At 69.5% G+C, this 56,061-nt stretch carries 51 protein-coding genes and 5 pseudogenes (1 of these 56 only partly in view); 29 read left to right on the forward strand and 27 right to left on the reverse strand.

Annotated features, from left to right (window positions below):
• Nucleotides 1-500: 500 nt before the first annotated feature.
• Both ACFWP7_RS24220 and ACFWP7_RS24225 read left to right on the forward strand, forming a co-directional pair.
• Nucleotides 501-1,073, forward strand: coding sequence for a hypothetical protein (locus tag ACFWP7_RS24220; protein WP_384384494.1), 573 nt, complete (start codon nt 501-503; stop codon nt 1,071-1,073).
• 255 nt (nt 1,074-1,328) lie between these two features.
• A pseudogene (locus tag ACFWP7_RS24225) lies at nt 1,329-1,622 on the forward strand (family 78 glycoside hydrolase catalytic domain); the annotation flags it as partial.
• Between the two features lie 82 nt (nt 1,623-1,704).
• On the opposite strand, the gene ACFWP7_RS24230 reads toward ACFWP7_RS24225, so the two are convergent.
• Nucleotides 1,705-2,406 carry an SDR family oxidoreductase gene (locus tag ACFWP7_RS24230; protein WP_384384497.1) on the reverse strand — a complete coding sequence of 234 codons (702 nt, stop codon included), beginning with the start codon at nt 2,404-2,406 and terminating at the stop codon, nt 1,705-1,707.
• A gap of 94 nt (nt 2,407-2,500) precedes the next feature.
• Between ACFWP7_RS24230 and ACFWP7_RS24235 the strand changes: the two genes are divergently transcribed.
• On the forward strand, nt 2,501-3,064 hold the full coding sequence (locus tag ACFWP7_RS24235) for a TetR/AcrR family transcriptional regulator (RefSeq protein ID WP_384384500.1): 564 nt from the start codon (nt 2,501-2,503) through the stop codon (nt 3,062-3,064).
• 170 nt (nt 3,065-3,234) lie between these two features.
• Here the strand turns inward: ACFWP7_RS24235 and ssuE are convergent.
• The 11 genes and pseudogenes from ssuE to ACFWP7_RS24290 all read right to left on the reverse strand — a co-directional run.
• A pseudogene (gene ssuE / locus ACFWP7_RS24240) lies at nt 3,235-3,783 on the reverse strand (NADPH-dependent FMN reductase); the annotation flags it as partial.
• A 129-nt stretch (nt 3,784-3,912) separates the two neighbouring features.
• On the reverse strand, nt 3,913-4,680 hold the full coding sequence (locus tag ACFWP7_RS24245) for an alpha/beta hydrolase (RefSeq protein WP_384384502.1): 768 nt from the start codon (nt 4,678-4,680) through the stop codon (nt 3,913-3,915).
• Nucleotide 4,681: 1 nt separating this feature from the next.
• A complete protein-coding gene (locus ACFWP7_RS24250) occupies nt 4,682-5,716 on the reverse strand; it encodes an LLM class flavin-dependent oxidoreductase (RefSeq protein ID WP_384384505.1) in 1,035 nt (344 codons plus the stop codon).
• Nucleotides 5,717-5,874: 158 nt separating this feature from the next.
• Entirely contained in the window at nt 5,875-7,215 is a 1,341-nt protein-coding gene (locus ACFWP7_RS24255; protein WP_384384509.1) for an LLM class flavin-dependent oxidoreductase, read from the reverse strand.
• A 22-nt stretch (nt 7,216-7,237) separates the two neighbouring features.
• Nucleotides 7,238-8,047 carry an ABC transporter ATP-binding protein gene (locus ACFWP7_RS24260; protein WP_384384756.1) on the reverse strand — a complete coding sequence of 270 codons (810 nt, stop codon included), beginning with the start codon at nt 8,045-8,047 and terminating at the stop codon, nt 7,238-7,240.
• 182 nt (nt 8,048-8,229) lie between these two features.
• Nucleotides 8,230-9,144, reverse strand: a complete 915-nt coding sequence (locus ACFWP7_RS24265; protein WP_384384512.1) for an ABC transporter ATP-binding protein — start codon at nt 9,142-9,144, stop codon at nt 8,230-8,232.
• On the reverse strand, nt 9,141-10,031 hold the full coding sequence (locus ACFWP7_RS24270) for an ABC transporter permease (RefSeq protein WP_384384515.1): 891 nt from the start codon (nt 10,029-10,031) through the stop codon (nt 9,141-9,143). Before ACFWP7_RS24270 ends, ACFWP7_RS24265 begins: the two co-directional genes overlap by 4 nt.
• A gap of 2 nt (nt 10,032-10,033) precedes the next feature.
• Nucleotides 10,034-11,086 carry an ABC transporter permease gene (locus ACFWP7_RS24275; protein ID WP_384384518.1) on the reverse strand — a complete coding sequence of 351 codons (1,053 nt, stop codon included), beginning with the start codon at nt 11,084-11,086 and terminating at the stop codon, nt 10,034-10,036.
• 9 nt (nt 11,087-11,095) lie between these two features.
• On the reverse strand, nt 11,096-12,658 hold the full coding sequence (locus ACFWP7_RS24280; protein ID WP_384384521.1) for an ABC transporter substrate-binding protein: 1,563 nt from the start codon (nt 12,656-12,658) through the stop codon (nt 11,096-11,098).
• Between the two features lie 473 nt (nt 12,659-13,131).
• Nucleotides 13,132-14,034, reverse strand: a complete 903-nt coding sequence (locus ACFWP7_RS24285) for a DsbA family protein (protein ID WP_384384524.1) — start codon at nt 14,032-14,034, stop codon at nt 13,132-13,134.
• On the reverse strand, nt 14,031-14,465 hold the full coding sequence (locus ACFWP7_RS24290) for an RrF2 family transcriptional regulator (RefSeq protein ID WP_384384527.1): 435 nt from the start codon (nt 14,463-14,465) through the stop codon (nt 14,031-14,033). Before ACFWP7_RS24290 ends, ACFWP7_RS24285 begins: the two co-directional genes overlap by 4 nt.
• A gap of 138 nt (nt 14,466-14,603) precedes the next feature.
• Here ACFWP7_RS24290 and ACFWP7_RS24295 point away from each other — a divergent pair, with 138 nt between their 5' ends.
• The gene (locus tag ACFWP7_RS24295) at nt 14,604-15,110 is read left to right on the forward strand and encodes a cupin domain-containing protein (RefSeq protein ID WP_384384531.1); all 507 of its coding nucleotides are present in this window, start codon (nt 14,604-14,606) and stop codon (nt 15,108-15,110) included.
• 221 nt (nt 15,111-15,331) lie between these two features.
• A complete protein-coding gene (locus tag ACFWP7_RS24300) occupies nt 15,332-15,892 on the forward strand; it encodes a DUF4232 domain-containing protein (protein ID WP_384384533.1) in 561 nt (186 codons plus the stop codon).
• A gap of 22 nt (nt 15,893-15,914) precedes the next feature.
• Here the strand turns inward: ACFWP7_RS24300 and ACFWP7_RS24305 are convergent, their stop codons facing one another.
• Nucleotides 15,915-16,403 carry a beta-class carbonic anhydrase gene (locus ACFWP7_RS24305; RefSeq protein WP_384384537.1) on the reverse strand — a complete coding sequence of 163 codons (489 nt, stop codon included), beginning with the start codon at nt 16,401-16,403 and terminating at the stop codon, nt 15,915-15,917.
• A 643-nt stretch (nt 16,404-17,046) separates the two neighbouring features.
• Here ACFWP7_RS24305 and ACFWP7_RS24310 point away from each other — a divergent pair.
• Nucleotides 17,047-18,615 carry an FMN-binding glutamate synthase family protein gene (locus tag ACFWP7_RS24310; protein WP_384384759.1) on the forward strand — a complete coding sequence of 523 codons (1,569 nt, stop codon included), beginning with the start codon at nt 17,047-17,049 and terminating at the stop codon, nt 18,613-18,615.
• Between the two features lies 1 nt (nt 18,616).
• Nucleotides 18,617-20,079, forward strand: a pseudogene (locus ACFWP7_RS24315) (thiamine pyrophosphate-dependent enzyme); the annotation flags it as partial.
• Here ACFWP7_RS24315 and ACFWP7_RS24320 read toward each other — a convergent pair.
• Nucleotides 20,050-20,421, reverse strand: a complete 372-nt coding sequence (locus ACFWP7_RS24320) for a helix-turn-helix transcriptional regulator (RefSeq protein ID WP_384384762.1) — start codon at nt 20,419-20,421, stop codon at nt 20,050-20,052. The pseudogene ACFWP7_RS24315 and the gene ACFWP7_RS24320 sit on opposite strands and share 30 nt — an antisense overlap.
• Before the next feature lie 134 nt (nt 20,422-20,555).
• Between ACFWP7_RS24320 and ACFWP7_RS24325 the strand changes: the two genes are divergently transcribed.
• Nucleotides 20,556-21,335: an anti-sigma factor antagonist gene (locus ACFWP7_RS24325; RefSeq protein ID WP_384384539.1), complete on the forward strand. Its 780-nt coding sequence runs from the start codon at nt 20,556-20,558 to the stop codon at nt 21,333-21,335.
• A 6-nt stretch (nt 21,336-21,341) separates the two neighbouring features.
• Here ACFWP7_RS24325 and ACFWP7_RS24330 read toward each other — a convergent pair whose 3' ends face one another.
• Nucleotides 21,342-21,503 (reverse strand): hypothetical protein, encoded by a 162-nt coding sequence (locus ACFWP7_RS24330; RefSeq protein WP_384384542.1) that lies wholly within the window; start codon nt 21,501-21,503, stop codon nt 21,342-21,344.
• Nucleotides 21,504-21,637: 134 nt separating this feature from the next.
• Between ACFWP7_RS24330 and ACFWP7_RS24335 the strand changes: the two genes are divergently transcribed.
• Together ACFWP7_RS24335 and ACFWP7_RS24340 are read left to right on the forward strand one after the other, a co-directional pair.
• Complete coding sequence (locus ACFWP7_RS24335) at nt 21,638-22,642, forward strand: TIGR03885 family FMN-dependent LLM class oxidoreductase (RefSeq protein WP_384384546.1); 1,005 nt, start codon at nt 21,638-21,640, stop codon at nt 22,640-22,642.
• Nucleotides 22,633-24,342 (forward strand): alpha-amylase family protein, encoded by a 1,710-nt coding sequence (locus tag ACFWP7_RS24340; RefSeq protein ID WP_384384549.1) that lies wholly within the window; start codon nt 22,633-22,635, stop codon nt 24,340-24,342. Before ACFWP7_RS24335 ends, ACFWP7_RS24340 begins: the two co-directional genes overlap by 10 nt.
• A gap of 462 nt (nt 24,343-24,804) precedes the next feature.
• Here the strand turns inward: ACFWP7_RS24340 and ACFWP7_RS24345 are convergent.
• The 3 genes and pseudogenes from ACFWP7_RS24345 to ACFWP7_RS24355 all read right to left on the reverse strand — a co-directional run.
• Nucleotides 24,805-26,289 (reverse strand): annotated as a pseudogene (locus ACFWP7_RS24345) (glycoside hydrolase family 30 beta sandwich domain-containing protein); the annotation flags it as partial.
• Nucleotides 26,290-26,440: 151 nt separating this feature from the next.
• A complete protein-coding gene (locus ACFWP7_RS24350; protein ID WP_384384551.1) occupies nt 26,441-27,406 on the reverse strand; it encodes a YihY/virulence factor BrkB family protein in 966 nt (321 codons plus the stop codon).
• Between the two features lie 146 nt (nt 27,407-27,552).
• Nucleotides 27,553-28,383 (reverse strand): SDR family NAD(P)-dependent oxidoreductase, encoded by an 831-nt coding sequence (locus tag ACFWP7_RS24355; RefSeq protein ID WP_384384554.1) that lies wholly within the window; start codon nt 28,381-28,383, stop codon nt 27,553-27,555.
• Nucleotides 28,384-28,457: 74 nt separating this feature from the next.
• On the opposite strand from ACFWP7_RS24355, the gene ACFWP7_RS24360 reads away from it, so the two are divergent.
• The 5 genes from ACFWP7_RS24360 (at nt 28,458) to ACFWP7_RS24380 (ending at nt 34,920) form a co-directional block, all read left to right on the forward strand.
• The gene (locus ACFWP7_RS24360) at nt 28,458-28,865 is read left to right on the forward strand and encodes a winged helix-turn-helix transcriptional regulator (RefSeq protein WP_384384557.1); all 408 of its coding nucleotides are present in this window, start codon (nt 28,458-28,460) and stop codon (nt 28,863-28,865) included.
• Between the two features lie 160 nt (nt 28,866-29,025).
• Nucleotides 29,026-30,360 (forward strand): glycoside hydrolase family 18 protein, encoded by a 1,335-nt coding sequence (locus tag ACFWP7_RS24365; RefSeq protein ID WP_384384560.1) that lies wholly within the window; start codon nt 29,026-29,028, stop codon nt 30,358-30,360.
• A gap of 242 nt (nt 30,361-30,602) precedes the next feature.
• Entirely contained in the window at nt 30,603-32,582 is a 1,980-nt protein-coding gene (locus ACFWP7_RS24370) for a glycosyl hydrolase family 28-related protein (RefSeq protein WP_384384563.1), read from the forward strand.
• Between the two features lie 801 nt (nt 32,583-33,383).
• The gene (locus tag ACFWP7_RS24375; protein WP_384384566.1) at nt 33,384-34,238 is read left to right on the forward strand and encodes a DUF1996 domain-containing protein; all 855 of its coding nucleotides are present in this window, start codon (nt 33,384-33,386) and stop codon (nt 34,236-34,238) included.
• Nucleotides 34,239-34,308: 70 nt separating this feature from the next.
• On the forward strand, nt 34,309-34,920 hold the full coding sequence (locus ACFWP7_RS24380) for a DUF305 domain-containing protein (protein WP_384384569.1): 612 nt from the start codon (nt 34,309-34,311) through the stop codon (nt 34,918-34,920).
• Nucleotides 34,921-34,925: 5 nt separating this feature from the next.
• Here ACFWP7_RS24380 and ACFWP7_RS24385 read toward each other — a convergent pair whose 3' ends face one another.
• From ACFWP7_RS24385 to ACFWP7_RS24405, 5 genes are all read right to left on the reverse strand, one after another.
• Nucleotides 34,926-35,462: a DUF2269 domain-containing protein gene (locus ACFWP7_RS24385; protein WP_384384572.1), complete on the reverse strand. Its 537-nt coding sequence runs from the start codon at nt 35,460-35,462 to the stop codon at nt 34,926-34,928.
• Between the two features lie 158 nt (nt 35,463-35,620).
• Nucleotides 35,621-35,968 carry a VOC family protein gene (locus tag ACFWP7_RS24390; protein WP_384384575.1) on the reverse strand — a complete coding sequence of 116 codons (348 nt, stop codon included), beginning with the start codon at nt 35,966-35,968 and terminating at the stop codon, nt 35,621-35,623.
• Nucleotides 35,969-36,032: 64 nt separating this feature from the next.
• Entirely contained in the window at nt 36,033-37,148 is a 1,116-nt protein-coding gene (locus tag ACFWP7_RS24395; protein ID WP_384384577.1) for an alkene reductase, read from the reverse strand.
• A gap of 69 nt (nt 37,149-37,217) precedes the next feature.
• Entirely contained in the window at nt 37,218-37,820 is a 603-nt protein-coding gene (locus tag ACFWP7_RS24400; protein ID WP_384384580.1) for an NADPH-dependent F420 reductase, read from the reverse strand.
• 177 nt (nt 37,821-37,997) lie between these two features.
• The gene (locus ACFWP7_RS24405; RefSeq protein WP_384384583.1) at nt 37,998-39,011 is read right to left on the reverse strand and encodes an alcohol dehydrogenase catalytic domain-containing protein; all 1,014 of its coding nucleotides are present in this window, start codon (nt 39,009-39,011) and stop codon (nt 37,998-38,000) included.
• 109 nt (nt 39,012-39,120) lie between these two features.
• Between ACFWP7_RS24405 and ACFWP7_RS24410 the strand changes: the two genes are divergently transcribed.
• Entirely contained in the window at nt 39,121-39,729 is a 609-nt protein-coding gene (locus ACFWP7_RS24410) for a TetR family transcriptional regulator (protein WP_384384586.1), read from the forward strand.
• Between the two features lie 141 nt (nt 39,730-39,870).
• Here ACFWP7_RS24410 and ACFWP7_RS24415 read toward each other — a convergent pair whose 3' ends face one another.
• Complete coding sequence (locus ACFWP7_RS24415; protein WP_384384589.1) at nt 39,871-40,818, reverse strand: DUF5829 family protein; 948 nt, start codon at nt 40,816-40,818, stop codon at nt 39,871-39,873.
• Between the two features lie 234 nt (nt 40,819-41,052).
• Between ACFWP7_RS24415 and ACFWP7_RS24420 the strand changes: the two genes are divergently transcribed.
• The 5 genes from ACFWP7_RS24420 (at nt 41,053) to ACFWP7_RS24440 (ending at nt 43,759) form a co-directional block, all read left to right on the forward strand.
• On the forward strand, nt 41,053-41,229 hold the full coding sequence (locus tag ACFWP7_RS24420; protein WP_384384592.1) for a hypothetical protein: 177 nt from the start codon (nt 41,053-41,055) through the stop codon (nt 41,227-41,229).
• 141 nt (nt 41,230-41,370) lie between these two features.
• Nucleotides 41,371-42,504: a YihY/virulence factor BrkB family protein gene (locus ACFWP7_RS24425; RefSeq protein ID WP_384384595.1), complete on the forward strand. Its 1,134-nt coding sequence runs from the start codon at nt 41,371-41,373 to the stop codon at nt 42,502-42,504.
• Nucleotides 42,505-42,600: 96 nt separating this feature from the next.
• Nucleotides 42,601-43,020, forward strand: coding sequence for a phage holin family protein (locus tag ACFWP7_RS24430; protein WP_384384598.1), 420 nt, complete (start codon nt 42,601-42,603; stop codon nt 43,018-43,020).
• Nucleotides 43,017-43,505: a DUF3618 domain-containing protein gene (locus tag ACFWP7_RS24435; RefSeq protein WP_384384601.1), complete on the forward strand. Its 489-nt coding sequence runs from the start codon at nt 43,017-43,019 to the stop codon at nt 43,503-43,505. The genes ACFWP7_RS24430 and ACFWP7_RS24435 overlap by 4 nt, the downstream gene beginning before the upstream one ends.
• Nucleotides 43,502-43,759 (forward strand): DUF4235 domain-containing protein, encoded by a 258-nt coding sequence (locus ACFWP7_RS24440; protein WP_384384603.1) that lies wholly within the window; start codon nt 43,502-43,504, stop codon nt 43,757-43,759. Before ACFWP7_RS24435 ends, ACFWP7_RS24440 begins: the two co-directional genes overlap by 4 nt.
• A gap of 608 nt (nt 43,760-44,367) precedes the next feature.
• Here the strand turns inward: ACFWP7_RS24440 and ACFWP7_RS24445 are convergent.
• Together ACFWP7_RS24445 and ACFWP7_RS24450 are read right to left on the reverse strand one after the other, a co-directional pair.
• Entirely contained in the window at nt 44,368-44,775 is a 408-nt protein-coding gene (locus ACFWP7_RS24445; protein ID WP_384384606.1) for a DUF3662 domain-containing protein, read from the reverse strand.
• Between the two features lie 356 nt (nt 44,776-45,131).
• Nucleotides 45,132-46,607: a short-chain fatty acid transporter gene (locus ACFWP7_RS24450; RefSeq protein ID WP_384384609.1), complete on the reverse strand. Its 1,476-nt coding sequence runs from the start codon at nt 46,605-46,607 to the stop codon at nt 45,132-45,134.
• A 167-nt stretch (nt 46,608-46,774) separates the two neighbouring features.
• Here ACFWP7_RS24450 and ACFWP7_RS24455 point away from each other — a divergent pair, with 167 nt between their 5' ends.
• The 3 genes from ACFWP7_RS24455 (at nt 46,775) to ACFWP7_RS24465 (ending at nt 49,503) form a co-directional block, all read left to right on the forward strand.
• A complete protein-coding gene (locus tag ACFWP7_RS24455) occupies nt 46,775-48,667 on the forward strand; it encodes a helix-turn-helix domain-containing protein (RefSeq protein ID WP_384384612.1) in 1,893 nt (630 codons plus the stop codon).
• Between the two features lie 128 nt (nt 48,668-48,795).
• Entirely contained in the window at nt 48,796-48,942 is a 147-nt protein-coding gene (locus ACFWP7_RS24460; RefSeq protein ID WP_384384615.1) for a hypothetical protein, read from the forward strand.
• A gap of 177 nt (nt 48,943-49,119) precedes the next feature.
• Nucleotides 49,120-49,503 carry a TraR/DksA family transcriptional regulator gene (locus ACFWP7_RS24465; RefSeq protein WP_384384618.1) on the forward strand — a complete coding sequence of 128 codons (384 nt, stop codon included), beginning with the start codon at nt 49,120-49,122 and terminating at the stop codon, nt 49,501-49,503.
• Nucleotides 49,504-49,779: 276 nt separating this feature from the next.
• On the opposite strand, the gene ACFWP7_RS24470 is transcribed toward ACFWP7_RS24465, so the two are convergent.
• Nucleotides 49,780-50,211, reverse strand: a complete 432-nt coding sequence (locus ACFWP7_RS24470) for a GNAT family N-acetyltransferase (protein WP_384384621.1) — start codon at nt 50,209-50,211, stop codon at nt 49,780-49,782.
• Nucleotides 50,212-50,576: 365 nt separating this feature from the next.
• Here ACFWP7_RS24470 and ACFWP7_RS24475 point away from each other — a divergent pair, with 365 nt between their 5' ends.
• The 5 genes and pseudogenes from ACFWP7_RS24475 to ligA all read left to right on the forward strand — a co-directional run.
• The gene (locus ACFWP7_RS24475) at nt 50,577-52,226 is read left to right on the forward strand and encodes an alkaline phosphatase D family protein (RefSeq protein ID WP_384384623.1); all 1,650 of its coding nucleotides are present in this window, start codon (nt 50,577-50,579) and stop codon (nt 52,224-52,226) included.
• Nucleotides 52,227-52,487: 261 nt separating this feature from the next.
• Nucleotides 52,488-52,874 (forward strand): annotated as a pseudogene (locus ACFWP7_RS24480) (ABC transporter substrate-binding protein); the annotation flags it as partial.
• 1 nt (nt 52,875) lies between these two features.
• Nucleotides 52,876-53,970: a sensor histidine kinase gene (locus ACFWP7_RS24485; protein ID WP_384384765.1), complete on the forward strand. Its 1,095-nt coding sequence runs from the start codon at nt 52,876-52,878 to the stop codon at nt 53,968-53,970.
• Nucleotides 53,967-54,614 carry a response regulator gene (locus ACFWP7_RS24490; protein ID WP_384384625.1) on the forward strand — a complete coding sequence of 216 codons (648 nt, stop codon included), beginning with the start codon at nt 53,967-53,969 and terminating at the stop codon, nt 54,612-54,614. The genes ACFWP7_RS24485 and ACFWP7_RS24490 overlap by 4 nt, the downstream gene beginning before the upstream one ends.
• A 62-nt stretch (nt 54,615-54,676) precedes the next feature.
• A protein-coding gene (ligA, locus tag ACFWP7_RS24495) for an NAD-dependent DNA ligase LigA (RefSeq protein ID WP_384384627.1) crosses the window boundary here: on the forward strand, nt 54,677-56,061 show its 5' portion. 697 nt of this gene lie beyond the right edge of the window; only the first 1,385 of its 2,082 coding nucleotides appear in the window; the start codon lies at nt 54,677-54,679; its stop codon lies beyond the right edge, outside the window.

The following is a 56,061-nucleotide window of genomic DNA, read 5'->3' on the forward strand; positions in this document are numbered from 1 at the left end:
GGCCCAAGGCCGGGGCCCGAGACCCGAGCCCGAGGCCCGACGCCGGAGCCCGAGGCCGGGGCAGGAGCCGGGGCCGGAGCCGGAGCCGGGGCCGGGGCCCGAGCCCGGGGCCGGGGCCCGAGCCCGGAGCCGGAGCCGGAGCCGGGGCCCGAGCCGGAGCCGGAGCCCGAGCCCGAGCCCGGAGCCGGAGCCGGAGCCCGAGCCGGAGCCGGGGCCGGAGCCCGAGCCCGAGCCGGAGCCCAAAGCCGAAGCCCAGCGTCGCGCTCGACGGCGAATCGCTTCCTCGGCCGTCGCGGACTTGGACGGCCACGCGGAGCGAGCCCCCGTTCGAAGGCCGATGGGGAAAGCCCTGACGGAGTCACCCGCGGGTCGATCCGGGGGGGGGGCGACGGCGGCCGACTGTGGTCAAGCCCCCGGGAGGGTCACCGCGACTGGCGGCGGCGAGGCTGCCGTGGCAGGGTCAGCATGCTCGTGAACGTGCCGTTGGTGAGGGAGAGTTCGTGGACACGCAGGTGTGGGACGCACTGGTCGCTTCGATGAAGAACGCGTACACCGCGGGTCTGGGCGAGGGCGACGTGCCCCGCCCGGTCATCATGCCCCTGGTGCGCGGCGAACTGGTCGGCCTGATCTGGGTGCGCCCCATCAAGACCGGCGACGACGCGCTCACCGGCATTGCCCAGCTCTCGAACATCGCCGCGGCGGCCGGCGCCGACGAAGTCGTCCTGGCCTGGGAGGCCGGCGATGTCGCCGCCGCCTGCAAGCTGCCGGTCGTCGGCCCGGCGCCGTGCCTGAACATGGTGCACGCCACGAAGGACGGCCATACCCTCCACCGGTTCCCCTACGCCGAGCAGCCCTCGGCCCACTCCCCCGACGGCTCGGCCCCCGTCGAGCCGCAGTGGCTTCCGGCTCCTGAGCCAGAGCCGGGCGGTGAGCTGGTGCCGCCGGTCCGGGCCGCGGTCGACTTCTCCTTCACCCCGCTGGACCTGGACCACCCCTCCCCCTTCGGCGTGACCGTCATCCTGATGGAGGAGGACGGCTTCACCGTGCGCCTGACCGAGGCGTTCGCCCCCTGAACCCCCGGGCGCAGGCGCAACGCGGAGCCCTGCGCGTCACCGTGCCGACCGTCGAGTACGTTCAGCGCACCTTGGGCCTCGACGCTCAACACCGGCGGCTGAGCCGGCCGTTGGTTTCGGGCGGGACGGGGTGCGCCAGAGCGCCTATCGGGTCCGCGTCGTCTCCCGCGCGTCGGGACAGTGGTCCGCGGAATGGGTCTCCGCTCGCCCGGCCCGCACGGACGCGCCCTCTCCGGAGGGCAGCGCGTGGATCTGGTTCCCGAGGGTGAACCAGGTGTCTTCGTCCCCGATCTGGGCCAGAACATGGTGGGGTCGGGTCGGCCGCGGGCCTCGGGCAACGCGGGAACGACCGTACGTCTGAGACGCGCCGAAGTGCTACACCCGGACGGCAGCCCCGCCACCGTGAATCCGCGCAGCGCCGCAGCGACAGGCACGTACACGCTCAAGGGCGGCGGCGAGGAGACGTACGAGCCACGCTTCACCTTCCACGGTTTTCGCCATCTCGAAGTGACCGGGTTCCCCGGCAGACCTTCGGCGACAGCCGTGTCAACAACCCCGCGGGTCAATACACCTAGCGCGTAGGCCGACTGCCCGCGGTGCGTGGACCGCGGGCAGCCGGCACAGCGCGGCGTCAGGCCGTGAGCTGCGGGTAGAGGTTGGTGAGATCACCGGAGATGGCGGCCTTCACCTGACGGGACGTCTCGTCGGCGAGTACCTCGAACGCGCCCTTCTCGATCCCGTCCAGCGCCTCCTTGGCGATGTCGGCGGGCTTCGACTTGGGCTGGGTCACCGCCGCGGTCATGTCGGTGTCGACGTAGCCCATGTGCAGGCCCGTCACGCCGATGCCGCGGTCAAGGAGCTCGATACGGATGGCGTTGGTCTGCAGCCAGAACGCGGCCTTGGTCGCGGAGTACGCGCCGTGCCAGGCGACCCAGGAGAGCGCCGAGTGCGCGTTGAGGATGTGGCCGCCGCCGTTGCGCTCGATCACCGGGACGAAGGCCCGGGTCAGGTTCAGCGGGCCGAAGAAGTTGGTCTCGAAGACGTTCCGGATGTCCTCGATCGGCGCGTCCAGGTAGGTGTCCGGTGAGCTTCCGCCGGCGTTGTTGATCAGCACGGTGACGTCGGGCGCGGCGGCCACCAGTGCGTCGATCGAGGCCTGGTCGGTGACCTCCAGGGCCAGCGGTACGACGCGGGGGTCGGCGCTCGGCCGAGGGGTACGCGCGGTGGCGTACACCTTCTTGACGCCACGGATGAGCAGATCGTCCACGATCGCCTTGCCGATGCCGCGGTTGCCGCCGGTGACGAGTACGACGGCGCCTTCGAGAGTGGTCATTTTCGACTCCGGAGAGAGGGGGAAACCGTTCTGTTTCCCCAGACCGTAAACCGATCGGTTTCCACGCGCAAGCCGAGCCGGTACCCTCCATGACATGACAACGTCGGCGACACCCCGCGAGCGGCTGCTCGAAGCAGCGGGCGAACTCTTCTACCGCGACGGCATGGGCGTGGGCGTGGACGCTCTGTGCAAGGCCGCCGGGGTGTCGAAGAAGTCGATGTACCAGTCGTTCCGGTCCAAGGACGAGGTGATCGCGGAGAGCCTCGCCGGCCTCGGCCCGGCCTACCAGGCCGCCCTGCTCCCTCCCACGGACGACGACCGCCCACCGCGTGAGCGCATCCTGACCGTCTTCGAGCGGCAGGACCGGATGGCAGCGGAGGGCAACTTCCTCGGCTGCCCCTTCGTGAGTGCGGCGGTGGAGCTCAAGGACCCCGAGCACCCGGGCAGTGTGGTCGCGCGCCATCTCAAGCAGCACCTGACCGAGTTCTTCCGGACCCAGCTCGTCGCCGCCGAGGCAGCGGATCCGGAGACCCTGGCCGTGCAGCTCACGATCGTCTTCGACGGCACGAGTGCCCGGGCCGTCGTACAGGCCCAGGCACTCGCCGGCATCGGCACGGTAACGGCGGCGGCGCTGCTGGACGCCGCGGGGGTCAAGTAGAACGAACCCACCCAGCACCGATCTCCCGGTGCCGGCAGGCATCGGCGAAGCGGGGGCGAAGCCCTCGTGATCGGCGCGCTCGCCGCCTGCTACCCCGCGGTGCGGGCGGCCTGCCTGCCTCCCCTTGAGGCACTGACTGCGGGGTGAGGAACGCCGGCCCGGCCCGATACGGACGCCGGGACGGCCGGCCGGCCGCCGAGTGCCGCGGAGAACTGGTCCGTCACCTGGGCGAGCGCCTCGGCGGCGGCCGGCGCGACGGTCAGCGTGCCGCCGTCGCCCACGGTGATGTCCTTGTCGAGCGTGAACCAGCCCGGAACGATGTGCGCGGCCCCCATCGAGCTCAACACCGGACGCAGCGCGTAGTCGATGGCCAGGACGTGGGCCGTGCTGCCACCGGTGGCCAGCGGCAGCACCGTCTTGCCGGTCAGCGCGTACTGCGGGAGCAGGTCGAGCAGCGACTTCAGGAGCCCCGAGTAGGCGGCCTTGTAGACGGGGGTACCGATCACCACCCCGTCCGCCTGCGCGAACAGTGCCGTGGCCTCGATGATCGCGGGATGCCCGAAATCGGCGCCGAGCAGCGCCTCGGCGGGCAGGGTGCGCACGTCCAACGGGGTCACCTCGTGGCCCTGGCGCCGGAGCCGGTCGTCCAGGTGGCGCACGAGCCGTGCGGTGCGAGAGGTGGCGGAGGGGCTTCCGGAGACGGACAGGATGGCGGCCATGAGAGGACCTTCCGGGTTCGGGGTTCAGAGGGACCGGGACCGGCTGGGCGGGACGTTTCTCCGTCGGTGTACTTCGGCGTACGTCGGCGAGGTGCTGCCGCTGCCTGGATGCCGGACGGACAGCGGCTCTCACCAGGCGCTGGATTCCACCGCGATCACCGGCACCAGTTCGTTGCGCAGGGTCTCCAGAAAGGTGACGGTCTCGGCCGCCACCGAGCGGTGCTGAAGGTCGTTCAGGACGTCGTGGTGGGCGCCGCGGACAGCCGACAGGCGGGCACGCTTCAGCGACTTGGCCGTGCGGGTGAGTGCGTCGTGGTCCGCCAGCGGGTCGGCGTCGCCGACGAGGATCAGCGCGGGGATGTCGACTTCGCTGTCGTACGCCGCCGTGAGCAGTGCGGTCGGCACGGCATCGTTGAGGGAGCCGCGCCGGACCTGGGAGTCGTCGGTGAGCGTGCCTCGATGGGCGGGGCAGGAAGTACGTACGTCGAGTTCGTCGTCCCAGGTGCCGACGGCGGTGGCAGTGTGGCCCGGAAGGCCCGCGAGGACGACAGCTTCCGGCCACCATGCCGCAGAGGACTCCGTACGGCTCAGGAGTGCGGATACGGCGGCGGCGCCCGTGTCGGATCCCACCAGCACTACGGGGCGTACGACTCCGTCCTCGGCCGCGGCGCCCTCAACGGCCTCGGCGAGCAGTGCGCCGAGCCGCCTCAGTGAGCTGGTCAGGTCGTCAGCGTCGATGTCCGGTGCGTCGATGACGCGGACGCGGTAGGCGTCGGCGGCGAGCCGCCTGCCGAACCGGCCGTAGATCGCCCGGGTCTCCCCTCTGCCGGGCACCATCACGACGGTGCCGCGCGTACGGAGGCCCTCGGGGCCGTAGTGGTCGGTGTACTCGGTCATCTCATACTCCTGCGGGGTCGGGCTCGGGATCGCGCGCGGGCTTCCAGCCCAGGGCGGGTGCCACCTCGGTCGCGATGAGTTCAAGGGCTCGGACCGCGGCGTCGTGGTCGGGGACGGCGGGGTTGAACTGGGTGATCAGGTCGGTCGCGACGGGCAGGACCTTTTCCTGCCGGAGCTCGGCGACGATCTCGTCGGGCGCGCCGTAGAACGAGTGGAAGCGACGCAGCGCCTCGTTCGCGTCGAGGCCCTTGGGGAAGGCCCCGCTGTCCGCCATGCGCAGCGCCGCCCGATGGACGTCGTCGCCGATCTGCTGGAGCGCCGTGCGCCGGTCCTTCGCCGGGAACACGAAGCGGGACAACCCGATCCGGGGGCGCCGCGGTTGGTCCCAGGCGGCGAGGAACGCGTCCGCCCAGGGCCGCTGCACCTCGTCGGTCGGGGCGTCGAATCCGTACGCCGCACGGTTGAGCAGAAGGTTCGAGCCACCCGCCGCGGTGTAGGTCGACCCCTCCTCACTGAAGACGCCCTGCCAGATCCGGTCGGTGAAGTCGTCGGCCGGCGGCTGGATACGAAAGCCGGGTGCACCGACTTCCTCATTGGCCAGGGCCTGCCGCAGCACGCCGAGGTTCTCACTGGTCAGCTCGCGCTTGCGCGCCACGTCCTTGCCGAACGCGGCGTACTCCAGGCTGCTGGAGCCGCTGCCCACCCCGATCTCGACGCGGCCCCCGCTGAGCGTGTCGACGGCGGAGACGTCCTCGGCGAGGCGGACCGGGTCCTCCAGCGGAGGGATCGTGATGGCGGTGCCGAGCCGGATCCGGCTGGTCCTCGCTGCCGCGTGGGCGAGGAAGGTCCACGGCGAGGACAGCCCGCCACCGCCCAGGGAGACGTGGTGCTGCGCGACCCAGCCGACGTCGAAGCCGAGTTCGTCGGCGACGACGAACAGTTCCTGGGCGTTGCGGTAGGTCCGGGCCAGGTCGTTGCCGCGGCCCTGGACGTGGGTGAGGAAGCCGAGCCTGAAGCGCGGCGTCTCGGTCGTCATGGTGGGGTCGCCTTTCAGAGGTCGGGCCGCGGCGGCCGCCGGAACGTCTCGTGTCACCTGTGATCGACGGTCCGTCGGATTGCGGACTGCGGTGACAAGCTTCAGATCGCGGACTGCGGTGACAAGCTCATGAGGCACCGTCGCTCATGGCTCGGCCCTCAGTCGTTCACGAGCTGGGGCTCGCGCGTGTGGCGGTTGGCGGGAATCGGCAGGCCGAGGTTGCCGCGCAGGGTGTCGGACGCGTACTCGGTGCGGAACAGTCCGCGCTTCTGCAGGAGCGGCACGACTCCGTCGACGAAGAGGTTGAGGTCCTCGGTGGTGCGGAAGGCGAGGTTGATGCCGTCGAGGGTGCCCGCGTCGAACCACTGCTCGATGCTGTCGGCGACGGTCTCCGGTGCTCCGACGAACGGTGAACGGCGAAACGCCGAGAGGGAGTCGGCGACCTGACGCAGGGACAGGTTCTCGGTGCGGGCCCGCTCGATGATCTTCGCGGCGCCGGTCCGTCCGCCCTTCTCGGCGAGGTGGGCGACGTCCGGGAAGGGCGCATCCAGGTCGTGCCGGCTGAAGTCGTAGGCGCCGAAGGAGCGGCCCAGGAGGGCGAGGTTGCGGGCGAAGTCGTTGTCCTCCTCGAAGATCTCCCGCTCGCGGCGCTGGGCGGCCTCGTCGGTGGCGGCGACCACCGGGCTGCCGTGGATGAAGATCTTGATGTGCTCGGGGTCGCGGCCGTACGCGGCGGTGCGCCGCTTGATGTCGGCGTAGTACTCCTGCGCCTGCTCCAGTGAGCCCCCCGGCGCGTAGATGCCCTCGGCGACCCGCGCGGCGAGGTCGCGGCCCTCCTCGGAGACGCCTGCCTGGAAGATCACCGGCTGGCCCTGGGGCGAGCGGGAGAGGTTGAGCGGTCCGGCGACCTTGAAGTGCTCGCCCACGTGGTCGAGCGCGTGCAGCTTCTCCGGGTCGAGGAAGATGCCGCGCTCCACGTCGGCCGGGAAGGCGTCGTCCTCGTAGGAGTCCCACAGACCGCGGGCGACCTGGACGAACTCCAGGGCCCGGCCGTAGCGGGTGGTGTAGTCGAGGTGTTCGTCGAGCCCGAAGTTCCTGGACGTGCCGGTGTCGAAGCTGGTGACGACGTTCCAGCCGGCCCGGCCACCGCTGATGTGGTCGAGCGAGGCGAACCGGCGGGCGAGGTTGAAGGGCGAGTTGTACGTCGAACTCGCCGTGCCGACCAGGCCGATGTGTTTCGTGTGGGTGGCGACCGCCGACAGCAGGGTGAGGGGCTCAAGCCGGTTGAGGTAGTGCGCCGGGTAGGTGGAGTTGATGAACTGGCTGTCGACGACGAACAGGGCGTCGAAGAGGGCGTGTTCGGCCGCCTGGGCCAGCTGGATGTAGTAGTTGATGTCGACGCTGGCGTTCTTCGCGACGCGCGGGTCCTTCCAGAGGCCGTGCTGGCCGGGGCCGCCGACTCCGTACGGGTGCAGCGCGAGGTGGATCGTGCGGGACATGGGGGTTCCTCTCGGTGGGTGCTCAGGCGTTCAGCAGGGCGCGCAGGGCTTCGCGCTCGGCACGGCCGACGGGGCTCGTACGCAGGGTGGGCGCCGAGCTGACGAGCAGCCGGGTGTACACGTGCCGCGGGCGGGTGATGACGTCACGGGCGGCGCCGACCTCGACGAGTTCGCCCTGGTAGAGCACGGCGATACGGTCGGCGGTGCCGGCGATGGAGCCGAGGTCGTGGGAGATGAAGACGAGGGCGACGCCGTCGGCACGGAGTTCCTTGAGGATCTCCAGGACCTGGACGCGGTTGGCGGAGTCCAGGGCGCTGACCGGCTCGTCGAGGATGACCAGCTTCGGTTCGGTGACCAGCGCCCGGGCCACGGCGACTCGCTGGCGCTGGCCGCCGGAGAGTTCCCCGGGCAGCCGGTCCAGGAGGTCGGCGGTGAGGCGGACGCGGTCGAGGAACGACCGGGCCCGGGCAGCCGCCTCCTGGCGCGGAACGCCCTGGACGAGCAGCGGTTCGGTCAGCGAGTCCTCGATGGTGAGGTCGGGGTCGAGGCTGCGCAGCGGGTCCTGGAAGACGTACTGGATCACACCGCGGCGGCGCAGGCCGCGCCACTGGCGGTGGCCGTACCCGCTCACGTCCTCGCCGCCGACGCGGATCGAGCCGGCCGATGTCGGCACCAGGCCGAGAACGGCGCGGGCGAGGGTGGACTTGCCCGAGCCCGTCTCGCCGATGACTCCGACGGTCTCGCCGGGTTCGACGCTCAACGAGACGTCGTGCAGGGCGCGTCGGCGCCGGCGGCCGAGGCCGTAGTGCACTTCGAGGCCGGTGATGTCCAGGACTGGGCCTGAGGTCTCCGCATGGCCGCCCGGGGTCTCCGCGTAGCCGGCCGCGGTCGCCGCATGGCCGGCCGCGGTCGCCGCGTGGCCGGCCGGAGTCGCCGCGTGGCCGGCCGGAGTCTCACCCTGTCCGCCCCGAGTCTCCTCGTCCCCGCCCACTGTCACCTCCGTCTGGTCGGTGGTCACGACGCCTCCTCCGCTGCGAGGAACTTTTCCAGGCCGTACTGGTCGTGTTCGGCGATGAGGAGCCGGGTGTACTCGTCCTTCGGATCGTGCAGCACATCCCGCGTCGGGCCCTGCTCCACCACCTGCCCCTCGCGCATCACGAGGACCTCGTCGCACAACTGGGCGACGACGGCGAGGTCGTGGGACACGACCACGAGGGCCAGTCCGGTCCGCTCGCGCAGTTCGGCGAGCAGGTCGAGGATCTCCGCCTGGACGGTGACGTCGAGTGCCGTGGTGGCCTCGTCGGCGATGAGGATGCGCGGTTCGGCGGCGATCGCCGCCGCGATCAGGACACGCTGGAGCATGCCTCCCGAGAGCTCGTAGGTGTACTGGCCGTAGACCAGCTCCGGGTCACGCAGTTGCACCGCCTGAAGGAGTTCGACAGCACGGTGACGTGCCGCGCGCCGCTTCAGTCCCTGCTTGGCCCGGATGACCTCGGCAATCTGGGCGCCGACCCGGATGGAGGGGTTGAGGTAGGAGGCGGGGTCCTGGAAGACGGCGCTGATCGTGGATCCCCGCAGCTCGGTCCACTGGCGGGGTGTCAGGGTCGCGATGTCGGTGCCGGTGATCTCGACGGAGCCGCCGGAGATCTCGAAGTGGGCGGGCAGGATGCCGAGCGCGGCGCGGCAGGTGAGGGTCTTGCCGCTGCCGGACTCACCGACGATGCCGACCGTCCTGCCGGGCGTGAGTTCGAAGCTCACCCCGTGGACGATCTCCCGGTCGGTCACCGGGTCGCTGATGCGGACATCGCGCAGGCTGAGCACCGGCGCCGCCGTGGGGTCGGCCGTTTCAGAGGGCTCGGCGCGCCGGGTCCGCTCTGGAGCGGTGCTCTGGATCCCCTCCGGAGCGGTGCTCTGGGACAGCGTCGTCATCGGGTACCTCCGGCGGAGACGGGATCGGCCTTGTCGAGGCGGTTGGCGCGCGCCTTGCGGGTGTTGAGCAACGCCCGGCCCGCCTCGCCGGAGACGTCGCGAATCGCGTCGGCGAGCACGTTGCTGGCCCAGACGGTGACCATGATCAGCAGGGCCGGTGCCAGTGGCGCCCACGGCTGGTAGCTGAGGTAGCCCAGGTCGGAGGCGAGCAGCCCGCCCCAGGTGGGCGCCGGGGGCTGGACCCCGATACCGAGGAACGTCAGGCTGGAGACGATGACGAAGCCGACACCGATGGTCTGGGCGAGCGCGACCGCGATCGGCGGGAGCACCTTGGCCCACACGTGGCGGCGTACGACCCAGCCGATGGACGCACCGGAGATGAGCGCCGCCTCCACGTACGGAGAGCGGGCGACCGCCAGTGTGGCGGCGCGGGCCACCCGGTAGAAGAGCGGGGAGACCAGGGCGCCTGTGACGAGCATGGCCTGGGTGATGCCGTTGCCGAGCAGGGCGATCACGGCGACCGCGAACAGCAGGAACGGCAGGGCGACCAGGGTGTCGGCCAGTCTCAGGGTGAGCCACTCGAAGACCCGGCCGAGGTAGACCGACAGAATGCCGGGGATCGCCCCGACGACCAGTGCCATCAGCGCGACTTCGAGTGAGCCGAGCACGCTGACGCGGGAGCCGTCCAGGAGGCGGCTGAACACGTCACGGCCGAGGTAGTCCGTGCCCAGCCAGTGGGCGCCCGAGGCGGCGGAGAGGGTGTGGTCGCTGGTGGCCAGGGGATTCTGCGGGGCGAGCCAGGGGCCGAGGACCGCGAGCAGTGCGATGACGGCGAGGATGGTGACGGCGATCCGTCCGGATGTGAGCGCGAGGACGCGGCGCACCATGTTCACACCCCTCGTTGGGATGCCGGCGTCACGCGTGCCAGCACCAGGTTGACGATCAGGTTGAAGGCGACGACCAGCACGATCGACACCACGAGCACGCCCTGTACGGCGGGCACGTCCCCGGCTTGGGCGGAGTCGTTGGCGAACCGGCCGAAGCCCTGCAGGCCGAAGATCCATTCCGTCACGACGGATGCGCCGACCAGCGAGGGGAACTTCAGGCCGAGTGTGGCGAGCGCCGGCCCGAGGCCGTTGCGCAGCACATGGCCGAAGAAGATCCGGCGCGGACTCAGTCCCCGTACCACCGCGCCTGTCACGTAGTTCTCGCGGTAGGCAGCGACGAGACTGCTGCGCAACTGGCGGGCGACGTCGGCGATGACGTCGAAGCTCAGGGCTATCGCGGGCAGGGTGATGTGTGCGAGCCACGGTCCGACTCCCTGCTCCGCCGGAACGTACCCGGCGGCCGGGAAGACCTGGAATCCGACCGCGAACACGGCGACCAGCACGATGCCGACGACGAAGGCCGGCATCACCGAGATCACGGTGACGAATCCCGTGATGGCGCGGTCGAGGACGGTGGTGCGCTTCAGCGCGGCCACCGTGCCGAGGACGAAGCCGACGAGTACGCCGATGATCAGCGCGAACGTCGCGACGGAGAGGCTCACGCCCAGGCCGAGGCCGATGAGCGTGGAGATGTCGGCGCCGTTGGTCCAGCTGGTGCCGAGCTGTCCGTGCAGGATGCCGGTGAACCAGTCCCAGTACTGGGTCAGGAAGGGCTTGTCGAGGCCCCACTGTGCCTCGACTCGTGCGACTGCTTCGGGAGTCGCCTCCTCGCCCAGCTGGATCCGCGCCGGGCTGAGCCCGCTCAGCGACCGCAGCGCGAACGTCACGAACGTCGCGACCAGGAAGACCGGCACGAAGATCGCGATCGACCGGGCGAGGGCGACCAGGACGCGGCCCAGCGTGTGCCGCGCCCTGGTCATGGCGACCCCGCGACGGCGGACAGGCGTGGCCTGTACCGCGGTGGTTGTCGTCATGGGTTGCCCCCTCTCTGTCATGGGTGGATGTCAGTTGGCGCCGGAGATGGTCACGCCGGTCCAGTCGAGGTGGGCCGGGTTCTTCGGCAGGCCGGAGATCGACTTGCTCTTGGCGATCAGGTTGGGCTGGGAGTACGTGAAGACCAGCGCCTTGCTCTCCAGGCCGGCCCGGGTCGCCGCCCGCAGGACGTCCGCGTAGTCCGGTGCGTCCAGCGGGGTCTGCCGGACCTTGGCGATGGCCGCCTCGAAACCGTCCGGCTCGTACGGGGAGCTGAGGTTGAGCGGCCCGTTGGGGCCGAAGTGGGCGGTGAGTGTCTGCGCCGCGGAGTCCCGGCCCGTGGTCCCGTAGAGGGAGAACGTCAGGTCTTTGGCGAAGAACGGGGTGGCCCAGTTCTTGTCGATCTTGATGTTGACCGTGATGCCGACCTTGGCCAACTGCGACTGGACGATCTCGGCCTGCGGGTCCTCCGCGGGGATGACCAGGTCGAGCTTGATGTCGCCCGACTTGTAGCCCGCCTCGGCGAGGAGTTCCTTCGACTTCGCCGGGTCGTACGGGTAGGTGTTCTCCGACTTCGGGTCGTAGGCCACGTAGCCCTTCGGGAACGGCTGGTCGGTGGTCTCTCCGTAGCCGAAGGTCAGCTTGTCGACGAACTCCTGGCGGTCGATCGCGTGGCGGACGGCGTCGACGACCTTGTCGTTGGTGAACGGCGCCTTGTTGATGTTCAGGCTGATGTTCGAGGCGTTGAAGCCCGGCTGGACGAAGACGTCCAGGCCGGCCTTCTTGGCGGCGTCCGCCTGGCTGGGGTCGATGTCCGCGAAGTCGTAGACGCCGGTCTGCAGGCCGGAGACGACGGTGGAGGCGTCGGGGGCCGAGGTGAGTTCCACGTTGTCGATGTGGATGTTCTTCGCGTCCCAGTAGTCCGGGTTCTTCTTCAGCACGACTTTGGTACCCGGCACGAGCTGGGTGACGGTGAACGGACCGGCGCCGACCGGGGCTTGGTCGAGCTTTTCCGGGGACTTGGCCGCCTTGGGGCTGGCGATCTGCAGGACGCGCTCACCGAGCAGCTGCGGTATCTGGTAGTCGACCTGGCTGAGGTGGATGACGGTGTCCAGTCCGTTGGCCTCCACCGACTTGATCGAGGTCAGGTCACCGAAGAGCGCGGAGTTCTTCTGCTTCTTGGCCCGCTCGATGGCCGCCTTGACGGCGGTGGCGTCGACCGGTTCCCCGTCGCTGAACTTCAGGTCGGGGCGCAGGTGGAAGGTGATCTCGTCGCCCTTGTCGTTGTACTCCCAGCTCTTGGCAAGGTCCGGGACGGCATTGCCCTTCTCGTCCGTGCGCGTCAACGACGCGTAGACCAGGGCCAGTTCACGGAACTGGGCGCCGCTGCCCGAGACCACCGGGTCCCAGTGGGCCGGGAAGTAGGAGGACGTCCACTTGAGGGTGGCGTTGCCGTTCGCGGAGGAGGCCTCACCGCCGCACGCGCTGAGGGCGGGGACGAGCACGGTGACGAGGGCGGTTCCGATGGCCGCGAGACGCAGGCGGGCGGATCGGCGGTCCAGTCTTGGGCGGCGGAGCGTGAGTCGTCCGGACATCTCATTCTTTCTTTGACGGCCCGAACCCGTGCCAGGACGGCAGGATCGGGGCGCGAGGTCCGGCCCTGCCCGTACCGGCCGTCGACTCGGTCCTGGGTGGGCATGACGACGGGGGCTTCGATGCACACGTCGGGCATGCCACGCTCAAGGCATGGGGCGTCGGCAGGTTCGCGGAGCGGACCAGGAGTGGAGGGAAGAAGGGGAAACGACGGGGCGCGGAGGTGGCGCGGGACGACGGGCGCGGCTCAGCGGTGCGGCGGGGGCCGGTGCTGCCGGGAGCCGTCGGGCGCCTGTGGGCCGGGGCGGCCGACGGTCAGCGACAGAGGGCGCTGGAGGTGCGCCGCAGATCCACGTAGCGGCACTCCACGCCGGGGTGCGTCGTGAGCATGCTGCACATCCTGGGGGCAGCCGTCAGCGGCTGTCAATGGACACCAATTGGTGTCTCATTCGGCGGGACGGCACCTGACCGCAGATCAGAGCCCCGCGTCGGCCTGAGAGACGGCCGCCGGGTGCGCCGCCGCCTCCTGGGGATGCAGCCACACCGGGCCGTTGCCGGTATCCATCCGCACGGCGTGCGGAGGCGGCCAGGCCCCCTCCGTCAGCAGTCGCAACTCCGGGCCGGTCAGGCTCCGGTGGCGCTCCAGTGCCTCTGCCGGACGGAGCGGCCCGGGGACCTTCAGCAGTCCTGGACAGAGCTCGTCGACGGCCACCGCGTACGCCTCGAAGGACCGCCAGCCGGGCACCGCCCGGTACCCCGCGGGGGCGCGGACCAGCAGGGTCGGCAGGGCGTACCGGTGCCCGCCGTCGGCGGTCTTCTTCGCCACGCCGGGATGCGGCAACCCGCCCTGCACGGAGAGCACTTCGGGTACGGGGTGACGCGCCTCCGCATGGTCGGCGCGGACCCCTTCCAGCACGCCGGCGGACGCGGCATCGGCCGCCAGCCGCTGCGGGTCCAGGCCCGGCACACCGCGCGCCGCGGCCAGTGCCAGCGCGAGGGTGTCCGCCGGTTCGCCGAGCACGAAGACGGTTTCCCGCAGCCGCCGCAGCACCCGCTCGGCCACGTCGGCGCCCTGGAGTTCCGCGGCCTTGGCGACGAGTGAGGCGGGCCAGGAACTGGCCGCCACCCGGCTCAGCCGCTCCGCGCGCGGAGCTCCGGTGTGCCCGCTGATCTCCTCCACGTACCGCGCGTACCAGGCGGTTTCGGCCGAGGGGTCGGGCGCGGGGTCGTCGTCGTGGTCGAAGAGGATGGCGTACGCCCGCCGCCAGCGGACCCGGTCACCCAGAGCCGACCGCAGCTTTCTGAAGACGGGCTCCGATCCCCAGGCCCAGGGACACAGTGGGTCGGTGTACTCCACGACTTCCGGGACAGCCGTCACGCGGCGCCGACCCTCTGCCGCCTTTCGAGCGCGTCGGCGGGCAGCAGCGAGGCGAGGGTCAGTCCGCCGAGGACCGCCGCCGCACCCGCCTCGACCCGCCGCCACACCCCGGGCATTCCGCTCGCGGGACCGGGGTAGTCGAGCCCGGCCAGCGGCTCGCCCCGCAGGGTGATGACCTCGCCGTCGATGGCGCGTACGACATCCAGGAGGGTGATGTCCTCGGGGGGCCTGCCGAGCCAGTAGCCGCCCTCACAACCGCGCTGGCTGCGTACCAGGCCTGCTTTCCTCAACTCGCCCACCACGGACTTCAGGAACCGGAACGGGATCTCCTGTGAAGATGCGATGGCCTCACAGGTAAGCGGACGCTCGGGCTCACAGGCAAGTTCCAGGAGGGCCCGTGTGGCGTAGTCCGCCTTCGCGGAGATATGCATGCCCACATCATGCCCGACAGTCGGCCGCCGGTGCGGGTCTCCACCGGTTCACCGCAAGCATTGCGGCAACATTGCCGCAGATGAAGGCTAATGGACACCCCTTGACATCCTTTCCGGCGCCGCTCTAGCGTCCCCGCCATGAGCGAGCCGTTGACGACCCCCGGCGAGGGCTTCCACCCTCACCTCCACACCTCCCAGGGCGACCTGACGGCACCCCTGCGGGCCCGTCTGCACCACATCCGTGCGGATTCCCTGGACGGCGACACGGCGCAGACGGGGGGCATGCGAAGGTTCGCCGCCGTCAGCGGGAAGACCGTCGGGTCCGAGAAGCTGTGGATGGGCCAGACCCACGTGGCCCCGGCGACCTCCTCCTCCGACCACCACCACGGCGAGTCCGAGACCGCCATCTACGTGGTCAGTGGGCACCCCGAGTTCGTCTTCGTCGACGACTCGGGAGAGGAGCCGGAGGAAGTACGGCTGCGGACCACTCCCGGCGACTACATCTTCGTACCGCCCTTCGTGCCGCACCGTGAGGAGAACCCCGACCCCGCGGAGGAGGCCGTCGTCGTCATCGCCCGCAGCACGCAGGAGGCGATCGTGGTGAACCTTCCACGGCTGTACGCCCTTTCGGTCGACGAGAGCTGACCCGTCACCCCTCGCCAGAGCCTGCTCGACGACGACTTCCCGCTCGCCGCCGCCGTCGAACAGCGGGCCACGCGGCGACCGTGCAGGGAAGTATCAATCGAGGGTCAACAGAGCGCCTGGCAAAGCAAAAGATCGCGAATCCTGTGAACCGGAGGCTCTTCGCCGCACTCCTCTTCCATAACGGCGCCCGAAACGGAGAGGCGCCCATAAGGGGAGCAATCATGCGAAACAACCAGCGAACCCGGCTCCGCGTCACCAGTGGCGCCATCGCTGCGGCATCCGCCCTGGCTCTTGTGGGTTTCACCGCCGGCTCCTCTCAAGCCGCCGCGGCGTCGCAGTCGCGAACCACGGCGGCGCGGCCCGCGTGGGCGGACACCAGTTCCCTGAGCGTGCGGATCCACGCCCTGGACCCCGGGGCCGGCCAGCGCTACGCGTCGGTGGTACTCACCAACAGGACCCACAAGACCGTCCGAACCCAGGGGTACGTCGGCCTGCAGCTCCTCAACTCCCATGGCAAGAACGTCACCACACGTGTGGTCCGCGACGCCGGACACACTCCCTTGATCACCCTCAAGCCGGGGCAGAGCGTCCACACCACGCTGCACTGGACCATCGTCGGCTCCACGGGCGAGCCCACCAAGGCCGAGAAGAACCCGACCGGCCTGGAGGTGACCCCGCCCGACTCCCGTCACCATCTGACGACGGCCTGGAAACTCGGCGACGTCCTGCAGAAGGGCCGCATCGACATCACCCCGCTGGCCAAGGGCAGCGGCCCGAAGTAGGTCGGCGACCCGGGGCGCCGCGTCAGACGACCTCGTTCAGCTTGCCCGTGGCGACGTCGAACACGAAGCCCCGTAGACGGTCCTTGTGCACGATGAACGGATCCGCCTTGATGCGGGCGATCGACTGCCGTACGTCGGCGTCCAGGTCGGGGAACGCCTCGGCAGCCCATGACGGCCGGATCCCCGTCTCCGCCTGGACCGCGTCCTTGAAGCCGTCGTCGGTGAAGGTGAGCATGCCGCAGTCGGTGTGGTGGATGAGGATGATCTCCTCGGTGCCGAGCAGCCGCTGGCTGATGGCGAGCGACCGGATCTCGTCCTGGGTGACCACACCACCCGCGTTGCGGATGACGTGCGACTCGCCCTCGGCGAGCCCCAGGACCGCGTACACGTTGAGCCGGGCGTCCATGCAGGCCACCACGGCGAGTTTCTTCGCGGGCGGAAGGGGGAGCGGGCCGGTGAAGGTCTCGGCGTAGCGGGCGTTGTTGGCCAGCAGTTCATCGGTCACGGACATGGCGAGCCTCTGTTCCTGGGATGCGGCGGATGCACCGCTCACGGAACTGCGCAGGGAGCGGCGTGGGGAGGTCGACACAGGGAGCCGGATGCGCGGTGCGGACACGCGACATGGCCCGGGGGTTGCCGAACGGCTCCTCGGGAACCGCCCGACGCCCCCTAGCGACAGAAACCGTCGAAGAGGTAGACGCGACGCGAAGGCCAGAAACCCTCGGTGAGGCGGAGCATGCGGTCAGTGAACACCGAGGCCGGTCCGCGTGGCAAGAGCACAGCAGTTCGGGCAGAGTCCCGCGGCAGTGGACCATTTTCCGGAGGCTGCTGCAGCTCGGTGTCGATCCGTTCCACGCCGGTGAACTGCGCGCCCGGGCGCTGTTGGCACGCAAGCACATCTCCGCAGGCTCGTCGGCGGGCATGCGCCGGAGCTGTCGTTGGGAGGCACCGGCGTCGCGAGCCTGGCCGACCCACCCCCGGCCCGGGTCTGTCGGCGGTTACACCCCCTCCCTCCCGCACCTGACACACCCGGTCCCGAGAGGCTGCCGCCGACTCTGCCGGCCGGGAGACGACCACGTCGCGCCTGGTGGCGTGCGGCTGGTGCGCATGAGACAGGTCTTACGGGTTACCCGTGGGTCGTGTTGAGAACCGGAATGATCGCGGTGGTCGTGGGCGCCGCCTTCGCAGTGGCCGGTGTGGCCGTGGTGGTGTCGCCCTGGTGGTGGATGGCGGCGGTGCCGTTGGCCGCGCTCGGGGTGACCGGCGTGTGGGACCTGACCCAGCGTCGGCACTCGGTGCTGCGCAACTACCCGGTGATCGGGCACGCCCGCTTCCTGCTGGAGCGCATCCGTCCGGAACTGCAGCAGTACTTCGTCGAGCGGAGCTTCGACGGGCGGCCCTTCGACCGGGACATCCGCAGCATCGTCTACGAGCGGGCGAAGGGCACCGCCGCGGAGGAGCCGTTCGGCACCGAACGCGACGTGTACCAGGCGGGTTACGAGTACCTGGTTCCCTCGATGGTGCCCCGCCCGGTGCCCGAGCATCCGCCGCGGGTACGGATCGGGGGCCCGGACTGTACCCGGCCCTACGACATGGCACTGCTGAACGTCTCCGCCATGAGCTTCGGCTCGCTGTCGGCCAATGCTGTCCTGGCACTCAATCAGGGAGCCGCGGCCGGCGGTTTCGCGCACGACACCGGTGAGGGCGGACTGTCGGAGTACCACCTGCGCCCGGGCGGTGACCTGGTCTGGGAGATCGGTACCGGCTACTTCGGCTGCCGGACCCAGGACGGGGACTTCGATGCCGGAGAGTTCGCCGAGAAGGCGTCGGGCGAGAGCGTCAGGTGTGTGTCGCTCAAGCTGTCCCAGGGCGCCAAACCCGGTATCGGGGGCGTACTGCCCGGAGCCAAGGTGAACGCGGAGATCGCCCGGGTGCGGGACGTCCCCGAGGGACGGACGGTCGTCTCACCGCCGTACCATCGGGCGTTCTCCACACCTCGTGAGCTCGTCCGTTTCATCGCGCGGATGCGGGAGTTGTCCGGCGGGAAGCCGGCCGGTTTCAAGCTGTGCCCCGGTTCCCGGCGCCAGTTCCTCGCCGTGTGCAAGGCGATGATCGAGGAGGGCACCGCACCCGACTTCATCATCGTCGACGGCGCGGAGGGCGGCACAGGTGCCGCGCCTCTCGAATTCGCCGACCACGTCGGCACTCCGCTCACCGATGGTCTGATGACCGTGCACAACGCCCTGGTCGGCGCGGGCCTGCGGGATCGGATCCGGATCGGCGCAAGCGGCAAGATCGCCACCGGGGCTGACCTCGTCAAACGCCTGATCCAGGGTGCCGACTACGGCAACGCGGCCCGCGCCATGATGTTCGCGGTCGGCTGCATCCAGGCTCAGCGCTGCCACACCAACACCTGCCCCGTAGGCGTTACCACCCAGGACCCGCGTCGCGCCCGCGCGCTCGACGTCGGCGACAAGGCCGCGCGGGTGCGGCGCCTCCAGGAGGCCACCGTCGGCAGCGCACTGCAGATCATGGCCTCCATGGGAGTCACCGACCCCGCCCAGCTCCGCCCGCACATGCTGCGGCGGCGCATCGACGCGCAGACCGTGCGCTCCTACGACGGCCTGTACAAGTGGCTCTCCCCCGGACAACTGCTGGTCGAGCCGCCCGCCGACTGGGCGGCCGACTGGAAGGCCGCCGACCCCGACCACTTCACCATCTGACCTGAAGGAATCCGCGGCACGAACCGTCGCCCGCGTCATCGTGGATGCCCTGGGTGAACTCGGCGTCCGCCAAGTGTTCGGCGTCTGGGAGACGCGCTCAACCCGCTCACCGACGCCATCCGCACGACCGATGACGTGGAGTGGGTGGGCGGCCGCCTCGCCGCGAGCGCCCAGTCCCAGCTCACCGACCGTCTGGGGGTGTGCATGGGCACGGTCGGCCCCGGTTCCGTCCACCTGCTCAACGGTCTCTACGACGCGACCAAGAGCCGTACGCCCGTACTGGCCATCGCCGCCAGGTCCCGCTGTCCGAGCCGGGCAGCGACTCCTTCCAGGAAGTCGACAACGACCTGCTCTTCCGTGACCTGGCGGTCTTCCGCGCCACCATCACCGATCCCGACCAGCTGCCGCAGCTCCTTGAGACGGCGGTACGCGACGCCCTGGGCCACCAGGGCGTCGCGGTCCTCACCGTGCCGGGCGACTTCGAGGGCGACAATCCCTTCCAGGTCGGCCAGACCGGTCTGATCGGGAACCCAGCGGCGGCCGGAGCCATGCAGGCCGCGGACACCCTGCTTCTGCTGGGCACCGACTTCCCCCACCGCGACTGGTATCCCGAGGGCCGCACGGTCATCCAGGTCGACACCGAACCGGCGCACATCGGACGCCGCGTCCCGGTGGACATCGGCCTTGTCGGCGCTGCGGGTGCCACCGTGCGCGACCTGCTCGACCACCTGGCCGCCGAGCTGGGCAGCACACGCGACCATGAGCATCTGGAGCAGGCGCGGGAACGTTTCCTGAGCTGGCGTGAGGGCCAGGCACGCCTCGCCGACCCCGCGCACGACAAGAGTCCGCCCAAGGTCCGCACCGCCCTGGACAACCGCGAGCACAGCATCCGCCCGGAGTCGCTGGCCGCCGCCGTGGGCCGCAGCGCGGACGACGACGCGACCTTCACCTCGGACACCGGAATGGCCACCGTCTGGCCTCTCACGGTTCGTCGAGATGCGCGGAACGCGTCGGCTGCTCGGCTCCTACAACCTGGGCTCCGTGGCCAACGCCATGCCGCAGGCGATCGGCGCGCAGTACCTGGACCGGGACCGCCAGGTCGTCGCCTTCTGCGGCGACGGCGGCCTGAGCATGCTCCTCGGCGATCTCATCACCCTCAAATCCTGCCGTCTGCCGGTCAGACTCGTCGTCTTCGACAACCGCCGCTTCGGCATGGTCCAGCTGGAACAGGAACAAGCCGGTCTCCCCGAGTTCGGGACCGTCCTGGACAACCCCGACTTCGCCGCCATCGGCATCACCGGCATCCGCGTCACCGACCCCGCCGACCTCGACGACGCCGTACGCCGTGCCTTCGCCACCCCCGGCCCCGTGCTCCTCGACGTACTCACCAACCCGGACGAGATCGCCGTCCCCGCCAAACCCACCGTCGAATTGTCAGCGGTCGGCTTCCGGGCTGCGAGGGTGGGGGGCCGTCGACTGCAAATTCTTCTGGCCCTCGGCGTGTTCCGCCTCGTGCGCTGCAAGGAGCGACAGCAGCTCCGCCACCGCCAACCCCCGGTCGGCGGGGTGCCGCAGCTGGGTCCCGTCCTCGATGCGATACGCGTTGGAGCGTCCTTGACGGGTGTGGGTGAGATAGCCGTCCATCTCCAGATCCGAAACGATCTTCTGGACGGCACGCTCGGTCAGCCTGCAACGCGCGGCGATGTCGCGGATGCGAGTAGTGGGATCCTCGGCGATCGCAGCCAGCACGCGCGCGTGGTTCGTGAGAAACGTCCAGCCGCTGTGTGATTCGGGTACTCCATGCATGTCCTCAGGATAGGCCATCTGATTCACGCATTCAAAAGGCCGAACTTTATTTCCTGCATCTCTTGACGTGCGAGGGACGCCGGGCTAAGGCTGGAGGAGGCACAAAAGCACGGGATGCCAATGGAGTGGCCGCCATGCCAGAACGCGCACTTCCCACGCAGCTCACGGTGGCCAACGGCGCCCCCTCGGCGCCGCCGGACCTACCGTCGAGCGATCACCAGAGGCCACTGCTGGGGATCGAAACACACCCCGCGGGCCACTGGACGCTCGTCGTGGTGTCCGGTGCGATCGACATCGTCACGGAGCAGGCACTGCACGACGGTCTGCGCCAGACCCTTGCCCGCTCCGCACGCGGCATCGACCTCGATCTGAGCGGCGTCGAGTTCTGCGACTGCTCCGGACTCAACGTCCTGCTGCGCCTGCGACGGCGCGCCCTGGACGAAGGCAAGACCATCGCCATCCAGGCGACCAGCACCGCGGTACGCCGACTCTTCTCCGTCACCGGCACGCTGTCCCTGTTCGCCATAACGGGTGAAGCCGGTCAGGCCTCGGATGCACATTCCGGAGCGGCACCCCGCCACCGGAGCCACACCACGTCGCTCGGCGAAGCGAACCAGGATCTGCGGATCGAACTGGTTCAGCTCCGGCGTGCCCTGCAGACGCGGCCCGTCATCGACCTCGCCCGTGGAGTTCTCATGGCCTCCTTCGGCCTGAGCGCTGAGGACGCCTGGAAGGTCCTGGTCTCGGTCTCCCAGAACACCAACACCAAACTTCACCATGTGGCCGACGACCTCGTCAGCGCCGTCACAGGTGACGCACTCCCGGAACTGTTCCAGTTGCAGGTCGCCGAGACGGTCACCAAGCTCCGGACAGCGCCGTCGGTGCCGGCATCTCCCCGCGGCAAGGAAGGGTGAGGCGGCTCAGTCCTCGCCCCGGACGATGTGGCTCTCCTGGCCGAGGCTCTCCAGCTCACCGCCGTCGGCGCGCTGTGGGTTCGGGGTGTCGGGTCGTGCGACCGGACCGTTGCCGGTCCCACGGCTCTCATGTGTCCGCTGGATATCTGTGCTGGTGCCGGATTCCATGAGGGAGGCACCTCCTATGTCTGCGGCCGGCCTTTCGGGTACCCGCCACGCCTTGCTCAAACGGACGAGTATCCGGCGCCCGCGGTAGGGTCCGGCCCCTGGATGAGGGTCTCTCCCGGGGGTAGTCGCTTGTCATGACTGTCTACGGATTTCACGCCTCGCACGAACAGGTCCCGCCCGCGGATCTGCTCGACGCCGTGGTGCACGCCGAACGCGCGGGCTTCACCGCCGCCATGTGCTCGGACCACTTCTCACCATGGAGCGTCCGCCAGGGTGAGTCCGGATTCGCCTGGTCGTGGCTCGGCGCCGCCCTCCAGGCCACCGACCAGGTGCCGTTCGGCGTGGTGAACGCGCCCGGCCAGCGCTATCACCCCGCGATCGTCGCGCAGGCGGTCGCCAGTCTCGCGGCCATGTATCCGGGCAGGTTCTGGGTGGCGCTCGGCAGCGGCGAGGCCTCCAACGAGCACATCACGGGAGCGGGTTGGCCCCGCAAGGACGTCCGCACAGCACGGCTGCGCGAGTGCGTCGACGTCATCCGAGCACTGCTGAGGGGGGAGGAGGTCAGCCACGACGGACTCGTGACCGTGGACCGAGCTCGGCTGTGGACGCTGCCGTCCGACGTACCGCCGCTGATCGGAGCCGCGTGCAGCACGGCGACCGCGGCCTGGTGCGCCGAGTGGGCGGACGGTCTGATCACGGTCAACGCTCCACGCGCGCGGCTGCGCGAGATCGTGGACGCGTACCGTGACGCCGGCGGCCGTGGGCCGCTGTACCTCCAGGCGCACCTGAGCTGGGCGCCCGGCGAGGACGAGGCCCGTGCGCTGGCGTACGACCAGTGGCGCACCAACGTGCATGCGCCTCCGGCCAGTTGGGACCTCGACTCCGCGGAACTGTTCGACATCGTCAGTGAACACGTCACCACCGAGCAGGTGGCGCACTCGGTCAACATCTCGTCCGACCTGGGACAGCACACCGCATGGCTGCAGGAGTACGCCGACCTCGGCTTCGACGCGGTGATGCTGCATCACGTGGGCCGCGAACAGGGCCCGTTCATCGATGCCTTCGGGGCCGAGGTACTGCCGCGACTCGACGTCAGCCGCCCGCTTCCCGCCACGGTGAAGGAGTACCGATGCGTCTGACCCGTACGTCGGACCTGTGGTGGAAGAACGCGGTGATGTACTGCCTGGACGTCGAGACGTACCAGGACGGCAACGGCGACGGGATCGGCGACTTCGCGGGCCTCACACAGCGCATCGACCATCTGGACCGTCTCGGCGTGACCTGCGTGTGGCTGATGCCCTTCTATCCGACGCGAGAGCGCGACGACGGTTACGACATCACGGACTTCTACGGTGTCGACCCCCGCCTGGGCACTCTCGGTGAGTTCACCGAGTTCGTCCGCACCGCCCGGGACCGCGGCATCCGTGTGATCGCCGACCTCGTCGTCAATCACACCTCCGAGGACCACCCTTGGTTCCAGGACGCGCGATCCGGCCGGGACTCCGCCCACTGCGACTGGTACGTCTGGGCGGACGAGCCCCCCAAGGGCGGTCCCAAGGGTGTCGTCTTTCCCGATGCGGAGGACAGCCTGTGGGAGTACGACAAGGGAAGCGGCCAGTACTACCTGCACCGCTTCTACAAGCAGCAGCCCGACCTCAACGTCGCCAACCCCGAGGTCCGCGACGAGATAGCCCGCGTCATGGGGTTCTGGACACAGCTCGGGTTGTCCGGTTTCCGGGTCGACGCCGTGCCCTTCCTGCTGGAGACGGACGGGCAGGCCGACGCCGGCTCGCTGCCGGACCCGCACGAGTACCTCGCCGACCTGCGCGCCTTTCTCGGCCGTCGCAACGGCGAGGCAGTGCTGCTCGGCGAGGTCAATCTGCCCTACGACGACACCGCCCGCTTCTTCGGCGAACCCGCCGCGGGCCGCGGCGACGAGCTCACCATGTGCTTCGACTTCATCGCGATGCAGCAGATGTACCTGTCGATGGCACGCGAGGACGCCGGGCCACTGGCCGCCGCGTTACGGGACCGCCCCACCGCTCCGCGCGACGCCCACTGGGCCACGTTCGTGCGCAACCACGACGAGCTCACCCTGGACAAGCTGAGTGAAGCCGAACGGGCCGAGGTGTTCGCGGCCTTCGGCCCGGACACGAACATGCAGCTGTACGACCGGGGGCTGCGCCGCAGGCTGCCGCCCATGGTCGAGGGCGACCGGCGCCGCGTCGAACTCGCCTACAGCCTGCTGTTCACCCTGCCCGGTACCCCCGTGCTCTTCTACGGCGAGGAGCTCGGCATGGGAGAGAACCTGGCCGCCGAGGGACGCCAGGCCGTACGGACACCCATGCAATGGACCCCGGAGGCGGGCGCCGGCTTCTCCCCTGCCGGTCCGGACGCCTTTCCCAACCCACTGGCGGACGGCGCGTTCGGACCCCAGAAGGTCAATGTGTACGAACAGAGTCGTGACCCGGCCTCGATGTTGAGCCGCATGCGACTGCTCATCGAGCGCTACCGGGAGGCTCCCGAACTGGCCTGGGGCGACTTCCGCCTCCTGGACACCGGGGAGCGAGCGGTCCTGGCGCACATCGCCTGCACCACCGACGGGACCGACGGGACTGTCCTGGCGATGCACAACTTCGCCGGCGGGCCCGTCACCGTGCGGCTGCGGCTGCCCGAGGCCGGGCCTGGCGGGAGGCTCATGGATCTGCTCGACGAAGGGCACGCCGGTCTCACGGTGCCCGACGACGGCATGCTCCGCGTCGAACTGCCCGCCTACGGGTACCGGTGGCTGCGCGTCGGCACCCCGGCGGACGACCCTGTAAGGGTTGCCTCCGGCTGACACCGTGTCCGCCGGGCATGCCTCCGAGTGCGGCACTCCTGCGGGGAAGCCCTGAGCTGGGAGAACGCTGGTTGCGGGGTGAGCGTCTTCTACAAGGGTCCGGCCGACCGTGTTCGGAGCCAGCTGGTGAGGGCTACGGAGGTAGCGGTGCCGACGTAGGCATAGAGATTCACACGCGTCAGTCACGGCCAACGAAAGTTCCACTGCCGAGGGCTTCTTTGGGCCGCGGCCCGCGAATTATGTGACGACCGTAGACGCAGTGTGCCGCGGGGGCTGCCCTTGCCCCATGTCGCAGATCCAGTCCTGCGAACTCCTTGTGGAGATCACCCTCCGCGGGTCACCACCGGCCCGCCTGCGCGACGCGTGGCCGGCTGAGGCCGGGTGCGTCACGCAGGGAGCCGGGAGCGCTTGTCCTTCAGCGGCGCCGACGGGCCGCTGAAGGCAGGCGGGGCGTGTCGTCTACCAGGTGAAGGTGGCGGTGGTGCGGGCCGGGAGTGTGTAGACGTAGGACTGGCTGCCCCAGTTCACCCGGATGGACTGGGTACTGGTGCCGCCGTTGTGGGCGATCAAAGCCTTGGATCCGTCAGGGTTGCGCCAGGCGACGTTCTGCACCGTGCTGTTGGCGGTGGAGGCGATGCGGTACGCACCGGGCTTGACGAACTTGGTGAGGTGGCCGGTGGTGTAGTACTCGACCGTGTAGTCGACCTGTCCGGCCCGTGAGCCGCCTTCCTGCACGGTGATCAGTCCGGTGCAGGTGCCACAACCGCCGTTGTGCGGCCCCATGTTCTGGTTCAGCGCCAGGCTCCACTTGACCACGCTGCTGCTCCAGTTGCGGGCGTAGTTGACGATGTCGGCGAGGTCCTCGTTGTGCTGGTTGGTGATCCAGGTGCCGCCCGAGTGCTCGGTGCTGAACTGCTTGACCGTCGGGTACTGGTTGTGGACCTGGGTGCCGACCGCCGGGTCACCGAAGTAGCCGTGCCAGGCGATCCCGCCGAACAGCGGGTCGTTGCGGACACCGGCGTCGGCGAGGATCGCCGAACCGAAGTTGGCGTAGTCACCGTAGTTCCAGTCGTGCACAAGGACCTTCGTGGTGGTGATGCCGGCGGCGCGGAGGGCCGGGTAGAGGTGATTCTTGGTGAACTCCACGAGCCCCGAGGGGTTCCAGCTCATGCCCGGGTAGTTCATCGCCGTCGGGTTGCTCGCCTGGCAGCAGTTGGGCTCGTTCTGCACCGAGAGGTAGTTGATAGGGACACCCGCGGCCTGGTAGCTCTGGATGTACTTGACCAGGTACTGGGCGTACATGGGGTAGTACTCCCACTTCAGCCAGCCCATCTGGTCCATGCGCCCGTTGTCCTTCATCCACGCCGGCGAGCTCCACGGCACGGCCTTGACCCGAAGTGCCGGGTTGAGCTGCTTGGCCTGCGTGGTCAGGAGGCGGACGTTGGTGTCGTATCCGTTGGCGCCGAAGTCGTTGAGGTTGCAGCAGGTGTCGTCGAGCGAGACATTGCCCGGCCGGGACAGGTCGGAGGCTCCGATGGGGTTGCGGACGAAGGACAGCCCGATGCCCGCGGTCGGCGAGAAGAGCTTCTGCATGACGGTGTCGCGGGTGGCGGCGGTGATCGGGCCGCCACGCAGCAGGTAGGCGGTGGTGTCCGTGATCGAGGCACCGGCGCCCTCGAACTGCTGGTACGTGGTGTTCTCATCGACGGTGATTGTGTGCTGGGCCGTTCCGCCCGCGGGGCCGAAACGCAGCGCTGTCTGCTGCGCCAGACCACGCGTCACGTTCCGTCCGGCGGAGTCGGATGTGGTGGTCAGCCAGACGTTGACGGGCTCGTTCACCGCCTGAGCGGTGCCGCCGGTCGCGGCGAGCGTCGCCGCCGCGACAACACCGGCCAGAAGGAAGCGAGTTGCCCGAGACAGGGAGGACCGGGGATGGGATCGTGTCATGCTGTCGCCCTTCGCAATGGTGGGGGCAGTGCAAGGCATTCAGATCCATGACCAGAAGGCCAGTGTGTGACCAATCGTCGCAAAAACTAAAGGTCTGAACCAGACACGTCAAGACTGCACACAAACCCCCGGCAGCCGCAGGGCCCCGAGGTCACGCACCTGGCCCCGGGTCCGGCTTGACGGCGTCGGTGATTCCCGCCCGGGCCGCTTCGAGCTGAGCGGCGAAGGCGATGCCGAGGAACAGCGTCACGCCGGTGAGGTTGGCCCACAGCAAGAGTGCGACGAAGGCCGTCAGCGGTCCGTACACCGTGCCGAACGATCCGCTCTCGGCGACGTACAGCGACAACAGCCACGTGGCCGTGACCCACAGCACCAGATGGACCGCCGAGCCGAACGCCAGCCACGTGTATCCCGGTTGGTCCCTGCGCGGAGCCCAGCGGAAGATCACCGCCGAGGCGACCCAGGCGAGGGCGACACCCAGCGGCACCTGGAGGACACCCCACCAGTCGAGCCGCTCCCGGGGCCGGCCGAAGGTCTCCCCCACCGCGTCCCCGACGGCATCCCCCGCGACGAGCACCAGGAACCCGAGAACCATCGGCATACCCGCGGCCAGGGCGAGGAGCAGGGCCCGCCCGTACTTGGCGAGGAAGGGCCGGTCGCGTTCGATGCCGTAGATGCGGTTGGCGCCTCGCTCGACCTGCGCCATCGCCGAGGCGAGGTTGAGTACGGCGAAGGCCAGTCCCAGCCACATGGCGACGGCGCTCCAGGCTCCGGAACCGGCGCTGCGTTCGGTGCCGTCCAGAGCTTCCGCGACCAGCCGCGAGCTGGCACCCGGCACGATGTGCCCGAGGGTGAGTTCGATGATCCGTCCCACGCTCTCCGTATGCACCGTGGTCGCCACACCGACGAGCGCGATGGTGAACGGCACCATGCCCAGGACGACTTGGAACGCGAGTGAACGGGAGCTGGTGAATCCGTCGGCATAGCGGAACCGGGCGAAGGCGTCGAGAAGCAGCCGGCGGCCTCCGTAGTGCCGCAGCGCGGTGAGCGCCTCGTCTCCGGAGAGTTCGTCCCCGATCATGTCCCGCGTCTGCGGCACGTGCACAGCGGTCCCCATGGCGAACGTGTCCCCTCCGGTCGTACGTTTCAGCGGTCCTCGGCGGCCAGATACTCCCGCCTACCCGGGCGCGACCGGGCGGTACCGCACGTTCACCGCGGCCGAGCGGTTTTGCGCCGGACCACCTGTCCCGCCTCGGCGACGCGTCAGTGGCCGCGGAGCAGGTCTTCGGTGTAGGCGGCCAGGCGTGCGGCGTCGTCTGGGTTGAGTGTCTTCAGGGTCTTGTCCACCGGCTTGCCCCGGTCGATCGCGGAGAGCGGGTCCGTGGGCGGTCGGTCGATCCACCGGACGATCGGTCGAACCGCGTCGGCCACCGGGCGGGCGAAGAACTTCGCGAGCAGTTCGACCGATCCGCGGACCAGCGGATTCTGCAGGCTGCCGGTCCCGCTGCGGGTGAATCCGGGGTGGTAGAGGACATAACGCGCCTTGCTCCCCGCCTGGTTGGCGAACGCGACGCCGAGCAGGTCGTTCGCCCGGCCGGCCTGGAGCTGGGCGCGTACCTGGCCGTAGCGGCGCGTCAGCTGGGGGTCCTCCCAGAGGATGCGGCCGGAGGTGGTTCCGACGCCGGCCACGTTGATGATCACGGGGTCGGCTCCCGCGTCCAACAGGGGGCGCAGCCGGTGGCTGAGCAGATAGCGGCTCAAGTAATAGAGAGCGAACGTGAACTCAAGTCCGTCCGCGGTCTCCTTGCGCTTCGGGCTCACCCGGTTCGCGAACAACGCCAGCGCGTCGACGCTGTCGTGCTCCTCGGCGATGCGGGCGACGACCCGTTCGGTCTCGGCGACCGAGGACAAGTCCGCCTGCAGGAAACGCAGGTTCGGGTTCGCGGCAAGGTCAAGCAGTGCACGGCCCTTGGCCTCGCTGCTGCCGATCACGGTGACGTGATCACCTGTGGCCAGCCGTGCCAGGGCGGTCGCACTGCCCATGCCGTCGGTACCGCCGCTGATGATCACGGTCTTCGGTGGTTGGCCAGGCACGGTGTCCTCCATAGGCTCGGCATCGGCCGGTCCATCGTGGGCCGCGGGGTCGGATGCTGAAAGAAGGCACTTTTATGTCCGGTACGCACACCCGTGTTCCCTCGGTGCTCGCTCACGAACTGCCGCGCCCGATACCGGAGGACGAACTGGCGGCATGCCCGGTCGGGCACGTGTTCCAGCGGCTGGGCGACAAGTGGAGCATGCTGCTGGTGATTCTCCTGGGCGGCCGCCCCCATCGGTACAACGAACTGCACCGTGCCATCGAGGGCATCAGCCAGCGCATGCTGACCCGCACGCTGCGCGCTCTGGAAACCGACGGGTTGGTGCGGCGCGAGGTGCACCCGACCGTGCCGCCGGGCGTCGAGTACAGCCTGACCCCACTCGGACACACACTCCTCGAACCGCTCTCGGCCCTGGCCGACTGGGCGGTGCTTCACGAGAAGGAGATGAACGACGCCCGGTCCGGCCGTGTGGGTGGCTGAGACGGCCCCGGGAACGTGAAGCAAACAGGTGAAGCACACGTTCCGTACGGCAGCTACGCGTTGCGGTTGTCGGGCAGCGCGGGGGCAAGCCGCAAATCATCCCGGTCGAGCACCAGCCGTACTCTTGACCGCAGATGGTACAGACCAATAGCTTCCGGGCATGCGTCGAAGACTCCTCAGCAGGCTGGCACTCGCCGCCTGCGCCGTGTCCCTTCCTGTCACTCTCCTCGCCACGGGCCCCGCGTCCGCCGATGGCCCCCACACTGCGAAGTCCCCCGCCTACAAAAGCGTCGGCTACTTCACCCAATGGGGTGTCTACGGCCGCGACTTCCAGGTCGCCGACCTGGAGACGAGCGGAGCGGCAGCCAGCCTCACCCACATCAACTACGCCTTCGGCAACGTCAGTTCGGACGGCAAGTGCTTCACGGGGAACATCCCCGGGGAGGCCGACGCCTGGGCGGACTACGTGCGCCCGCTGGACGCGGAGAACTCCGTGGACGGCGTCGCCGACAGCGACACACAGCCGTTGGCGGGCAACTTCAACCAGCTGCGCGAGCTGAAGGCGAAGAACCCGGGCCTGAAGGTGCTGATCTCCCTCGGCGGCTGGAGCTGGTCGACCCACTTCTCCGACGCGGCCCGCACCGCCGCCTCCCGCAAGGCGTTCGTGGCCTCGTGCCTCGACCTGTACATCAAGGGCAACCTTCCCGTCGACGGAGCACGTGGCGGCCAGGGCGCCGCGGCCGGCCTCTTCGACGGTGTGGACCTGGACTGGGAGTGGCCGGGATCCGCAGGGGACACCGACACGGTCTACCGCCCCGAGGACAAGCAGAACTTCACCGCGCTCGTGCACGAGTTCCGGCGGCAGCTCGACGCGTACGCGACCACCCAGAAAAAGGGCAAGCACTACGAGCTGACGGCGTTCGTGCCGACCGCCCCCGAGAAGATCGACGCGGGCTTCGACGTACCGCGCATCACTCGGGATCTGGATTTCGTCAACCTTCAGGGCTACGACTTCCATGTCTCCGGTGAGGCGACCACGAACCAGCAGTCCGCGCTGTACGCCAAGAACGACTTCAGCGTCGACCAGACTGTCGACGCCTGGCTCGAACGGGGCGCACCGGCGCGCAAGTTGGTTGTCGGCATGCCCTTCTACGGGCAGGGCTGGACCGGCGTGACCGGGGGTGGCGACGGCCTGAACCAGCCCGCGACGGCCCCCGCGCCGGCGACCTGGCAGGCAGGGTACGAGGACTACAAGGCGCTCAAGAAGCTTGCGGACTCCGGCACTTACACCGTTTACCGCGATCGCAGAAACGGCCACGCCTGGCTCTTCGACGGCACCACCCTGTGGACGTACGACGATCCGCAGGTCCTCACCGCGAAGACCGACTACATCCGTCGGCATCGGCTGGGCGGGGCGATGATCTGGTCGCTCGACGGAGACACCGCCGACGGTGAGTTGATCCACGCCGTGGACAAGGGGCTCACCCAGCGCTGAGCTGCGTTCTTCCGCACGACGCGCTCCTCTCCGGGCTCCGAGGGTGAGGCGGTGGCCACCCCACCGCCTCACCCTCTCGTCGTGTCAGGTGGGATCTGTTGGGTGCCAGGGGCCCGGGCGCGGCCTGAAGTCCCAAAAGACTTTTGAAACTGGTGATTGCTGTTCTGTTTCGTGGGTTTCTGGGGCAGGATGACGCGCACACGCCCCCTAGCGTGTCCATGCCAGGACAAGGAGCCGCAACCTTGATCACCTCGCAGCGCAGTACTCCGAGCAGATCCCGCCCTTTCGCCGGACTGCTGATGCTCGCCGTTCTCTCCGCCTGCCTCGGCCTGATCGGGGCGCCGACCGCCACCGGAGCAACGGTGAGCGCGGCCAGGTCCACCACGGTGGACGTCACGGACTTCGGTGCCGATCCCCGCGGACGCACCGACTCGGCACCCGCGGTGAAGGCTGCGCTCCGGCACGCCAAGACCGTGAAGGGGCCGGTCAGGATCGTGTTCCCGCGCGGTACCTACCAGCTGTACCCCGAGAGCGCCGAGGTGCGCGAACTGTACGTGTCGAACACGGTCGGCGCCGATCAGCGCTACCGCGACAAGTCGATCGGGCTGCTCATCGAGGACATGCGCGATGTGGTGGTGGACGGCCGCGGATCGACCCTGCTGTTCCACGGGCTGCAGACGGCGTTCGCCAGTATCCGCTCGCACAACGTGACCTTCACCGGCTTCACCTTCGACTATGTCGCGCCGAAGGTCGTCGACGCCACGGTCAGTGCGGCAGGGGTGGAGAACGGGCGCGCCTACCGGATCCTGAGCGTGCCGGCCGACAGCCCGTACACGGTGGCGGACAACAAGGTGACCTGGCTCGGCGAGACCAGCCCGGTGACCGGACAGCCGTACTGGTCCGGCGTGAACGGTCTGGAGTACACCCAGATCAAGGACCCGACGGCGCAGCGATCCTGGCGCGGTGACAACCCGCTGTTCAGCGGTGTGGCGTCGATGACCGACCTGGGCGGTCAGCGCATCCGCATCGACTACACGAGCTCCGCGACCCCCTCGGATCAGAGGCTGGTGTACCAGATGCGGCAGATCGAGCGGGAGCAGCCCGGAGCGTTCATCTGGGAGTCCTCCGACGTCACGGTCCGCAATCTGGTGGCCCGGGAGCTGCAGACCTTCGGTCTGGTCGGGCAGTTCAGCGAGAACATCACCATCGACCGGGTCGACTTCTCACCGGATCCGGACTCCGGGCGCGCCACCGCCGGGTTCGCCGACTTCATCCAGATGTCCGGGGTCAAGGGCAGGGTGTCGATCACCAACTGCGTCTTCGACGGCCCGCACGACGACCCGATCAACATCCACGGCACCTATCTGCAGGTCGCGGCGCAGCCCTCGGCGAACAGCCTGACGGTGAGCTACAAGCATCCGCAGACCGCGGGATTCCCTCAGTTCTACGTCGGTGACAAGGTCCAGTTGGTCGACAGCGCGACCATGCGGCCGGTTCCCGGCGGTACGGCGAAGGTGACCGCCGTCGACGGGCCGAGCGGGCAGGACCACGACACCTCACTGACCGACATGACGATCACTCTGGACCGGCCGGTGCCCGCCGGCGTCAAGATCGGCGGCACGGACGTGGAGAACCTGACGTACACGCCGAGCGTGCGGATCGCCGGCAACGTCTTCCGCAATGTGCCCACGCGCGGGATCCTCGTGACCACACCCAAGCCCGTCGTGATCGAGAACAACCGCTTCGAGCGCACGACGATGGCGGCGATCTACATCTCCGCCGACGCCTACCAGTGGTACGAGTCGGGAGCCGTCTCGGACGTCCTCATCCGCCGCAACACCTTTGTGAGTTCGACCGGCCCGGTCATCTTCGTCGAGCCGACCAACCAGGTGCTCAAGGCCGCGGATCCGGTGCACCACGGCATCCGGATCGAGCGGAACACGTTCGAGGTCGGCGATGTCACCGTGGTGGACGCCAAGAGTGTGGGCGGGCTGTCCTTCACGGACAACGTGATCAGGCGGGCCGCGGGCGCGACGGCTCCGTACTCCTCCCGGCTGTACGTCTTCCGGGGTTCGGACGACGTACTCATCGAGGGCAACCGGTACGCCGGCGGGCTCAACGCCCGTGCCGATACGGAGTCCATGGACGCCTCGTCGGTGACCGTGCGCTCGGACGCGGCGCGGATCAACGCGGACAACGTGCTGCCGGTTGGCGGCAACTAGGCCCTGTCGTCACATTCCCGTCTGCCTCGCGACGCCATGCACGCCCTCTCGCCGCACCGGGCGCAGACCCAAGTACGTCCCGTACGAGGGTCCACGCCCGGCACACCGAGAGCACGCACCTGACGCCGCGAGGCCACCCTCCGGGCGACGACGGGAATGCGACGACAGGACCTAGCGCGGCAGGCTCGGCGAGGGACGACGGTGTGACAAGGGTCCGCGGAGCTCGATGTCGATCGGACCCGGCAGCTCCTGCTCACCTTCGTCCCTCGCCGACCCCGCCATGGCGGCCGGACAGCGTTCCGACCGGGCACGCGTCGGGGCCTCCGGCTCGTGCCCCCGAAGCACGGCATGCCCACCCCAACGTCGTACCAAGATGCCTCAACCTCCTGAAACCGGAGGGCGGGTCGCGACGGTGCACGGCGAGCCCTTCCATTCGTACGAGCGCCGCTGCCCGTCGCGTCGCGACAGTGCCGGACGAGTGTGTGAGGCACGCAGTCCCTGCACAGCCCGTGCCCCGCTGCTTTCCGGGGAGGCGAGCGCGGAGCTCCCATCGACCGAGAGCGAGGGCACTCCCCCTCCGGTCGACTTGAAGGCTTGAAGCCATCACGGCGCGCAGGCGTACTAATGCCGACGAGAAGCATTGACAATGCCATGTCATGTGACTTCACTCCCGAGACAGAGCGCCGGAACCGGTTCCGGTACCGGTTCCGCTCCCCCCCACTCCCCAAGGAGAGTGCCGTGTTAGCAGATTCCCCACGCCCACCCACAGCGCGAGTTCGCAAACGACCTGGCTGGACGGCCGTGTTGGCGGCGTTCGCGCTGGTGGTCACCGCGCTGTACGCGGCTGCGACGCAGGCCACCGCCGACCGCTCGACCACCACAGGGGCCGAAGTCGTCCGCGTGGCGGAGTTCCTGGCCGAGTGTCCCTACAGCCACCGCCTCCCCGACGACCCGATCGTCGCCCCCGGACTGCCCGGCGCCTCCCACATGCACAGCTTCTTCGGCAGCCGGGTGACCAACGCCAACACCACGGTGACGAATCTGCTGGGTTCGGCCAGCACCTGCAACCCGACCGTGGACACCTCGGCCTACTGGGTGCCGACCCTGTACCGCAACGACCAGCCGGTCGAGCCCACCGGCACCACCTTCTACTACCTCGGTGAAGGCGTGCGCGACGACATCATCCAGCGCACCCAGCCCCTCCCCCAGGGCCTCAGGATCGTCGCCGGCAACGCGAAGGCGACGAGTGCGACCGACCCCTCGTCCGTCGCCCGCTGGTCGTGCCTGTGGCACGGCGAGGTCAATCCCTCCAAGGACTTCGTGACCTGCCCGGCCGACTCGTACCTGGAGTCCTACCTCGACTTCCCGCAGTGCTGGAACGGCAGGGACCTGGACTCCGCCGACCACAAGAGCCACATGGCCTATCCGGTGAACGGCGCGTGCCCCGCGACCCACCCCGTGCCCGTGCCGAAGCTGCGCCAGGTACTGCGCTACCCCGTCACCGGCGCGACAGCGGGACTACGTCTGGCTTCCGGTGCCGGCTACACGATGCATGCCGACTTCTTCAACGCCTGGCCGGCAGCGGAGATGGCACGCAGGACCACGAACTGCATCAACGCCATCGTCAAGTGCGGTGCTGACGGCAACCCCTCCTGAGCAGCGCGACCAACCTGCCCCACACACGCGGGACATGGCACGCACCACGGCCCCGAGACAGGAGATGGTCATGGCCAAACCCGCACCGCCAACGGACCGTGGGGGCCGGGCACAGCTCGTCGTGACGCTGCTGTGTGTCCTGTTGATCATGTCCGGGTGTGCCGGCTCCCAGCAACGGGCCGGCACACCCTCCGGAACAACCGTCACCACCAGCTCCCCAGCGGGCGATTCCGGAGCCACGAGCACGTTCAGCACGACGGACATCGCCTGGCTCCAGTTGTTGATCGCCATGGACGACCAGACCCGGTCCATCCTCGAACTCGTGCCGCGCCATGGCGGTGAACCCGCACTCAAGACCTGGGCCGCCGGTGTGGCCCGTGACAACCGCAGCCACCTGGCAGCCCTGCGCGAGCTCCTCGCCGCGACCGGCGTACCGGACACCAACCCGCACGAGGGCCATGACATGCCGGGGATGGTCAACGCCGAGGAGCTGAGGGCACTCAACAACACGAGAGGTGCGCAGTTCGACGGACTCCTGCGCTCCGCGCTGCGCGAACACCTCACCCACGCCGAGCAGTTGTCGATCGACCTGCGGAAGAACGGGTCCGACCCGACGGTGAGGAAACTCGCGGCCACCGTCAAGGGATCCGCCGCGGCACACCGGGAGGGTATGCCGATCTGAATGGTTCAGGCGGTCTGGTGGGGTCGCCCGGCATCCACCGGAGTGCGGGCGGCCGCGCGCAGCTTGCGGCCGCGTCGGGTCAGTCCCCAGGGCTTGAGCACCGAGATCACTGTCATGAAGATATACGCGGACAGGGAGACGACGGGCCCGAACAGGACGTCGCCGGCGTCGGGCAGCGGTCCGCCCGCGGCGACGGCGGCAACGGCGTGGTTCACCCCTGGGCGCAGCGCGAAGACAGTGGCGGTGATCGTGGCCATGGTCAGCCAGAACTTCGTGAAGACCCATCGGTGCCTCGCCAACCCCCACGGGGTGCCCAGGGACAGCACCAGCCCGCTGAGGAACGTGAGCAACGCGACGGGGAGCAGGAGCCAGTCGGCGAAGAGCTTCATGGCCCGGACGGAGGCCTCCACGGTCACCGCGGAGCCGGTGGTGGCCGCGGTGATCCCGAGGGCGAGCAGCCCGAGCGTGAGCCCGAGCCAGCTTGCGGAGGCGGCTACATGGACGACCAGGTTGGCCCGGCGTGCGGGGCGGCTTAGTTTCACCTGACCCACGGTGCCGGGCGGAGTCCCGGAGGACGTCTGACAGCGGGAGTAACCCCGCGTACCAGCCTCGGCGTACAGGCGGGCGGGCGAAACACACGCCGACCGCTTCTGGCCGTCCTCCGGAGGGCCCGACCGTCCGGGTTCGTACGGCCCTGATATCAACTACGCGGCTGCAGGTACTCGAAGACGGAGCCGTCCGGGTGGCGCGCCACGATCCGCGTACCGTTGGGAACTTCACTCTGTTCTTCCAGCAGCTCGGCCCCCGCTTTGTCCAAGGTTTCGAGCACGAGGTCCAGGGAGTCGACGAGGACGGTCGCCGTCTGCGAGACGTGCGTGTCCAGTGGGCCCGAATACAACAGGAACGGCCCTACCAAGGCCAACTCCAGCTCCTGGTAGGGGAATCGCCGTACTTCGACGTCCCCTGCCAGTTCGCGGTAGAAGGGAATGGCGGCATCAAGGTTCTCGACTTCGACGTCCGCGATCATCGCTCGGATATTGCTGCTCATGTTGGTCTTCCTTGAGTGGTTTCCTGGTTTTACCTGGGTGACTGCGATTTCACCGACTTCGATGTCACGCCTGGGCGATGGTGGGGTAATCGGTGTAGCCCTCGGTACGACCGGCGTAGTACGTGGCCCGGTCGCTCTCGGCCAATGGGTGGCCCTGGGCGAACCGCTCGACCAGGTCGGGGTTGCCGATGAAGGGGGCGCCGAAGGACACCGCGTCGGCCACCCCGCACTCGATGATCTCGTTGCCGGTGTCCTGGGTGAAGCCGAGGTTGGCGACGAGGCCGCCCCGGTACTGGGCGCGGTACCGGGCGAAGGGGGCGATGCGCTCCTCGGTGGTGCCGGTCACCGCGTCGGGGCGGCCCAGGAGATGGAGGTAGGCCAGGTCGCTGTCGCCGAGCTGCTTGATCACCTGGTCGTAGTCGGTGAGCGTCTGCTCGTCCGCGGTGAAGGATCCGCCTGTCCAGTACGGGGAGAGCTTGACGCCGATGCGGTCGCTGCCCCACACCTCGCTGACGGCGTCGACGACGTCGAGGAGGAACCGGGCACGCTTCTCGGTGCTGCCTCCGTAGGCGTCGGTGCGCTGGTTGAGGTGCGGGTTGAGGAACTGGGGGATCAGATGTGAGCCCTGTGCGTGGATCTCCAGTCCGTCGAACCCGGCGCGGCGGGCGTTGGCGGCGGCCTGCCGGTAACCGGCGATGGTCTCGGCGATCTCGGCGGCGGTGAACGCACGCGGCGTGACGGTGTCCTTCGGCCCGGCCGCGGTGAAGGATTTCTCGCCGGGGTTGACGGCCGACGGCCCCGCCGGCAGACGGCCGCCGAGGTGGTCGGGGTGGGAGACCGAGCCGACGTGACCGAGCTGGGAGACCATCCGCCCGCCCGCCTCGTGCACGGCTTCGGTGACCTTCCTCCAGCCGACGGTCTGGGCATCGCTGTAGATGCCGGGCACGTTGATGTAGCCGATCGCCTCGTCGTTGACCCAAGTCCCCTCGGAGATGATCAGACCGGCGCCGGCCCGCTGGGCGTAGTAGGTCGCCTGCAGTTCGGTGGGGGCCAGATCCGTGTTGTGGGCGCGGGCACGGGTCATCGGGGCCATGACGACACGGTTGGGCAGTTCCAGCGCGCCCAGTCGGACGGGCTGCAGCAGGGGCTGGACGGTGGAGGTTCCTGACTGGCTGGTCATTAGAGGGGCTTCCTTGTTCGAGGGCCGGGGACATCCGGCTGTGAGTGATGGGTGGGCAGGGGGCTTGGTTCAGTCCTGCTTGAGGACATGGAGGCCGGAGAGCGGGCCGCCCAGTTGCATGAGGCGTCCGCCCTCACGCAACCCGCCGAGATCCACAGGGGCGAAGCCGAAACCGGCGGTGAGATCCCTGACCGTCGCCTTGGCGTCGGCGTCGTCACCGGCGAGGAACAGCACCTGGCGGCCCGCCTCGTGGTGCGGGTCGGCGGCGATGTACTGGCTGTAGAGGGTGTTGAACGCCTTCACCACGCGGGCACCGGGCAGCAGCGAGGCGACGTACTCGCTGCCCGTCAGGTCGCCCAGGTCGGCGATCTCGAAGTGCGGGGGCGGCGAGACGAACTGGTTGGTGGCGTCGATGACGATGCGCCCGTCGAAGGGCGGCAGGGCGACCACCGCGTCCGGCACCTGTGGCCAGCCGACGGCGAGTACGACGACCTCCGCCGCGGCGGCCTCTTCGGGGGTGCCCGCGCCGGCGAGCGGGCCGAGGTCTTCCGCGAGGCCGGTCAGCGAGGCGGGGCCGCGGCTGTTGCTCAGCACGATCTGATGACCGTGGCTGACGGCGTGCCGGGCGATGGCCTGGGCGACGGTTCCGGCGCCGAGCGTTCCGATCTTCATCACGAGGTGTCCTTCGTCGAGGTATTTGTGCGGGCCTGATGGGCAGGGCTGTTCCGCTCCCGCCGCGGTGCGGGACTGGTGGCCAGAGTTGTTCCACTCCTGCCGCGGTGCGGGACTGGTGGCCAGAGCTGTTCCACTCCTGGGCGCGGTGCGGGGCTGCCGAACGGGACTACTTCGCTACTCCCGCGGTGCGGGGCTGGTGAGCAGGACGGTTCCGCTCTTGCCCGGGCGGCGGGCGTGGGCGATGGCCTCGGCGAAGTCGGCGAGGTCGTAGGTGGCGGCGACTTCGAGCAGTTCCGGGGCGGTCTCGGCCATGCGGGTGGCGAAGGCGACGTCCTCGGCCCGTTGCTCGGGCGTGCGGGTCAGCCACCGGCCTACCGACACTCCCCGCACGGTCAGTTCCCGCGGGACCAGCCCCAGCGACTCCACCGGCGTGCTGCCGGAGCCGAGACCGCCGTACGTGATCAGCGTGCCGCTGTCGGCCAGCAGCGCGACCAGATCACCGGTCAGTGATCCGCCCACCGCGTCCAGCACGACCTGGGCACCTCGGCCACCGATGGCGTCCCGGGCCTGGGTACGCCAGTCCGGGTCGGCCGTCGAGATCGTCGGCAGCCCGGGGAAACGCTCCCGCAACGCCTGTGCACCCGCGGCGCTCCGCACCAGGTTGACCAGCGGGAAGCCATGCATCAGCGCGGCCGCGCCGACCAGCCTGCCCATCGACGAACCAGCGGCTGTCTGCACCACCGGCCCGCCCTCACCGTGCCGGGCATCGCCGACGGCCCGCAGCAAGGTGAGCAGCGTGAGCGGGTTGACCAGCATCAACGCCGCGGTCTCGGCGCTGACCCCCTCGGGCACCGGCACCACCAGCTCGGCCGGCGCCGTCACGAGGTCGCTCCACGCGCCCGGCACCGGGAAGAACGCCACCCGCTGACCGGCTCGGGAACCCTCCACACCCTCCCCGACGGCCTCGATGACGCCCGCCCCCTCCACACCGGGGCTCCGCGGCACGGCGTACCGCTGCAGTGGCCCGCCACCCAGCCCCTCCACTGCGATGAGATCTCCGGGGTGGATCGGCCGGGACAACACCCGCACCACCACCTGCCCGGCGGCCGGGGCGGGCGGGGCCGGCTCCTCGCGCAGGCTCAGCACCTGTGCGGCGTCTCCCTGCCGGTCGTAGGCGATCGTGTGCATGGAACTCTCTCCCACAGCATGTATTAATGATGGCTGTCATCAGAACTAGCAACTATGATGAGGATCATCATCGAAAAGGTCAAGCCGAGGGTGAGGAGAAAGGACGGTCATGCCGCGGATCACCAAAGAAGACAAGGCCCGCAACCGGCAGAACATCGTCGAAGCGGCGAGCCGTATGTTCCGCTCGCAGGGCATCGACGCGGTCGGGATCGCCGAACTGATGAAGGAAGCGGGGCTCACCCACGGCGGCTTCTACAACCACTTCGCGTCCAAGAACGACCTGGCGGTGGAGGTGTGCAACGCCGCCTTCGACGCTTCGCTGGGAGGGCTGGCCCGGATGATCGAGGAAGGCCCCGGCCAGGCCGGTTCACCGCTTGAGCGGGTCGTCGCCGGGTACCTGTCCGCCGGCCACCGCGACGCCGTGGACGGCGGCTGCCCCTCCGCCTCCCTGGTCACCGACGCCGGACGACAGAGCGAAGGGGTACAGAGCGCGTACGCCGAAGGTGTCGAGGGTTACCTGACCGGCTTCACCGCCGAGATCATGCGCGAAGCCGAGGAGAACGGGGAGCGGCCCGATCCGGTCGAGGCCCGGCAGCGCGCCATCCGGCTGCTCAGCGAACTGGTCGGCGCGATGACCCTTGCCCGCGCCGTCCACCAGGTCCAGCCCGGCCTCTCCGCCGAAATCCTGCGGACCGGCCGCGAGCACGCCCTCGACTGAAGTCGCTCACAATCTGTTCGGTCAGAACCTGGGCGCGTCCTCGCGGCCCGACGGGAAGGGGCGCCGGCCTGCCCCCTCCTTTCGGACACCTTCCCCTGGGTCCGCACCGTTCGGCGCTCCCGGAACTCCCGACCGTCTAGCTCACTCCGTGTCGTCGAAGGTCCAGACGGCACGGGTGCCCGGGCCGACGACCAGCGTCGACCGGCCGATCTGTTCCTGGTGCCGGTACCCCACGGAGCGGTTGAGTGACAGGCCGATCTGTCGCAGGCCGACCTGGTCGCGCGGAACGGCGTCGAGGCGGATCGTGGTCCCGCCGCCCAGCGCGACGACGCCACCGCCTGCCGTAGCCCTGACGACGAACCCGCCGGCCCGCAGCAACGGCACCGTGCTGGCGATGTCCCGTTCGGTGACCGCGAGGCGGATGGAGGTCACGTCACGCATCAGATGGCTGCTGTAGTCGTCGGACAGGTAGCGCTCCCGGCCCATGTCACCGGGGTAGTTGGCCGGCTCGGTCTTGCTGCGCGGATCGGCGAAGTACTCCGGCAGGTACTCCATCGCCCAGGCCCCGAAGGCGTCGTACTGGTCGGTCGTAAGGATGGCGTCGAACCACGGGACCGGGACACCGTCACCGAAGTCGCGCGTCTGGCGGAACTCGACCGGGGTGACCCCCTGGTCCCGCACCCGTTCCGTCACTGTGACGAGGTCGCCGGCATGCTCGGTCGAGATGCCCATCCCCGTGGAGCCGAACGCGCCGTCCTGACCGGGCAGATCGCCGACCCCGAAGAGTTCGACGTACGTCTCGCGGCCCATGAGATAGCGACCGGTCCAGGTCTGCCCGCCGGCACCGGTCGTGGTGCGCACCTGGAAGTTGGCGAACTCCCTCAGGTATTCGGAGTGTTCGATGGCATCGGCGGTCTCCCGGTCGAGCACTCCGTAGGCGTGGTTGTAGAACAGCAGCTGCCGGTCGGGCAACTGCCGGCTCCCCTCGGCCCGCGCCACACTCACGCCACCTTCCACCACCCCCGTGAGGGCGACGGCGAGGGCCACAGCGATGACCATGAGCATCCGCAACATCCGGCTCAGCAGCATGCGGGGGATCGTAGAACGGAGAGAATCACGGGCACTGTCGATTCGAGGATGACGACTCGAAACCGACGCTCGCAGGCATCCCTGTCTCATCGGCCTCTCACCGGTCGGGCCTGCAGCCACCTCGCTGTACACGCGAACCTGCGTTGCCCGGTTTCGGAGTTGCGGGTCTGGCGGCGGGATTCGGGGGAACACGTAGCGCACCACGACGACATGACGAATCAGGGGAGCTGTTCCATGCTTGGTATTGCCGCGGCGGTGCTGTTCTTCATCGCCTTTTTGATCAACGCTGCCGAGATCGACACGAACGACACATTCTCGTCCGGGAATGTCATGCTCCTCGGCCTCACCCTGCTGGCACTGCACGTGGCGGGGATCGGCAGTGGCTGGGCGAGCCGAGCCCGCAGACGCTGACAAAATCGCGGCTCAGTGGCTGAGCGTCGGCACGGTTCGGGGTGCCGGCGCTCAGCTGTCACTTGCGCCGACCGGCTGTCGTCGTACACGCAGACAAAGCCGGGGCGGTGTGGGACGCGAATACCGGGTCACCCGTCGTGCATGACACGCCTTCGCGGTTTCGGACACCGGCGCACCTCGGATCGGCACGACGGGGAGCCCCCGCACCACACACCCGAGGATCCTGCGACGCGTGACGGGAGCGACGGCCCCGGGCAGACCTCGTCGGGCGACCTCGTGCCCAACGAGGGCTTCGGCCCGGACGCGGACGTGGAGCGGGATGCTCCGGACACTCCTTCGGAAATGCCGAAGAAGTCGTGGTGGGCGGTGTTGCGGCGGACGATCGGCGAGTTCAAGGCGGACGAGCTGACGGACCGCGCCGCGGCGCTGACCTACTACGGAGTACTGTCGCTGTTTCCCGCACTGCTGGTACTGGTCTCGCTGTTGGGACTGGCCGGCAAGTCGGTGACGGACAGCATTCTCGACAACCTCACCCAACTCACCCCGGGCTCAGCCCGTGATGTGATCACGAGCGCGGTGCAGCAGTTGCAGGGCAACGCGGACACCGGCTCGGTGATGGCGATCGTGGGTCTGGCGCTGGCGGTGTGGTCGGCGTCCGGTTATGTGGCCGCGTTCATCCGCACCTCGAACGTCGTCTACGACATTCCCGAAGGACGGCCGGTCTGGAAGGTACTGCCGGTCCGCGTGGGTCTCACCGTTGTGCTGATGGTCCTGGCGGTCGCCAGTGCGCTGATCGTCGTCTTCACCGGCGGACTGGCCCGGCAGGCCGGTGCCGCGTTCGGGATCGGTGACACCGCTTTGGACGTGTGGTCCATCGCCAAGTGGCCGGTACTGGTGGTGCTGGCCACCGTCATGATCGCCGTTCTCTACTGGGCAACGCCCAACGCCCGTGTCCGCGGCTTCCGTTGGGTCACTCCGGGCAGCTTCCTCGCGCTACTGATCTGGATGATCGCCTCCGCCGGGTTCGCGTTCTACGTGGCGACGTTCGCCTCGTACAACAAGACCTACGGCACCTTCGCCGGAGTCGTCGTCTTCCTGCTCTGGCTGTGGATCTCCAACCTGGCGATCCTCCTGGGCCTTGAATTCGACGCCGAGTTGGCCCGCGAGCGCGCCGTCGTCGGCGGCCTTCCTGTCGAGGCCGAGCCCTACGTCGAGGCGCGCGACACACGGAAGTGGGACGAGCGGGACAAACGGCGTCTCCGGGAGCAGCAGTGACCCCGTCCGGCACATGACGGCGAGGGTTCGGATCGCTTCACCGGGTACCCGGCACCAACACAACCACTACGACGGCGAAGAGAGAGGGTGACTGCCATGGCCACGGTCAACCCCCAAGGCGACCGGAGCGACACCGAGCAGCCGGTGGGCGAGCTGGTCCAGCGCGCCTCGCAGCAGTTGTCGCAGTTGGTGCGCGACGAAATGCGGCTGGCGCAGGCAGAGATGGCGCGGAAGGGCAGGCAATTCGGCTTCGGCAGCGGGCTGTTCGGCGGCGCCGGGCTGGTCGGCGCGCTGGCTCTGCAGGCCCTGGCCGCCACCGTGATCGCCACCCTGGCGCTGACGCTGCCGGTGTGGGCCTCGGCTCTGATCGTCACCGGTGCCCTGGCCGTGATCGCCGTGGCTCTCGCCGTGGCCGCCAAGCGGCAGATCAGCAAGGCGACCCCGCCCGTGCCCGAGCAGACCATAGGCAGCGTCAAGGCTGACGCGGCCGAGATCAGGGAGAAGGCTCACCGATGACCCAGCACAAGCCCGAGGACAGCCGCCACGTGCCCACGCCCGACGAGCTGCGCGAGCAGGTCGAGCACACCCGCGAGGAGCTGGGGCAGACCGTCGAAGCCCTGGCCGCCAAGACCGACGTCAAGGGCCGTGCCATGGAGACTGCCGCCGAGGCCAAGGAGCAGGCCGGCCAGAAGGCCGCTCAGGTCTCTGCTCAGGTACGTGCCACGGCCGCCCACGCCGCGCAGTTGGTGAAGGACAAGACCCCCGAGCCCGTACGCGACAAGGCCGGCCGTGCAGCCGTACAGATCCGGGAGAAGGTCACCGAGGCCGGGCACCTCGCGCACGACAGGGCCCCGCAGCCGGTCCGCGAGAGGGCCGACCGGACGGCGCAGATGGCACGGGACAACCGCACCGCGCTGCTGGCCGGCGCGGGCACCGCTGTCGTCCTGCTGCTCGCGCGCCGTTCCCGCAATGCGCGCCGTGCGCGCAAGGGGCACCGGTGAAAGCCTCCAAGCTCCTCTACAAGCCGGTCGGCCTGGCGCTCGGCGCGGTCGGCAGCTTGCTGGTCGGCGCCGCGTTCAACCAGACCTGGCGGCTGCTCGGCCACGACGAGAACGCGGACGCCACCACGGACCTCGACCGCCCCTGGCGGCGGGTTCTGCTCGCCGCAGCCCTACAGGGCGCCACCTTCGCGGTCGTCAGGGCCGCCGTCGACCGCTCCGGCGCGGCCACGACCCGCCGCCTGACCTCAACCTGATCCGCCGCCATCGCTGCATCCCGTGTTGACCATTGACCATTCAGCCAACACGCGCCGGGGTGTTGGGGAGAGGCCGCAGGCCGGCGTACCGGGCGGCGCCGGCCTGCTCACCGCACCCTGGTCTTGCGGGAAGACCTACCCGCGGGCTCTGCAACCCGTGTCCGCGCCCGACTCCGCCGCGGACACGGAGCAGAGTGCCCCCGACCACCAGCACAGACCTCCGATTGCCCGAGGGCTGGCCAAAAAGCCGAGTCTGAGGTCACTATCTGGATCTGGCTTGATCCCGTGTGGCGGGCCACCTGCTCAAGGCGAGCGTGCCCGCGCGCCATCCGCTACGACATCCGGCCGGTCCTGCACGGCCGACCGACCCGTTCCGGCATCGCGAAGAGAAAGACCACCGAAGAGAAAGACCACCATGGCCGAGACCACGTCTTCACGCGGCTCATCTCCCGTCGAGGCCGCCCTGTGACGGTCGCCCGCGTTCCCGGCCTGATCCTGCCGGTCACTTTTCTGGTGGCTGCCGTGATCTGTGCCGTCTGGTGCTGGCGACACCGAGGAGAGTAGGCAAGGCCCCCGCGGCACCGTCACGCTTCCGGCAGGGCCGCCGCCTACGCTCGGGCAGGCGGCAGGAACGCGTCGGCCCGTACGTGCGGCATCACTCGACTCGCCACGCGGTAACGGCCGTTGGGGACGTGTCGGGACTTGGTGACATGCACTGCGAGCGGGCCGGCCCATTCGTAGCCCTTGCGTTCGCCGTGCCGGGCCAGGGTGTCGGTGAGTACCTGGTCGATGCGGTCGTCACCGTTGCGCTCAAGTTCCTCGTGGGCGAACTCGGCCAGTTCGACGTCGTAGGCGTTGGGGACGACAACACGGCTCTCGCTGCACACGATGGCGTGGTCGTCGCACTCCCGACGCAGGGCATCGAGGAGCTCGACCGGTTCCTTGTCCCGGATCTGCCCGAGCATCCGCTGTCCGAAGCGCTCCAGCGCTCGTTCCAGGCCGGTGAGTGTGCTCACGCCTGCCGCGTCTCGCCCGCTTGCTCGTTCCTGTCGTTCTCTCCGCCTCATCCCCCGCGGGTGCCCGGACTCCGGAGGTCGACGCGTCCTGGGCACCCAGGGATCCGGAACGGACCGCTCGGCCGACCCAGGGGCCGCTGCTCGATGCCCGCTGCTGCCATAGGGCTGGCCGCAACCTCGCGCGCACGGCCGAACGGACCCACCGGCGCGATTCCTCGCGTCTGCCGATCACTCCGCGCCTTGAACTTCCCGATCGCTCCCCTCAACACCCCGCTCCCCGAACCGCCTTGACAAAGGCGGGCATCCGGCCGATGTCCGGTGGGGCCTGGGCAGTGGGTCGCTCAGGCCCTGGCCTTTCAGGGAAACGAGAGAGTGCGGGCGAAGAGGGTGACGAGGATCAGTACGACGGGGAAGCAGACCAGGAACATGGCGAAGGTGTAGCCCATGATGTCGCGTGCCTTGAGCCCCAGGATGGTGAGTGTGGGCAGCATCCAGAAGGGCTGGAGCAGGTTGGCGCTGGCCTCACCGAGGTCGTAGACGACGACCACCCAGCCCTGGTTCACCTGGAGTTGGTTGGCCGCGTCGAGCACGTAGGGCGCCTCGATGACCCACTTGCTGCCGCCACTGGGGACGAAGACGCCGAGAATGCAGCTGTAGATGGCGATGAACGCCGGGTAGAAGAACTGGTTCGACACCGACACCAGCCAGCCGGCGATGGTCTTGCTCAGCCCGGTGAACGCGATCATCCCGAAGATGCCGCCGTACAGAGGGAATTGGAGCAGGACGCCGGAGGCCGCCGGCGTTCCGTCCTTGACGGCCTGCGCGAGGCGTACGGGCCGCCAGTGCAGGATGAGCGCGAGCAGGATGAGGATGAGGTTGATCGTGTTGAGGTCGAGGGCGTTGAGAGCGCTGCCCTCCGCTTGGGCGAAGTGCCGGGCCAGGTACCAGGCACCGAGCGCGAACAGCAGGATCGCGAAGACGGGGCTGTACTCGATCCACTCTCCGGGCCGGCCGCGGCGCAGCTGCGAGCGTTCCTCGCCGACGCTGGGTCCCAGGTCGATGCCCAGTTGTTCGGCGGTCTTCGCGCGCTCCGGTGAGGGCGACAGGAGCCAGGCCGTTCCGACGGCGATGACGAAGATGATCGCCGTGGCCACGATGCCCTGCCAGAGGAAGATGGTATCCGTCAGGGGGATGAGGCCGCTGCCCCTGCCCTCCGCGATGACCTCCTGGACCGCGGGCGGACTGGACGCGGCGCTGGCCACCTGGAGCGCCGCCGATCCGGACAGTCCCTGGGCCCATACGGTTCCGAGGCCGAGGAAGGCCATCGCGCCGAGCGCCCGGTAGTCGACGCCCGCGACCCGGCGCGCGATCTCCTTGGCGAGGATGGCGGTGAAGATGAGACTGAACGCCCAGTTCAGATATGAACTCACCATCGCGACGGCCGCGGTGAACGCGATCGCGCCGCGCGGCGTATGGGGCACTCGCGCGACCCTGGCGATCAGCCGGCCGACCGGTGGCGACACCGCTACCGCGTACCCGGCGATAATGATCATCGCCATCTGCAGGGTGAAGGTGATCAGCGACCAGAATCCCTGACCCCACGCGTCGACAAGGCCGTAGCCGGTCGTCGCCGCCGGATCGGAGGGTGCGCCGAGGAGTTTCTCGCCGGTCGCGAGACCGAGTGCGAAGACCGCGAAGGTGCCCACCAGTACGAAGCCCAGCGCGTCGGGCAGCCACTTCTCCGTGAAGGCGGTGAAGCGCAGTGCCATGCGCGCCAGCCAGTTCTCCCGGCGCGTTGTCCGTTCTGGATCCTGCGGGGGCGCCGTTGCCATCGCGTGTCCTCCTGTAGGCGTGAGGGCTGGGTCGCCCAGGTATGCAGTGTCGATGATCTTCAATCCCACCTGGCCGAAAGGCAATGTAGATGAACCACACAGCCCTGCGGGGCTTCATGTGGGTCATCGCCTTCCCGTGCCGCACGTGAGCAAGTACGGTCGGCGTTGTGACCTTGGAGGACAGCGACCGGACGTTCCTGGAGTTCCTCGCGCGAAACGCGCCTTCAGCCGAGTTCGAGGAGCCGCTCATCGCCGCCCGAGCGAGCGGGGCGAGCGCCGAGGCCCTCGCCGAGCTGGAGCAGTCGAAGCTCCTGGCGCTGCGGGTGCGGGCGGCACTGGACCGGAGCCGCCGCCGGGAGGCCGAACTCTCCGCTCTGTACGAGACGGTCGGCGACCTCGTGGCGCTGCGTGACGTCGACGCCGTGCTGGAGGCGATCGTGCGCCGGGCTCGCAAGCTGCTCGACACCGACACCGCCTACCTCGCCCTGTACGACCCGGTGCGCGGCCACGCGTACATGCGCGAGACGAACGGATCGGTGTCGGCGAAGTTCCAGCAGCTGCTGATGCCCCTGGGAGCGGGACTCGGCGGCCTCGTGGTGCAGACCGCGTCGCCCTACTTCAGCAGCAGCTACCTGGGCGACGCCCGGTTCCAGCACACGCGGGCGATCGATGAGGCAGTGACCGAAGAGGGGTTGGTCGCCATCCTCGGCGTGCCGCTGCGCCTCCGCGGGAACGTCATCGGAGTTCTGTACGCGGCCGACCGCAGCGAGCGCCGCTTCGCGCGCGACGAGGTCAGCCTGCTGAGCTCCCTCGCCGCGCACGCGGCCGTCGCCCTGGACAACGCTCGTCTGCTCCAGGAGACGCGGACCGCCCTGGAAGAGCTCAACACCGCCAACCGGAAGGTCGAGGCCCGCAGCGCGTCCGTCGAGCGCGCCGCGGCGGCCTATGAGCGGTTCACCGATCTTGCCGTACGAGGTGGCGGTGTCGACGACATCGCCCGTGCGGTCGCCGACGTGCTGGGCGGCTCCGTGGTCGTGGTGGGGCCCGACGCGCGTCCGCTGAGCCGGACCGGCGCGACGCCTCCGGCTGAGGGCTTCCCCGACGAGCCGACCCTGGCCGACGCGATGGCCCGCTCACATTCCGAGGGACACAATGTGACCTGCGGTCCCTGCACGGTCGCCGCGGTGGCGGCCGATCAGCAACTTCTGGGTGCTCTGCTGATCTCCGGTGCGGGCGAACTCGACGCCACGGACGAGGTGATCCTCGAACGCGGGGTTCTGGTGACCGCGCTCCTTCTGCTGTTCCGTTCCTCGCTCGCACAGGCCGAGGAGCGGGTGCGCGGTGAACTGCTCACCGATCTGCTCACACAACGCCACGGCGACTATTTCGCCGTTCAGGAACGGGCCCGCCGGCTCGGCACCGATCTCGACGAGCCGCATGTGGTCGCCGTAACCGCCTGCGACGCCGTCCCCGCGGAGCGGATCGCGAGCGCCGCCGGCGCGTGGGCGAAGGCCCGCCGCGGCCTGGCCGGCCGCCATGAGGGTCGTATCGTGCTCCTCGTCCCGGGCGAAGACGCCTCCGCCGTCGCCCGTGATGTCGCGTCCGAACTGCGCACCGCGCTCGCGCGGCCGGTGACCGTCGGGGCGGGCGGCCCGCTCTCCGGCACGGACGCGCCCGAGGCGTACACCGAGGCGCTGCGGTGCCTCGGCGCCCTGCAGGCCCTCGGTCGCGGTGGCTCGGCCGCCGCCATGACCGACCTCGGCTTCCTGGGCCTCGTCCTCGGCCGGCACGCCGACGCCCACGGTTTCGTCAACCGCCTCCTCGGCCCCTTGATCACCTACGACGAACGGCGAGGCACGAGCCTGCTGCACACGGTCGACTCGTACTTCGAGCACGGGCAGAGCCTGACGCGCACCAGCGCGGACCTGCACGTGCATGTCAACACCGTCACCCAGCGTCTGGAGCGCGTCGGACAGGTGCTCGGCGAGGGATGGAACACCCCACAGCGCGCCCTGGAAACCCACCTGGCCCTGCAACTGCGCCGCGTTCTCGCCGGCTGACGGGCCTCCGATGCGGGTCGGCGAGACTCGTTCGTCTCACCTCGCAGGACGTGGGCTTACCTCGCGGCAGCGGGGTATACGGGCTGTGCACCGATCCGTTTCAACGGCCTCGTGACAGGAGGAGAGTTATGCCTGGTTTCATGGACAAGATCAAGCAGTTCACCAGGAGCCCGCAGGGCCGCCGCACCATCGAGCAGGTCCGTCGCGCCTCCGCCGATCCGCGGCGCCGGTCCCAGGCCCAGCGACTGCTGGGCAAACTCCGCGGGCGACACTGACGTCCGTCGGAGTGGAGTCGGTCCGTTCTGTTCGGCGGTTGACCTTTACACGGCCACCAGAACCAGGGCCATGGGCCACGCGCGAGAATCCGTGCGTCACAGGCCGTGAGCACCTTCCGAGCGGCCCGAGCGTTCGGTGTGCGGAATACGAACCAGGGCGCTGATGTTGTGCCGCCGATGAGCGATTCGTCCCCCGCCTTTCCGCCAATCGACCGCGGTTCCGTCCGCCGGCGGTTGGCGGTCGAACGCGCCAGTACGAGCGCGCGGATCGCGGCATTGAGTCGTGACTTCGACGGAATCGTCGAGGCGAATGCCTTGGTGGCGGTCGACGACGAGCACGACCCGGAGGGGTCGAGCACAGCCTTCGAGCGGGCCCATGTCGCCTCGTTGCTGGCACAGGCCTCCGACCACCTGGCTGAGCTGGACCGGGCTCTGGAACGGCTGGAGAGAGGCGCCTACGGGCGGTGCGAGCGATGTGGCGAGCCGATCCCGGCGGAGCGGCTGGAGGTGCGCCCGGCGGCGACCACCTGCGTGCCCTGCGCCGCGGGGCGTCTCCGCTGACCCTCTGCGCTGACCGTCTGCGCTGACCCTCTCCGCTGACCCTCTGCGCTGACCGTCTCCGCTTACCGCGGCAACAGCGGTGTGCGACATCGCGGCAGTCACAGGTCGCGGCGGTCGCGCAACAGGCCCCACGGACACTTGTCACCGCAGGTGAACCCCGAGATCAGCCCGGCGCCAGGAACACGACGATGTCCGCCTCGTCGCCCGGTACAGGGTCGGGCTCCCACCAGCCGACGCGGCGGTAGAACGCGAGCGTGTCGTGCGCCTGGTTCCAGGTCAGCAACCACGCCCTGCCGCCGGGCGCGGTGGGGTGGCGGTGGCGGTGGCGGCGTACAGCCGTCGGCGCCCCAGACCGCTGCCGCGGGCGTTTGGCCGTACCCCCAGCTCGTCGATCTCGAACGCTCCGACCAGGAACTCGTTCACCCGGTCTGCACCGAGTCGCCTGGTCACCTTTCCGTAGACACGGTCGGTACGGAACGGGGCCTCGGTGGTCCAGCCCCTGACGAAGCCGCCCAGCTTGCCGTCGTCCGAGATGGCCAGGATGGCGCGGAAACCGGGGCGGCGCGCATCCGTCCTCAGCCGTTCGCCGAACGCCGCCCGGGTCGCCTCCGGGTCCCGGTGCTCCCAGGGCGGGGCGGTGAAGATCTCGACGTATGCCTCAGTGAGCTCGTCGGCGACAGTGAGGATGTCCGGGCCGAAGTACCGCATGACGGGCGAACCTACCCGCCTGTCTCGCTGCTTCACACACGGGCCCGCCGACAGCGCGGCGAGACGTGACGTGCCCCTCGCCTCGTGCCGGGCCGACCCGGAGATGCCGCTGTTGACCACGTCGACCGCACCAAGTAGCAGCCGAAGACCGTCACAGGCCCGACCCGCGGTCGCGGTCGGGGACGCGCCTCACGGAGCCGTTCGCGCCGACTCGGCCCAGGACAGTGCCGCGCCCGTGCGAACGGAGGCCGCCGTGCCCAACTCCCTCTCGTAAGTCGCCACTTGTTCTTGGCGGATCAATCACAGTGTGCTTGGCTCACCCCGGTCCTTGGCTCAGCCCATGCATCGGCATACGGAGGCCTGTGGTGTCACCCACGAACGAACCTTCCTCGTCCCCTGCCAGACCCCGGCCCCGGCCCGCCGCCCTGAGCCGGCGCGGCCTGCTGGTCGGTTCCGCCGTCGTGGCGGGCGCACAGGCGCTGAACATCCGAACCGCCCACGCGGAGCCGGTGCACCAGGACCCCTTCAAGCTCGGTGTGGCCAGCGGCGACCCGCTGCCGGACGGGGTCGTCCTGTGGACCCGGCTGGCCGCCGACCCCTACGACGCCGCGTCCATGGGGGCCCGCCCGGTGCGCGTCGAGTGGGAGATCGCCACTGACGAGCGGTTCCGAAGGGTCGTCCGGCGCGGCAGCGAGACCGCGGAACCCGCGCACGCGCACAGCGTCCACGCGGATGTACGGGGCCTGGCGCCGGGCCGCGACTACTGGTTCCGGTTCCGTACGGGCCGTCAGATCGGGCCGGCCGCCCGGACCCGTACCGCCCCCGCGCCCGGCTCTCGCCCCGACGGGCTGCGGATCGGGCTGGTCAACTGCCAGGACTGGCAGAACGGTTACTGGCCCGCGTACACCGCGCTGGCCGAGGAGGACCTCGATGTGGTCCTGCACGTCGGCGACTACATCTACGAGTACGACCCGAGCAGCGCCTACGCGGACCGGTTGCACACCGCCCCGCAGGCCTCCGGACTCGACCAGTTGGTCACCCTCGCCGACTACCGTGGCCGGCACGCGCAGTACAAGACCGATCCCGCCCTGCAGGCGGCCCATGCCGCCTTTCCCTGGATCGTCACCTGGGACGACCACGAGGTGGAGAACAACTACGCCGGTGTCGTCGACGAGATCGACGACACCGGCGCACGCCATCAGGACCCCGCCGCCCTCGCCCGCCAGCGCTCGGCCGCCTATCAGGCGTACTACGAGCACATGCCGCTGCGGCGCAGATTCGTCAACGGTTCCTCGGACTACCGGCTCTACCGCCGCTTCGACTTCGGCGACCTGCTCCGGCTGAACGTCCTCGACACCCGCCAGTACCGCACCGACCAGCCCGGCGGCTTCTCCACCGACTTCGGCAGCATCGCGGCCGGCCTGGGCAACACCGACGGGACCCTCACCGGCGCGGCGCAGGAGAAATGGCTGAGCCAGGGGCTGCGGCGCTCCCCCGCGCGCTGGAACGTCATCGCCCAGCAGGTCATGATGAGCCAGATCAGATTCCCCAACTTCCTTGACCCGACACACCCGTTGCCGCCCATCGCCAACCTCGACCAGTGGGACGGATACGACCCGGCCCGCGCCCGCTTCCTGCGCTTCCTGCGGGACGCCCAGGTGGCCAATCCGGTCGTGCTCGCCGGGGACATCCACTCGTCGTGGTTCAGCGATCTGCGGATCGACCGCGACGACCTGGACAGCGACCCGGTCGCGGTCGAGTTCACCGCGACCAGCATCAGTTCCGACTTCCCCATCGCCTTCGACGCGCCGCTCAAGGCCTACAACCCGCTCCTCAATCCGCACGTCCGCTACTTCGACGGCTCGCGCCGCGGATACCTGCGGCTCAACGTCGGCCGACAGCAGTGGACAACCGACGCCCGGACCGTCGACAGCATCGCGGTCCGCCAGTCGCCGGTCAGCACCACCGCTTCCTGGGCCGTGACGGCAGGCGAACCGGGGCTCACCGCCGTGTGATCCACCGGAACCGCAGGAGCCGTACAGCAGCTGCGGCGGCAGTCCGACGGAGAGCGTCCCAGGAGCCGAGGGGCGCTCTCCGCCCGTTTTCCCCGCCGCCAACGCGGTCGTTCAACCGTTGGGTTGAACGCGGCTTCCACCTTCCGCCGGGCGGCCGCTCCGTACGGGCGACGCGCGGTGCCTCTCGGCGGCAGCAGAATCACTCCTGACCATGGCGCCGTGGCCCGTACGACCTCACCCCCCGCAGAGAGGTGCTTCAGCGTGTCCAGCTTCATCAGCAGACGACGTGTACTCGCCACCGGTACCGCCCTCGGTCTCGGAGCGCTCGGTGCCACCACGGCCACCGCCGCCGCGGCCTCGCCCGCCGCATCCCGGACCGCCACCGGCGCCGAGGAGACCAGGACGCTCGACGAGCTCTACGAGGCCGCGCTGGCGGAGGACGGCAAGCTCGTCATCTACGCCGGCGGGGACTTCCAGGCACAGCAGGAAGCCACCAGGCAGGCCTTCCGCAGCCGCTTCCCCGGTATCGAGCTGACGCTGATCGTCGACTACAGCAAGTTCCACGACGCCCGCGTCGACAATCAGTTCGCGACCGACACCCTCGTCCCCGACGTCGTACAACTGCAGACGCTGCAGGACCGTCAGCGTGCTGCTGGCAGTGGTGTACGCGGGTGGGCCGGCGTTGCTGGACCGGCTTGGTCGGCTGGGGCGAGGTTTCTGGATTCCGTTGCTCCTCGCGCTGTGGATCCTCCTCATCTGGATCGCTCCGGTGCCGCTGACATCGGACTACGTGTGGTGTGCCGTCCCGCTCGCCTGTGCGGCACTGCGTGTGCTCGGCAGCCGCTCCGCGGTGGCGGCGGTGGCCGCGATCACCGTCGTACTCGTTCTGGCGCTGATCCGTTCCCATGGTCCGTTCGGCGGGGAGCTCGTGCTGATCCCCGTGGCGGCCGTCTGGGGAACCGTTGCCATGTACCGCGCCCAGCAGCGGGACGCTGCGGTCCGCCAGCGCCTGGTCGAGGAACTGCGCGACACCCGCGACACTTTGGCGAGGCAGCAACGCCAGGCAGGTGTGCTGGCCGAGCGGACCCGTATCGCCCGCGATCTGCACGACACGCTGGCCCAGGATCTGTCCGGCAGTCTGATGCTGCTGCAGGCCGCCGAGCGTGACTGGGAGAAGCGGCCGGACGTGGCGCGGACCCGCGTCCGTGCCGTGGCCGACGGCCTCGACACCAACCTCGCCGAGACCCGGCGGATCCTCCGGGACCTCACCCCCTCCGACGTCGCCGAGACCGGCCTGGAGGGCGCGCTGCGCCTGCTGTGCGCCCGTTCCGAGGCGGGCGGGACCGCGGCTCATGTGCGGTTCCGGTCGGTGGGAGAGCACCAGCCGGTCCTCGACGAGCACGCGGCCGTGGCCCTGTTCCGTGTCGCACAGAGCTCGCTCGCGAACGTACGCGAGCACGCCCACGCGGTGCACGTACTCGTCACGCTCCGCCATCAGCCGGACCAGGTGGACCTCGAGGTGTCCGACGACGGAGTCGGCTTCGACCCGGCCGGGATCCTCCTGACCGACTCGCGGACGGGCCGCGGTTTCGGTCTCCCCGCCGCCCGGGCACGCCTGCGCGAGTACGGCGGTGACCTTCACGTCAGCAGCGCGCCGGGCGGGGGGACCACGATCCGGGCCACGGTGTCCGTACGGCCCCGCGTCCAGTCGGTGGCGCCCCCGCCCCCGGTGACCGCCGGATGACCGCGGAACCGGTGCGGGTGCTCATCGCGGACGATCATGCTGTCGTACGTGCCGGGCTGCGCGCCCTCCTGGACGGCGAACCGGACCTCGATGTGATCGCCGAGGCCGGCAGCGCTGAGGAAGCTGTCCGGCTGACCGCGCGGTTGATGCCGGACGTCGTGCTGATGGATCTTCGCTTCGGGGGCTCGGGAAGTGGGATGGACGGCGTCGAGGCCATCCGACGGCTCGCCGTCGAGGCGCCGAAGGTGGCGGCGGTGATGCTCACCAGCTATGCCGGACGGGCCGATGTCGTCCGCGCGTTGGAGGCGGGCGCCCGGGGTTACGTGCCCAAGGCCGGGGCGCCCGAGGAGTTGTTCCGGGCGGTCCGCACGGCGGCAACCGGTTCCGTGGGGCTGGCTCCGGAGATCATCGGTGCGCTCGTCGGCCAAGTGGTCGGTCCGGACCATGAGTTGAGCCGGCGCGAGATCGAGGTCGTCCGCCTGATGGCGGAGGGCCGCAGCAACCGTGCCATCGCCGAGGCACTGTTCCTCAGCGAGGCCACGGTCAAGACCCACCTCGTCCGCATCTACCGCAAACTCGAGGTCGCCAACAGACCGGCCGCCGTCTCGGAAGCCGTACGCAGGGGGCTTCTCGAACTCACCTGACGTGCGCAGGGCCCGGCCCACGTGCCGGGGCGTTGTCAGTGGTGGCGGGCAAGATGACGGGCATGACATCACCAGTTGCTGTGATCGTGGATGCCGCCGCCTATGCGCAGGCGGTCGAGGACGCGGTGAAGGCGTCGGCCGGCTACTACACGGGCGGCACCTCGGTGCTGGACGACGACGCCTACGACCGGCTGGTGCGTGGCATCGCGGCGTGGGAGGTCGACCATCCCGATCAGGTGCTGCCGGGCTCGCCGAGCGGGAAGGTCGCCGGTGGCGCCGTGGAGGGGGATGTGCCGCACACGGTGGCGATGCTGAGCCTGGACAACGTGTTCTCCGCGGAGGAGTTCGCCGCCTGGACGGCGTCACTGGCCCGGCGGATCGGCCATGACGTCGGCCAGTTCAGTGTCGAGCCCAAGCTGGACGGACTCGCGATCGTGGCCCGTTACACCCGCGGCCGCCTGACCAGGCTGATCACACGCGGTGACGGGACGGCCGGGGAGGACGTCTCGCACGCGATCGGCACCATCGAGGGCCTGCCGGACGTGCTGGCCGAGCCGGTCACGGTGGAGGTGCGCGGCGAAGTCCTGATGACCACGGCACAGTTCGAGCACGCCACCGAGGTGCGTACCGCGCACGGCGGGCAGCCGTTCGCCAACCCGCGCGGTGCCTCGGCGGGCACCTTGCGCGCCAAGGACCGCGCCTACACCGTGCCGATGACGTTCTTCGGCTACGGTCTGCTGCCGCTGCCCGACACCGAGGAGGCGCTCGCGACACGGCTGGGCGAGTTCGCGCACAGCGAGCTCATGGCGCAGGCGGCCGGATTCGGGGTGAACACCACCGCCACCACCGCCGTGCCCGGCACCATCGCCGACTCGGTCGAGCAGGTGCTGGCCCGGGTCCAGGAGATCGCGGCGCTGCGCGCCGAGCTGCCGTTCGGGATCGACGGAATCGTCATCAAGGCCGATCTCGCGGCCGACCAGCAGGCCGCCGGATCCGGATCACGCGCCCCGCGCTGGGCGATCGCCTACAAACTGCCCGCCGTGGAGAAGATCACCCGGCTCCTTGAGGTGGAGTGGAACGTCGGCCGCACCGGCATCATCGCCCCGCGCGCGGTGCTGGAGCCCGTCGAGATCGACGGTGCCACCATCACCTACGCCACCCTGCACAACCCCGCGGACATCACCCGCCGCGACCTCCACCTGGGCGACCACGTCATGGTCCACCGGGCCGGCGACGTCATCCCTCGCGTAGAAGCCCCCGTCGCCCATCTGCGCACCGGCGAGGAACAGCCCATCGTCTTCCCCGAGGTGTGTCCGCGGTGCGGTTCCGGCATCGACAGCAGTGAACAGCGCTGGCGCTGTGCGAACGGCCGCAACTGCCATCTGGTCGCCTCCCTCTCCTACGCCGTCGGCCGTGACCAGCTCGACATCGAGGGCCTCGGCACGAC

This window comes from Streptomyces sp. NPDC058470 (assembly GCF_042721055.1).
In the GTDB taxonomy this organism is placed as follows: domain Bacteria; phylum Actinomycetota; class Actinomycetes; order Streptomycetales; family Streptomycetaceae; genus Streptomyces.

Coding starts and splice junctions, on each gene's coding strand:
- ACFWP7_RS24310 (WP_384384759.1), top strand. CDS start 17,047: ATGATCGCGGTGGTCGTGGGCGCCGCCTTCGCAGTGGCCGGTGTGGCC.
- ACFWP7_RS24380 (WP_384384569.1), top strand. CDS start 34,309: ATGGCCAAACCCGCACCGCCAACGGACCGTGGGGGCCGGGCACAGCTC.
- ACFWP7_RS24390 (WP_384384575.1), bottom strand. CDS start 35,968: ATGAGCAGCAATATCCGAGCGATGATCGCGGACGTCGAAGTCGAGAAC.
- ACFWP7_RS24420 (WP_384384592.1), top strand. CDS start 41,053: ATGCTTGGTATTGCCGCGGCGGTGCTGTTCTTCATCGCCTTTTTGATC.
- ACFWP7_RS24255 (WP_384384509.1), bottom strand. CDS start 7,215: ATGTCCCGCACGATCCACCTCGCGCTGCACCCGTACGGAGTCGGCGGC.
- ACFWP7_RS24460 (WP_384384615.1), top strand. CDS start 48,796: ATGCCTGGTTTCATGGACAAGATCAAGCAGTTCACCAGGAGCCCGCAG.
- ACFWP7_RS24340 (WP_384384549.1), top strand. CDS start 22,633: ATGCGTCTGACCCGTACGTCGGACCTGTGGTGGAAGAACGCGGTGATG.
- ACFWP7_RS24235 (WP_384384500.1), top strand. CDS start 2,501: ATGACAACGTCGGCGACACCCCGCGAGCGGCTGCTCGAAGCAGCGGGC.
- ACFWP7_RS24415 (WP_384384589.1), bottom strand. CDS start 40,818: ATGCTGCTGAGCCGGATGTTGCGGATGCTCATGGTCATCGCTGTGGCC.
- ACFWP7_RS24335 (WP_384384546.1), top strand. CDS start 21,638: ATGACTGTCTACGGATTTCACGCCTCGCACGAACAGGTCCCGCCCGCG.
- ACFWP7_RS24280 (WP_384384521.1), bottom strand. CDS start 12,658: ATGTCCGGACGACTCACGCTCCGCCGCCCAAGACTGGACCGCCGATCC.
- ACFWP7_RS24265 (WP_384384512.1), bottom strand. CDS start 9,144: ATGACGACGCTGTCCCAGAGCACCGCTCCGGAGGGGATCCAGAGCACC.
- ACFWP7_RS24320 (WP_384384762.1), bottom strand. CDS start 20,421: ATGCATGGAGTACCCGAATCACACAGCGGCTGGACGTTTCTCACGAAC.
- ACFWP7_RS24245 (WP_384384502.1), bottom strand. CDS start 4,680: ATGACCGAGTACACCGACCACTACGGCCCCGAGGGCCTCCGTACGCGC.
- ACFWP7_RS24325 (WP_384384539.1), top strand. CDS start 20,556: ATGCCAGAACGCGCACTTCCCACGCAGCTCACGGTGGCCAACGGCGCC.
- ACFWP7_RS24435 (WP_384384601.1), top strand. CDS start 43,017: ATGACCCAGCACAAGCCCGAGGACAGCCGCCACGTGCCCACGCCCGAC.
- ACFWP7_RS24270 (WP_384384515.1), bottom strand. CDS start 10,031: ATGGTGCGCCGCGTCCTCGCGCTCACATCCGGACGGATCGCCGTCACC.
- ACFWP7_RS24290 (WP_384384527.1), bottom strand. CDS start 14,465: ATGCATATCTCCGCGAAGGCGGACTACGCCACACGGGCCCTCCTGGAA.
- ACFWP7_RS24465 (WP_384384618.1), top strand. CDS start 49,120: ATGAGCGATTCGTCCCCCGCCTTTCCGCCAATCGACCGCGGTTCCGTC.
- ACFWP7_RS24400 (WP_384384580.1), bottom strand. CDS start 37,820: ATGAAGATCGGAACGCTCGGCGCCGGAACCGTCGCCCAGGCCATCGCC.
- ACFWP7_RS24305 (WP_384384537.1), bottom strand. CDS start 16,403: ATGTCCGTGACCGATGAACTGCTGGCCAACAACGCCCGCTACGCCGAG.
- ACFWP7_RS24250 (WP_384384505.1), bottom strand. CDS start 5,716: ATGACGACCGAGACGCCGCGCTTCAGGCTCGGCTTCCTCACCCACGTC.
- ACFWP7_RS24450 (WP_384384609.1), bottom strand. CDS start 46,607: ATGGCAACGGCGCCCCCGCAGGATCCAGAACGGACAACGCGCCGGGAG.
- ACFWP7_RS24350 (WP_384384551.1), bottom strand. CDS start 27,406: ATGGGGACCGCTGTGCACGTGCCGCAGACGCGGGACATGATCGGGGAC.
- ACFWP7_RS24230 (WP_384384497.1), bottom strand. CDS start 2,406: ATGACCACTCTCGAAGGCGCCGTCGTACTCGTCACCGGCGGCAACCGC.
- ACFWP7_RS24470 (WP_384384621.1), bottom strand. CDS start 50,211: ATGCGGTACTTCGGCCCGGACATCCTCACTGTCGCCGACGAGCTCACT.
- ACFWP7_RS24490 (WP_384384625.1), top strand. CDS start 53,967: ATGACCGCGGAACCGGTGCGGGTGCTCATCGCGGACGATCATGCTGTC.
- ACFWP7_RS24430 (WP_384384598.1), top strand. CDS start 42,601: ATGGCCACGGTCAACCCCCAAGGCGACCGGAGCGACACCGAGCAGCCG.
- ACFWP7_RS24295 (WP_384384531.1), top strand. CDS start 14,604: ATGAGCGAGCCGTTGACGACCCCCGGCGAGGGCTTCCACCCTCACCTC.
- ACFWP7_RS24330 (WP_384384542.1), bottom strand. CDS start 21,503: ATGGAATCCGGCACCAGCACAGATATCCAGCGGACACATGAGAGCCGT.
- ACFWP7_RS24410 (WP_384384586.1), top strand. CDS start 39,121: ATGCCGCGGATCACCAAAGAAGACAAGGCCCGCAACCGGCAGAACATC.
- ACFWP7_RS24365 (WP_384384560.1), top strand. CDS start 29,026: ATGCGTCGAAGACTCCTCAGCAGGCTGGCACTCGCCGCCTGCGCCGTG.
- ACFWP7_RS24425 (WP_384384595.1), top strand. CDS start 41,371: ATGACACGCCTTCGCGGTTTCGGACACCGGCGCACCTCGGATCGGCAC.
- ACFWP7_RS24300 (WP_384384533.1), top strand. CDS start 15,332: ATGCGAAACAACCAGCGAACCCGGCTCCGCGTCACCAGTGGCGCCATC.
- ACFWP7_RS24395 (WP_384384577.1), bottom strand. CDS start 37,148: ATGACCAGCCAGTCAGGAACCTCCACCGTCCAGCCCCTGCTGCAGCCC.
- ACFWP7_RS24360 (WP_384384557.1), top strand. CDS start 28,458: ATGTCCGGTACGCACACCCGTGTTCCCTCGGTGCTCGCTCACGAACTG.
- ACFWP7_RS24405 (WP_384384583.1), bottom strand. CDS start 39,011: ATGCACACGATCGCCTACGACCGGCAGGGAGACGCCGCACAGGTGCTG.
- ACFWP7_RS24275 (WP_384384518.1), bottom strand. CDS start 11,086: ATGACAGAGAGGGGGCAACCCATGACGACAACCACCGCGGTACAGGCC.